Raw genomic sequence first — 56,563 nt, forward strand, 5'->3', positions numbered from 1 at the left:
GCGCGTCGCCGCCGGCCGCCCCGGCTACGGCATGCTGATCGACGAGAAGCACGGCCGCGACGCCATGTTCGAATTCGCCCGGCATCCCTTCTCGTGGCTCGGCCGGCCGGTGGAACAGCCCGGCTCCTGCCCCCTGCGTTTCGAATTTTCGCAGGACATCGGCTCGCAGCTCGTCGAATGGCCGGTCGACCACTGCATCAAGGCTCTGTGCTTCTACCATCCGGACGATCCGGCGGAACTGAAGCAGGAACAGCTTGAGAAGCTGCGCGCGCTTTACGACGCCTCGCGCAAGGTGGGACGCGAACTTCTCGTCGAGATCATCGCCGGCAAGCATGGGCCGCTCGGCGAGGACACGATCGCCCGCGCCGTGCAGGAGGTCTACGACACCGGCGTCAGGCCGGACTGGTGGAAGCTCGAGCCGCAGGCCTCCGCCGCAGCCTGGGCGCGCGTCGAGAAGACGATCCTCGCCAACGATCCGTGGTGTCGTGGCGTCGTGCTGCTCGGGCTCGAAGCGCCGCAGGCCGAGCTTGAGGCGGCCTTTGCCGCGACCGCCGACGCATCCATCGTCAAGGGTTTCGCGGTGGGCCGCACGCTTTTCGCCGAAACCGCGCCCGCCTGGTTCGCCGGGCGCATCGGCGACGAGCAGGCGATCGCGGACATGGCGGAGCGGTTCGAGAAATTGACCGGCGCGTGGCTTGCCGCGCGCGGCCGCAAGGCGGCATAGTCCGGCGGAAGGAGCATGTGGGAGCATGCGGGAGGAGGAAACATGGCCAAGACGATTCGCCTGACCATGGCGCAGGCGCTGACGCGCTATCTGACGCGGCAATTCACCGAGATCGACGGCGAGAAGGTGCCGCTCTTCGGCGGCGTCTGGGCGATCTTCGGCCATGGCAACGTCGCCGGCATCGGCGAGGCGCTCTGGCAGGTGCGCGGCGAACTGCCGACCTTCCGCGCCCATAACGAGCAGGCGATGGCGCATTCGGCCATCGGCTTCGCCAAGGCCAATTTCCGTCGCCGCATGATGGCCGCCACGACCTCCATCGGCCCCGGCGCGGTGAACATGGTGACGGCGGCCGCACTTGCCCATGTCAACCGGCTGCCCGTCCTGCTCCTTCCCGGCGACGTCTTCGCCAACCGCATCCCCGATCCGGTGCTGCAGCAGGTGGAAAGTTTTGGCGACGGCACGGTGTCGGCGAACGACTGCTTCCGTCCAGTCTCGCGCTATTTCGACCGGATCACGCGGCCGGAGCAGATCGTGCCGGCGCTGCAGCGCGCCATGCAGGTGCTGACCGATCCTGCCGATTGCGGGCCGGTGACGCTGTCGCTCTGCCAGGACGTGCAGGCCGAGGCCTACGACTATCCCGAAAACTTCTTCGAGGAACGCATCTGGATGCCGCGCCGCCCGCGCCCGGATTTGCGCGAGCTGAAGCTCGCCGCCGATGCGCTGAGACAAGCCAAAAAGCCGCTGATCATCGCTGGCGGCGGGGTGCTGTTCTCGGAGGCCTCGCCGGCGCTGCAAAGATTCGTCGAGGCGACCGGCGTTCCCGTCTGCGAAACGCAGGGCGGGAAATCGTCGCTGCCCGACGATGCCGCGCTGAACATGGGCGCGGTGGGCGTCACCGGCACCTCCGCCTCCAACCGTCTGGCGGAAGAAGCCGATGTGGTGCTGGCGATCGGCACGCGGCTGCAGGATTTCACCACCGGCTCGTGGGCGCTGTTCAAGAATGACGGCAAGAGCGTCATCGGCCTCAATGTGCAGCCATTCGACGCCGGCAAGCATCGCGCCTTGCCGCTGGTCGCCGACGCCCGCGAGGGATTGAAGGAGCTGGAGAAGGCGCTGGCCGGCTGGAAGGCGCCCGCTGCGTGGACCAGAAACGCGATCAGAGGCAAGACCGAGTGGAAAAAGGCCGCCGGCAAGGTTACGGCCGCCACCAATGCCGCCTTGCCTTCGGATGCGCAGGTGATCGGCGCGGTGCAGCGGGCGCTGGGCTCCGGCGTGACGCTGATCAACGCGTCGGGCGGCCTGCCGGGCGAGTTGCACAAATTGTGGCAGGCCGGCGAGCCCGGCTCCTACCACGGCGAATACGGTTTTTCGACCATGGGCTACGAGATCGCCGGCGGCCTCGGCGTGAAGATGGCGAAGCCGGACCGTGACGTGGTGGTGATGGTCGGCGACGGATCGTACCTGATGCTCAATTCGGAGATCGCCACTTCCGTCATGCTCGGCCTGAAGCTTGTCGTGGTCCTGCTCGACAATCGCGGCTTCGGCTGCATCAACCGGCTGCAGATGGCGACCGGCGGCGAGAACTTCAACAATCTTCTGAAGGACGCCCGTCATACGGTGCTGCCTGAGATCGATTTCGTCGCGCATGCCGCAAGCCTCGGCGCCATCGCCGAAAAAGCGCAGTCCATCGCCGATCTGGAGGCAGCGCTCGGGCGGGCGCGGAAGAACGACCGCACGACCGTCGTGGTCATCGACACCGATCCGCTGATCTCGACCGACGCCGGCGGTCACTGGTGGGACGTCGCCGTGCCCGAGGTCAGCCAGCGCAAACAGGTTAAGGCCGCGCGCAAGGCCTACGAGCAGGCGGTGAAGCTGCAACGGATCGGCAATTGATGGTGGAGCGAGGCGACAAGGTCTGATGCGAGACAACGAACATCCCTTCTTCCGGCCGCTCTGGCGCCGCATCCTGCTCGTCGCCGTCTGCGTCGGCTGGTCGATCTTCGAGTTCTCGATGGACGCGCCCACATGGGGCTACATCGCGCTCGCCTTTGCCGCCTACGGCGCATGGCAGTTCCTGCTCAACTACAAGCCGCCTGCCGAGCAGCCACCGGCCGCAAAGCCCGAGGAGTAGGTCATGTCGCGTCTGCTGGTGAAATCCGGGAAGGACTACGGGCGGGTCACGCATGTCACGCCGGAGAGCGCGGGCTGGTCCTATGTCGGCTTCGACCTCTGGCGGCTGAAGCCCGGCGAGACCGCTTCCGCCGAAACCGGCGGCCGCGAGGTCTGCCTCGTCTTCGTCACGGGCAAGGGCAAGGCTTCGGCGAACGGGCAGGAACTGGGCCTGCTCGGCGGCAGGACGTCCCCATTCGAGGGCAAGCCGTGGTCGGTCTATGTGCCGCAAGGGTCGGGCTGGTCGGTGACGGCCGAAACGGATCTGGAGCTTGCCGTCTGCTCCGCCCCCGGCCTGAACGGCGGGCTGCCGGTGCGCGTCATTGGCCCGGACGATCTCGGACAGGAGGTGCGCGGCAAGGGCACCAACACGCGCTATGTCACCAACATCCTGCCGGAGGGCGAACCGGCCGATTCCCTGCTCGTGGTCGAGGTGATCACGCCCGGCGGTCACACGTCGAGCTATCCGCCGCACAAGCACGACAGGGACAATCTGCCGGCGGAATCCTGTCTGGAAGAAATCTATTATCACCGCCTCAACCCGCCGCAGGGTTTCGCCTTCCAGCGCGTCTATACGGATGACCGCTCGCTGGACGAGGCGATGGCGATCGAGGATGGCGACGTGGTTCTGGTGCCGGAGGGTTATCACCCCTGCGCCGCCTGCCACGGCTACGATCTTTATTATCTCAATGTCATGGCCGGCCCGAAGCGCACATGGAAGTTCCACAACGCTCCGGAGCATGAGTGGCTGCTGAAGGCCTGAGCGCCGGCGGCGGGGTTCCGCCGGTTCGTGACTTGGCGGGCCATCTCTGCTATCGGCGACGTGGTTCGAGTCGCGAAGCTGTCACGTGAATCGCGTACGCCGTCGCCTTCGGCGAGGAACCCTGATGCGATACGCACTCTATTTCACACCGGCGCGGGACGACCGGTTGACAATCGCGGCGTCGGCATGGCTGGGCCGCGACGCCTTCGGCTGGGTGGCGCCGCCGGTTCCTTCGGTGACGGGACTGACGCCGTCCGAGATCGCCTATCATACGGCCGCCCCGCGCCGCTACGGTTTCCACGCGACGCTCAAGGCGCCTTTCGCCCTCGCCAGGGCCGAGAGCGAAGCGTCGCTTCTGGCGGGGCTGGACGATTTTGCCGCCAGAACCTGCGGCTTCGCCATTCCCCGGCTGGTGATCGGCAATCTCGACGGCTTCTATGCGCTGGTGCCGGCGGCGCGTCTGCCGGAGCTTGACGCCTTCGCGGCCGATGTCGTGCGCTTTTTCGATCCTTTTCGCGCACCGCTCTCGGATGCCGAGATCGCGCGGCGCAATCCCGATGCGCTGAAGCCGGAGGAAGTGCGCAATCTCGTCCAATGGGGATATCCCTATGTGTTCGAGACGTTTCGTTTCCACATGACCCTCACCGGCCGTGTGGCGAACGACGAGGCGGGGCGCGTGAAGGCTGCGCTGGACGGCGTGTTCCAGCCGCTTCTCGGCGATCCGGTGCAGGTCGACGGCATCGCGCTCTTCGTCGAGCCGGAACCGGGTGCGCCCTTCACGGTTCTGAGCTACAAGGCGCTGGCCCGGATGCCGGAGAGAAGGACAGCCTGACGCAATGCCCGATGTGGTCCTGACCAATGCCCGCATCGTTCTGCCGGACCAAGTGATCGTAGGGTCGGTGCTGATCCGCGACGGCCTGATCGCCGACATCTCCGGCGGAACTGCGCAGGGAGAATACCTCGAGGGCGATTATCTCATTCCCGGACTGGTCGAGCTGCACACGGATCATCTCGAGGGCCATTACGCCCCGCGCCCCAAGGTGCGGTGGAATCCCGTCGCCTCGGTGCTCGCTCATGACGCGCAGGTCGCGACCGCCGGCATAACCACGGTGTTCGACGCGCTGCGCGTCGGCATGGACGAGGATGCCGAGATCGGCGTGGACGACATGCGCCGCCTGGCCGACGCCATCGAGGATTGCATGCGCGCGGACCGCCTGCGCGCCGGTCATTTCATCCATCTGCGCTGCGAGGTTTCGGCGCCCGATTGCCGGCGCGGCTTCTCCTTCTTCGAGGATGACGGCCGCATCCGCCTCGTCTCCCTGATGGACCATGCGCCGGGCCAGCGCCAGTTTGCCAGCCTCGATGCCTATGCGGCCTACTATATGGGCAAGTTGCGCATGTCGGAGGAGGCGTTCCGCGCCTATTGCGAAAGGCGGATCGGCCAGTCGCTCGCCAACTCGCCGGAGAACCGCCGCTACATCTCGCATCATTGCCGCGAGCGGAACATCGTGCTCGCCAGCCACGACGACGCGACCGAGGCGCATGTCGAGGAAGCGGTGGCGCAGGGAATACGCGTGGCCGAATTCCCGACGACGATGACGGCCGCGCGGGCTTCGAACGCCGCCGGCCTCAGCGTGCTGATGGGCGCGCCCAACGTCGTGCGCGGCGGCTCGCATTCCGGCAACGTCTCGGCTCGCGAACTGGCCGAAGCCGGCGTCCTCGACATATTGTCGTCCGACTACATCCCTTTCAGCCTGATCCAGTCGGCCTTTTTCCTCGGCGAAGCGGTCGACGCGGTATCGCTGCCCGAGGCCATCAGGATGGTGTCGAAGACGCCGGCCGAATCCGTGGGCCTCGACGATCGCGGCGCCATCGAAATCGGCCGGCGCGCCGACCTCGTGCGCGTCCGGGTCGATGCGCATGTGCCGATCGTGCGCACGGTGTGGCGGGAGGGGCGGCGCGTCGCCTGAGCCGCGACCGCTCAGACGAGGATGCGCGCGAGGTGGTTGTCCCAGACATAGTCCGGGTCGAAGCGTTCGCTGCCGTCGGGCGTCAGCGTCTCGCCGGTTCCCGTCGTCGCGCGGAAGCCGGAATGATCGGGCGCGAGGCCGCACACCTCCGTCAGCGACCGGCTGTTGACGACCTTGCGGCTCGCCGTATCGATGACGGCGAAGGAATTGCCCTGCGGCGACGATATGGCGAGAAGGCCGGCCTCGCGGTTCGCCGCGACGGAGCCGATATAGTTGCGGAAGCCGCCGAGCACGTCGTCCGGCATGTCCAGCAGCGCGAGATCGCGTCCGCGCTCGGCGAAGCCCGCGAGCAGCGGCCGCTCCGTCGCCGGCCCTTCATGCTGGCAGCCGAACCAGACCGCGCCGCGCTGATCCGTATCCATGTGGCGGATGGAAAGCTGGTGCAGCTCCGCCGGCAGTTCGTGCTTCTCGATCAGGGCGCCCGAGCGGCTGTCCACGAACACCAGCGACGGCTTCATCGTCGCAATGTTGAGCTTCGCCCGGCCGAAATCGGGATGCGTCTCGATGCCGCCATTGGCTATGGCGAGCGTATGCCCGTCCTCCAGCAGGAGCAGTTCATGCGGCCCGACGCCGAAGGTCGGAAACTCGCCGATGCGCCGGAAGCCGTCGGTGGCGTCATAGACGCCGATCACGCCGGCGGCGTTGTCGAAATCGTTCTCCGTCGCATAGAGAAGGGTTCCGTCGGGCGAGAACACGCCGTGCCCGTAGAAATGCCTTCCCTCGACGCTGCCGATGGTCATGGGCGCGGATCGGCCGGTATGGTCGAAGATCGTGGCGAAGGTGCCGGGCTGCCGGGCGAACACCACGGAGCGCCGCGAAACCGGATCGAAGGTCACGTCGTGGCCGCGGTCCGGTAGGTCGACCGTATGCAATATGTGCCCGTCTTCTGAAAGGATCGCTGCGCCGTAGGCCCCGTCGCGGCGCTGGAACGCCGTGGCGTAGACCGCATCCGTCGCCAGCGTCGCGGCCAGGGCGCCCGGCGCGAGCGAGGCGAGGAACGTGGCTCCGGCGGCCTTCAGGAAATCGCGGCGATCGATCAGCGGCGTGCGCATGGCTCAGTCGCCGTCGAGCGAGGAAAAGCCGGCGCTGAGGTCCAGCGCGGCGGCGAGCTTGACCCCGAACAGTTCGGAGAGGCTCGACGTGACGATGCGGGCGTAATCCAGCTTCTTGCGCTTCGCCCCGTCGCCCAGCACCTGATCAATGGGGCCGTCCGCCGCCTGCAGCGCGAAATCGGCGTTGGAGAATTCGAACCGGATCGACTGCGCGATCCAGTAGTCGCCCTCCTCCAGTTCGGCGGATAGCTTCGAGGCGTTGAACAGCGCGCTGAGACCGGCGAGGTCGCCGTTGATGGAGGCCAGCGTCGCGCCGCTGCGCCAGAAGATGGCCGATTTCGGCTTGTCGCCGTCGGGCGTCTTGCCGAGAAACCCGTTTATGCGCACGTCGCGCACCATCTCCAGCCCGTGGACGAAGACGTTGAAGAGTTCCGTCATCGCCTCCGCGTCCGTGCGATAGAGCGGATTGGCCGCGCCGGGATTCGCCCATTGCTGCGCGACGCCGTCCGGCCTGTCCCATGCCGCCGCGATTGCCGTCGCCATCGTGTCGAGATTGGTCGCGATGGCGAGGCCGTAGCGGCAGCGATAGGCGCCGGCGGCGCCGGTCAGACTGTCCGAGCCGGAGCCAGACAGCACGAATTCGAGTGCGCCCAGGCCCTGCATGGCGACGCTCTTGCCGGGAAGCGTCTGCGGATCGGCGGCGGTGGCATCCTCGTCCGCGATCGCCGCCTGCACCTGCTTGAGGCCGATCCCCTTGCGGTCAGGCCAGAACGCGATGCGCTCGAGCCGGTTTTCCTCCGTTACGGGGCCGAATCGAATGTTTTCGACATGGGACCATCTGCGGACCGCAGCCGTGAACGCCTCACGCGCCGTTTCGAGCGCGATGTCGCCGGGGCTTGCGCACAGGGCGTCCACATCTGTCGCCAGGGCCTCGGTCGATTGCCGGAACCCGGCATAGGCCGGCCGCACGAAACCGTCGATGGCATGGACGATAGTGGCATTTTCCGCATGGGCGGACGCAGAAGACAGAAGAAGCAGGAATGCGAATGCCGGTGCGCGAGAACAGCGAAAATACGCAGCAAGCCTTCCGGAAAGATCCATCAGAGCGACTCCAGAAAGGCGACCAGCGCGTCGCGGTCGGCCTTCGGCAGGGCTGCAAAGGTCTCGCGCGCAATCGAAGCCTCGCCGTCGTGCCACAGGATCGCCTCCGTCAGGTTGCGGGCGCGGCCGTCATGCAGGAAGAAGGTGTGGCCGTTGACGCGCTTGGTCAATCCGATGCCCCATAGCGGCGGCGTACGCCATTCGGTTCCCGACGCTTCGCCGACGCGCTGGCCGTCCGCCAGACCTTCACCCATGTCGTGCAGCAGGAAATCCGAGTAAGGCCAGATGAGCTGAAAACTCTGTGCCTTGTTGGGCGCATCGCGGCGGGTGACGAATTTCGGCGTATGGCAGCCGGTGCAGCCGGTCTCGTAGAACACCTGCTTGCCGCGCAGCACCTCCGGCTTGCTGAAATCGCGCCGGGCCGGCACGGCGAGGTTCTGCGAATAGAAGGTCACCAGCTCCATCACCGGATCGGGCGCTTCCGTGTCGCCGAGGCGCGGCTGCACGCCGGTTGGCATGGCGAGGCAGTCCTTCTGGGCTTCCGTGCAGTCGCCCCAGGGATGCGGAACGTCCGGCGAGGAGATGCCCATATCATTGGCGAAGGCGTCGGCCGATTGCTGGCGGATGGTCGGAGCCTGCGCCTTCCAGCCGAAACGGCCGAGCATCAGCCCGTCGCCTTGCGGCGCGCGGACGATCTGCGCCCTGCCGGATATGCCGTCTTCGTCACGGTCGTCCGGATCGGCGAGCGCCAGAATATCGGCGGGATGGATCTGCTCCACGAGTCCGAGCCCGATCATCGGCGGCGCGATGCGCGGCGACAGGGTGATGCCTTCCCGCAGCGGACCATGCGCCAGATTGTCGATGGCATAGCGTGGCTTGCGGAGCGAGAGCTGCGTGCCGTCGCCGAGCGTGACCGGAATTTCCTCGTAGTCGATGCGGATGCTGCCTTCCGACTGCAGTCCCGGTACGGCCAGATCCTGCAGCTGTCCGCCGTAGACTGGGTCGGAGAAGTTCAGCGCAGCATGCCGCGCGAGCGTCGCCCTCTCGTCATCCGTCTCGGCGTCGCGCGCCAGCCGGAGCAGCATGGAGGTCGCATCGGCGGCGCCTTCGGGCGGATGTCCACGACCGTCCTTGAGATGGCAGCTCTGACAGGCCCGCGCGTTGAACAGCGGCCCGAGGCCGTCCGACGCCTGCGTCGACGACGGCGACGACACCCACATCTTGCGGAACAGCCCGTTGCCGAGCTTGAAGGTGCCTTCCTCCTCGAAGGTGATGTTGGCCGAGGATTGCGAGAACGCGTCCTGATTGACCCGCTTGCGCGAGGTGCCGCCGCCGCCCTGCATCTTCTCGAACTCTTCCGGCCTGGAGAAGTCGGCGGTCGGGCGGGTGACGGCTGCGACACGGGCGAGATCTTCCGGCGACAGATCGTCGCGAACACCCGGCAGGCTGCCGTCCGAACCTGCCATCGCGGCTATGCCGGTGGCGGCGAGCAGCAGGACGAGGGCGAGCGCGGATTTCATCACGCGCTCCGGGGCGAAGCGCCGGGCGGACGCTCCCTTTCCGGACACGCGGCACGGCGTGTCTTTCAGGTCGTGCCGCATGTCTGCATGGTCCTATTCCGCTTCGTTGGCCGAATCCGCGTTCAGCAGGCCGTACTTTTCCTCGCCGATCGAGGCGAGCAGATCGAGCTGGCTCTCGAGGAAGTCGATATGGCCTTCCTCGTCGGCGAGCAGTTCCTCGAACAGTTTCATCGTCACATAGTCGCCGAGCTCGTTGCAGATCTCGCGGGAGCGCTTGTAGGAGGTGCGGGCGTCATATTCGCCGGCGAGGTCCGATTCCAGCACCTCCTTGACGTTCTGTCCGATCCTGAGCGGCGCCACCGATTGCAGGTTCGGGTGGCCTTCGAGGAAGATGATGCGCGCCACCAGCTTGTCCGCGTGGTTCATCTCCTCGATCGATTCCGCCCGCTCCTTCTTGGCGAGCTTGGTATACCCCCAGTCCTCAAGCAGCCGGTAGTGCACCCAGTACTGGTTCACCGCGCCGAGTTCTAGGAACAGCGCCTCGTTAAGCCGCTCGATGACCTGCTTTTCGCCCTTCATGGGTCCTGCTCCCGAATTGAGACCGCAGCTCTCGCACGCGATCTAGGTGTGAAACGATATCCGCGCCGCTCGCCTCCGAGCGGGCGTGGTAATTCTCGGTTACCCGGATGATCGTTTCGACCACATTTGGGAAGCAGCCGCAACAGCGGCCCCGCTTTTTCAGCGTGTGGTAGACCTTGGCAGGGACGATGAGCTGCCAGGCGTCCTGCTCGAGCAGGGATATGATCGTCTGTTCGATCTCCTTTTCCGTTATGATGTTGCAGTGGCAGATGAGCATTTCGGACTCTGGAACTGGCTGCGCGGCGCCATCGGCGCCGCATGGCTAGGCGCTGACGCTTACTGGAAGACCTTGTCCGGCGCGTCGAGGCTGTCGGAACCCTCGAACTCGATCGCGTCGAGCTTGAGCGCGGCGACCGCCCGCTCGATCGATTTCGTCTGGTCGACGAGCGCATCGATCGCGGCCTGCACGGTCGCGTTGCCTTCCGTATTGCCCTCGCCGATCTGCTGGTCGTAGGCTTCGCCGCCGACGGCCTTGGCCTGGATGGCTTCCATCCTGGCGACGGTGGCGTCGAGCTTGCCGGAAAGCTCGGTATCGACGGCGGCATCCGCCTCCTTGACAAGATCACTCACCGACGGACCGTCGACGACGGAGCCGTCGATGCGCTTGTAGCTGCCGCTATAGACGTTGCGGATGCCGACCGCGTCGTAGAGATGCGAGATATGGGTGTTGTCGAAGAAGCAGTCATGCTCCTCCTCCGGATCGTGGAGCAGCAGGCCGAGCTTCATGCGTTCGCCGGCCAGCTCTCCGTAGGAGAGGGAGCCGAGGCCGGTGAAGATGGTCGTGATCGCCGCATTCGGATCGGCCTTCTCCAATTCCACCCGCGCCGCGCCGCCTTCCTTCCAGTTGTCGACCATCTCCTGGAGGTCGGAGACCAGAAGGGTGCTTGCGGCCTGGAGGAATTCCGCGCGCCGGTCGCAATTGCCGCCGGTGCAGTTCGCCTTGTCGTAGTCGGTGTAGGGACGGTTGCCCGAGCCGGCCTTGGTGCCGTTGAGATCCTGTCCCCAGAGCAGGAATTCGATGGAGTGGTAGCCCGTCGCCACATTGGCCTCGATGTCGCCGGCCTCCTGCAGCGTGTTCTGCAGAAAATCGGGCGTTATCGCGGATGCGTCGACCTTCTGGCCGCCGATCTCGATCTCCTTGTTGGCGATCACATTGGCCGTATAGAGCGTGTTCTCGTCGGATTCGGTGCCATAGCTCTTGTCGACGTAGTCGATCAGGCCTTCATCGAGCGGCCAGGCATTCACGCGGCCTTCCCAGTCGTCGACGATGGCATTGCCGAAGCGGTAGGCTTCCGTCTGCTGGTATGGGATGCGTGCGGCTTTCCATGCCTCGCGCGCGGCGTCGAGGGTTGCCTGCGACGGCGCGGCGATCAGGGCGCCGACCGCCTTGTCGAGCGCCTGCGCGGTCGTCAGCGCATCCTGATAGCCGGCCAGCGCGATATCGGCGTAGGTCTTGACGACCGCTTTCGGATCGGTCGCGGCCTTTGCGGGCAGCACGAAGACGGCGACCGTCAGCAATCCCGCCGCGGCGACGGCGGCAAAACGGGCCTGCGCCCTCGAAATCGTGTAATGCCGTGTCATTCGGTTCTCCCGTGGAAATATTCTGCGAAGATGGATGCCGCGATGCCGGTGCCGTCGGAACGCAAGGGGAAGGAGGCGTGGCGCGGCGAACGGCAATCAATGCTGCCGCAAACGCTCTGCCCGGAGACGGCCTCAAGCTGCAAAGCGGATACGCCGCGACCCCGGCGGTTTCGACCAGACATCCTTTTCCTCCAAGCGAAAGGGTTCAAGGCCCCGACGTCAAAGGGCGCGCAGGTGGCGCGTCATGGCCATAAAAGCCGCGTTTCGTCCGAAGTCAATCGGGAACATCGAGGAAAAGCGCTTGAAATCAATAGGTTGGAATTATTCTAAACTGCTATCCTCATGTTTTTACAAGGTCGCGAAGGCCATCCGGCGGAAAATGTGCGCGTTTGTCGCAGCGGCGACTCAGGAGTCCGGGATGCCGAAGACGATCTCCAGCTTCTCCCAGCTTTCGTCCATGGCGAAGGTGGAGGACAGGATCGGAATGCCGAAATGCCCGAAATACATGGAGAGCTGGCGCTCGGCCGTCTCCTCGTCGACTCCCGCTATGCGGTTGACATAGATGACGGAAGCCAGCCCGGTCCTGTCGGCGCCGGTATAGCAATGGATGAGTATCGGCTTCGGCACATCGCGCAGCCGCGTGATGAGTTCGCGGGCGCGCTCGACCGGCAATTCCCGGTTCGCGGACATGGGGAAGTCGATGAATGTGATGCCCAGTTCCTCGGCCGTGTGTCTTTCTTCCTCGTACCAGGCCTTGCCGGGATGCGCGCCGCGCAGATTCACCACCGTCCGGATGCCGAACCGTGCCGCCTCCCGCCTCAGCATTTCGGCGGATGGCTGCGCAGAGCGGTAAAGCTCCCCGGCGATGACTTCGTGGAAGTTTCCGGTGTGCCTCAGCACGGCCTGGAAGGCGAGAGCGACCAGAGGCAGCGCCACGGCAATGAGCATCACGCGCCGGAGCATTCGCCAGAAAATCGGTTTCATCGGGGAAATATCCTGAGGCGCGGTTGCGGAGCGCCCCGATTGCGGCCGATTTTCGACCGGCGGCGGATGCGTCGAGGTCCGGACAACAAAAAAGCGGGCCGGTGCCCGCTTCCCTTGTTTCCCGCGATCAAGCATCGCGCCGATTCATCCACGGTCTGCGATACGATCCGACAGGACCAATGCAACAGGAGCTTCACGGGGACCTCACCGACAATCTGAAGGGACATCCGTCGTCCGCATCCGCTGCTTGCCGCTATATAGGCATGCCGTGTGACAGCAACAAGACAGGCTGGAGGCGGGTAGCCGTCAGCCGGTCGCCTTGCTGGAATTGCGCAGCAGCATCAGGTTGCGGATGTAGATGAACAGGCCCGTGAACTGCCCGAGGATGAAGACGGGATCGCGCCGGTAGATGGCGTAGCTCAGCAGGATGATCCCGCCGGCGAGGCTGAAGTACCAGAAGGCGTTCGGAATGACGCTGCGCTTGCTGCGTTCCGAAGCGATCCACTGCACGAAGAAGCGCATGAAGAACATGGCCTGGCCCAGAAAGCCGATGCCGAGCCAGATCGTTGCCATCGTGTTTTCCGTCATTGGGTGTTCGCCTTGACTTCCGTCGGTCCGTAATCTTCCGGCAGCCGCCGCCGGGCCAGCCACGCAGCGCCCATCAGGTCGGTTGCGCCGACAAGGGCACGGTTCCAGAAGCCGTATTTCGATGTCCCGTGCACCCGTGCCCGGTGCGAGACCTGCACATGCGCGAGCTTCACGCCGTTGCGAAGCAGCAGCGCCGGAAGGAACCGGTGCATATGGTCGAAATAGGGCAGGCCCAGAAAATCCTCCCGCCGGATCAGCTTCAGGCTGCAACCCGTGTCGCGGGTGCCGTCATTGAGCACCGCCGCGCGCAGGCGGTTCGCCAGCCGCGAGGAGATGCGGCGCAGCGTGTTGTCGTTGCGCTTCGCCCGCTGGCCGAGCACCGCGATCTTCGGCCGCTGCGCGGCTTCGGTCCAGTAGCGCTCGTAAAGCAGGGCGATGTCGGCGGGGTCGTTCTGCAGGTCGCCGTCGATGAAGGCGAGCAGTTCCTGGCTCGCCGCCCGGCCGCCCGACAGGAAGGCGGCCGATTGGCCCATGGGCCGGTCGTGATGTACGACGCGCAGCATCGGCACGCAGAGCATTTCTTCCCTGAGCAGCCTCAGCGTCTCGTCCGTGCTGCCGTCGTCGACATAGACGATCTCGCGGATCGGCGTCCGCTCGGAAGCGGCGACGATCTCGCCGAGGAGGGCCCGGATGTTTTCTGCCTCGTTGAGAACGGGAACGACGACTGAGATCATGGGACGCCAAATCCGACCTGGCCGCACCGGCAGCCCGCTTGCTGAGATCGCCGGCGCTTTCTATTCGCCAGCCGTGCGACTTGCAACCTGCCGCGCGTCACCTCAGCGCCCGGCGTCGGCGGTCCGCTATGCCGGACGGCGCAAACCGAGCTTGTCGATGACCCTCGGAATGGCGATGACCGCAATCAGCAATGCGCCGATATAGACGCTGACCACCTGCCCCGGAATGTTGTTCAGCGACATGCCGAAGGTGACGAGGCCGAGCACCAGCACGGCGAGGAACACGCCGGGGATGGAGCCGACGCCGCCGGCGATCGACACGCCGCCGAGGATGACCATGGTGACGATGTCGAGCTCCCAGCCGATACCGATATTGGAACGCATGGAGCCGAGCCGGGCCGTCAGCAGCGCCGCCGCCAGTCCGGAAAGCAGGCCGGAGACCAGGAAGAGCACGAAACGCAGCCGGTTGACCGGAATGCCGGAAAACCGCGCCGCCGTCGGGTTCGAGCCGATGGCGAAGAGCTGGCGGCCGACCGCCGTCCTGTGCAGAACCAGCCCGAACAGCACGGCAAGCACGATGAAGATGAGGAAGGAAAGCGGCACGGGCGGCACGAACAGCCAGGAAATGCCGGTTTCCTTCATCTTGATGAAGTAGCTCTGGCCGAGTTCGAGGAACTCCGGCGGATATTTGGTCTTCGCCTGGTCGCCGAGGATGACCTGCGTCAGGCCGCGGAACAGGGACATGGTGCCGATCGTCACCACGATCGACGGCAGGCTCAGCCACGTCACCAGCAGGCCGTTGAAGGCGCCGCACAAAAGCCCGATGCCGAGACCGACCGCGAACAGCGCGCCCGGCCCGTAGCCCGCCTCCGCCGCATAGCCGATGCCCATCGCCGCCAGCGCGACGATGGCCGCGACGGAAAGGTCAATCTCGCGGACGAGAATGAGCAGCGCCATGGCCAGCGCGATGATCGCCTTTTCGGAGAAGTTGAAGGTGGCGTCCGCGAGGTTGAATACGTCGAGGAAGTAGGGGGAGACCAGCGTGTTGACCACGATGGTCAGCGCCAGCAGGATGACGAGGATCACCTCCCAGCGCATGGCCAGATCGCGCAGGCGGCGCGGCGGCGCGTCGAGCACGGTGTAGCGGTCGGCGGCCGGTTGTGCGGCTGGCGCGTCCATGGTCACACCCTCCGCAGCCGGCGGGCTTCCGGCAGGATCAGCTTGTCCGGCCTCCGCTCCGCGCGCGCATTGATTATGACGGCTGCGAGGATGACCGCGCCGGAAATCGCCATCTGCCAGAAGGGCGAGATCTGCAGGACCGGCAGCGCCGTCATGACGATGCCGAGGAACAGCGCGCCGAGCAGCGTCCCGGCGACCGAGCCGACGCCGCCGCCGATCGACACGCCGCCGATGACGCAGGCGGCGATGACGGTGAGTTCGTAGCCGTTGGCGATCTCCGAATAGGCGACGCCGTAGCGCGCCACCCAGAGATAGCCGCACAGGCCTGACACCGCGCCGGTGATCGAATAGGCGAGCAGTTCCTGCCGGCGCTGGTCAATGCCGCAATAACGCGCAGCCACCGGATTGCCGCCGACTGCGTAGAGTCCGCGTCCGGCGCGGCTGTAGTTGAGGAAGACGTAGAACAGGATCGACACGACGATGGCGATCCACACCGGCGTCGTCAGGCCGAGCACGACCTGTTTCGGAAACGCCTGGAAGACGACGCCCATCTCGGAGGCGTTCACCTGATCGCCGCCGGCGATGATGATGATCATGCCGCGGAAGACGGCGAGCGTGCCGAGCGTCATGACGATCGGCGGGATGTTGAGGAAGGCGATGAAGGCGCCGTTTATCATGCCGAGCACGAGGCCGGAGAGGATGCCGGCCAGGATCATCAGCACCAGCGGCGTGTCGGGATAATACTGGCTGACCAGCGCCGCCAGCATGCCTGAAAGCGCGAGATTCGCCGCGACGGAGAGGTCGATGCCGCGCGTCAGGATGACGACCATCTGCGCCAGCGCCATCATGAACAGCACCGACGTCTCCGTCAGCATGTCGCTGATGTTCTCCCAGGCGAGGAAGACCGGCTGGTACAAGCCGATGGCCAGCATGCCGAGGATCAGCGCAAGAGCCAGCGCGAATTCGCGGTAGTTGAGGACTTTGGTCATGCGGCAAGGTCCCGACATTGCGCCAATGCTTCGGCAGAGCATGTCCCCGCCATCACGCGGCTTCCTTCGCGGCGCCGGTGGCGGCGCCGACGATCTGCTCGGCGCTCCACTTGCCGCGCTGGAACTCGTCGACGATGCGGCCTTCCTTCATGACGATGATGCGGTCGGCCAGCCCCATCACCTCGGGCAGTTCCGAGCTGATGAGGACCACGGCAAGCCCCTCGCCCGCCAGTTCGCCGATGAAATCGTGGACGGCGGCCTTCGAGCCCACGTCGATGCCCTTGGTCGGCTCGTCCAGCACGATGACCTTGGGACGCGTCGCCAGCCATTTGGCGATGACGACCTTCTGCTGGTTGCCGCCGGACAGCTCGCCGAGCCGCTGCTCCCAGCTCGCCGCCTTCACTGCCAGCCGCCTGCCGAGACGGCGCGTCTCCGCCTGCTCGGACGACCGCGACAGGAACAGCCCGCGCACATGTTTGAAAAGGTTCGCGAGGGTTACGTTCTCGCGGATGCCGAGGGACAGGATCGCGCCCTGGTCCTGACGGTCCTCAGGCACGTAGGAGATGCCGGCGGCGATGGCGTCGGACGGCGCGCCGATGGCGAGCGGCCTGCCCTCCAGCCTCACCGCGCCGCGTGTCGTCGGCGTGATGCCGAACAGGCCCTGCATCGCCTCGGTACGCCCGGCGCCGACAAGCCCGTAGAGGCCGAGAATCTCGCCTTTGCGCAGGTCGAAGGAGACGTCGGCATATTCGGTGGCGTTGGAGAGGTCCTTCACCGAAAGGATCACCTCGCCGATCGGCACGTCGCGCTTCGGAAAGACCTGGTCGACCGGTCGGCCGACCATCATGCGCACGAGCTGCGCCTCGGTGACGGACGCGATTTCGCCTTCGCCGACCTTCTCGCCGTCGCGCAGGCAGACGAAATCGTCGGCGATGCGGAAGATCTCGTCGAACTTGTGGCTGATGAAGATAATGGCGCGGCCTTCCGCCTTGAGCTGCGCCACGATGCGGAAAAGATCGTCGATCTCGTTCGCCGACAGCGCCGCCGTCGGCTCGTCCATGATCATGACGCGCGCTTCGTGCGAGAGCGCGCGGGCGATCTCGACCAGATGCTTCTGGGCGACCGACAGCCGCTTCAGCTTGAAGTCGGTCGGGATGGCGGCGTCGATGCGTTTCAGCAGCTCGGCCGACTTCGACCGCATCTCGCTCCAGTCGACCAGCCGCGCCGAACCGGTCGGCATGTGGCCCATGAAGATGTTCTCGGCGACGGTGAGCTCGTCGAACATCGCCGTTTCCTGATGGATCGCGGCGATGCCGGCCGCCCAGGAATCGCGGGGAGACGAAAAGTGGCGGATTTCGCCGCCGACGCGGATCTCGCCTTCGTCCGGCCTGTAGATACCGGTGAGGATCTTGACGATGGTCGACTTGCCGGCGCCGTTCTCGCCGAGCAGCGCCGTGACGCGGCCGGGTTTTAGCGACAGGCTGATGTCGTGAAGGGCCCGGACGCCCGGGAAGCTCTTGGAAACGCCGGAAAGGGTGAGAATGGGTTCAGGCATTGTTCGGGTTTGGGGGCCTGTGAGCACACGGTCCTTCTCCCCTTGTGGGAGAAGGTGGCCGAACGAAGCGAGGTCGGATGAGGGGTGCTGGAAGGTTCGCCAGCGTCTCATTTCTTCCAACACCCCTCATCCGTCGCCCCGTCTCGACTTCGCTGTGTGAATTCGAGGGCGACACCTTCTCCCACAAGGGGAGAAGGTGGGCATGCGCCCAGATCAGAAGATCTTGGCGAACTCCTCGACGTTCGTCTTGTTGAACTCGAAGGGCTCGCCCATGATGCACTCGCCGTCCTTGCCGACGGTGGTCTCGCCCTTCTTGCCCATAGAGAGCTTGGCGCCTTCGGCGGTGTCCTTGCCGTTCAGGATGTCGGCCATGATCATGGTCGAGGAGTAGCCGTATTCCACCGGGTTCCAGATGGCGAAGGAATCGCAGGCGCCCGCGAGCACATAGTCCTTCATTTCCGAAGGCAGGCCGAGGCCGGTGATGAAGACCTTGCCGGCAAGGCCGCCGTCGACGATGGCCTTGGCGCCCGAGCGGATGCCGATCGTGGTCGGCGAGATGACGCCCTTGAGGTTCGGATGGGCCTTCACCAGACCCTGCATCTCGCGATAGCTCTTGTCGTCCTGATCGTCGCCATAGACGGTCGCGACAAGCGGCATCTCGGCGTATTCCGGCTTCTTCCACTCCTCCTTCATGGCCTCGATCCAGGAGTTCTGGTTGGTCATGGTGGAGGCGGCCGAGAGGATCGCGACCTCGCCCTTGTTGCCGAGCGTCTTGGCGATCATCTGCACCTGCTTGGCGCCGATCAGCGGCGTCGAGGAGGCGGAGAGATGGACGAGGCGTCCGGCCGGCGCGATGGCCGAGTCGAAGCTCATCATCTTGATGCCGCGGTCGGCGGCCTTCTTGCCGACCGGAACCAGCGCGTCGGCGTCGTTGGCCGAGACGATGATGCCGTCGACCTTCTGCGCGATCTGCGCGTCGATCACCGCGATCTGCTCCTCGGCGGTCGGCTTGGCCGACGCGGTGTAGATGATCTCGATGCCGCCGAGTTCGGACGCCGCTTCCTTGGCGCCGTTGGCGCAGGCGTCGAAATAGCTGTTCCCGAGATTCTTGACGATCATCGCGATGCGCTTGTCCGCGGCGCGGGCGCGCGTGGTGATGATCGCCGGGGCGGCCAGCGCGACGGCGGCGCCGCCGGCAAGCTGCAATACGGTACGACGAGTGGTCTTCATGGCAATTTCCTCCCTGCCATCGATAATGCACGAAACCGGACAGGCATGCGCCATTCCGGCTTTTCGCCGAGAGTTTCGGCGGAAAGATCTCCGTTCCGGCCCGACGCGCCGATCCTCCTGATCGGCGTCGCTGCCGCAGCTACAAGCTATCACCAAAATCCGCCGCCGCAACACGTTGACGCAAACGATTGGCAGTAAGTTTTCACGAGAGGTGCCGGCGTGGCCGTCCTATGCTGCCTGGAGCAGGCTGAGGGCCACCGCCTCTGCCACCTTGATGCCGTCGACGGCGGCGGAGAGGATGCCGCCCGCATAGCCGGCGCCCTCGCCGGCCGGGAACAGGCCGCGCGTGTTGACGCTCTGGAAATCCTTGCCGCGCCGGATGCTGACCGGCGAGGAGGTGCGCGTCTCGACGCCCGTCATCATCGCGTCGGGATGATCGTAGCGGGCGATCTGGCGGCCGAACGCGGGCAGCGCCTCCCGCAGCGCCTCGACCGCGAACGATGGAAGGCATGGCGCGAGGTCGGTCGGCAGGACGCCGGGCTTGTAGGATGGGATCACCTCGCCGAAGGCCGTCGAGGCGCGGCCTGCGAGGAAATCCTCCACCCGCTGTCCGGGCGCGACGTAGCTGCCGCCGCCGGCGGCATAGGCGACGGATTCCCACTGGCGCTGGAGGTCGATGCCGGCCAGCGGATGGCCGGGATAGTCCCGCTCGGGATCGATGCCGACGACGAGCCCGGAATTGGCGTTGAACTCCTTGCGCGAATACTGGCTCATACCGTTGGTGACGACGCGCCCCGGCTCCGAGGTGGCGGCCACGACGCGCCCGCCGGGGCACATGCAGAACGAGTAGACGGTGCGGCCGTTGCGGCAGTGATGCGCGAGGCTGTAGGCGGCCGCGCCGAGGTCGGGATGGCCGGCGCAACTGCCGAAGCGCGCCTTGTCGACCCATGATTGCGGGTGCTCGATGCGCACGCCGATGGAGAACGGCTTTGCCTCCATGTGGACGCCGCGCCCGTGCAGCATGCGGAAGGTCTCGCGCGCGCTGTGGCCGACGGCGAGGATCGCATGCTCCGTCTCGACATATTCTCCGGTATGGAGATGGAGGCCGCGCAGTGTCCGCGTGCCGTCCGCCGCGGTGGAAATCTCGATATCCTCGACGCGATGGCCGAAACGGTATTCGCCGCCGAGCGAGCGGATGGTCTCGCGCATGCTCTCGACCATGGTGACGAGCCGGAACGTGCCGATATGCGGATGCGCCTCGGTTAGGATTTCCGGCGGCGCGCCGGCCGCGACGAATTCCTTCAGCACCTTGCGGCCGAGATGGCGCGGGTCCTTGATCTGGCTGTAGAGCTTGCCGTCGGAAAAAGTGCCGGCGCCGCCCTCGCCGAATTGCACGTTGGAATCCGGATCGAGCACGCCCTTGCGCCACAGGCCCCACGTGTCCTTCGTCCGCTCGCGCACCACCTTGCCGCGCTCAAGAATAATTGGCCGCAGACCCATCTGGGCGAGAACAAGCGCGGCAAGCAGTCCGCCCGGCCCCGCGCCCACCACGATGGGCCTCGGCCTGTTGTAATATGCGGGCGCTCTGGCGACGAAGCGGTACTCCGTGTCGGGCGACGGCTGCACCTGATGATTGCCGGCGAAACGGCGGACGACGGTCGCCTCGTCGCGCAGCGTCACGTCGACGGAGTAGACCATCAGGATGGCCGACTTGCGCCGCGCATCGTTGGCCCGCCGCGCGATCGCGAAATCGACGATCTCCCCGTCCGCGACGCCGAGGCGGTCGCGGATCGCGTCGCGCAGCGCTTCGGTGGGATGGCCGAGCGGCAGCTTGAGTTCGGTGAGGCGCAGCATGGCCGACCGCTCTATCCACTCCCTCGACGCCGCGCAACGTGCCGGGATCGGCATGTCTCCTACGCCAGACCGACTCCTTGGAATGAAATTCCCCAAACGGCAAAAAGAAAGCAAATCGTTCCGGTTAAATGCGGAAATGCTCGTCCTATAAAGGAAAAGGAGCGCCGATTTGAGCATGCAGCTTGCGGGCGCGTAACAAATGCAGCTAAAGCGCGGAGCAAAAAACCTCCCGCAGGCTGATGCCGGACGCTTGTCCGGGTCGATGAACCGGGCCGCAAGGACGCGGCCCAACGCATGGGGGAGTTTTTCCGATGAAGTCTCTGTCTCGCCGCCTTTTCCTTGGCCTCGCGCTTTCGCTCGGCCTTCTGCCGGCAACGGGCGCATTTGCCGCCGACAAGCCCGACGCCATCACCATCGACTGGGCGACCTACAATCCGGTCTCAATGCTCCTGAAGGACAAGGGCTGGCTGGAAGAGGAATTCGCCAAGGACGGCATCACCGTCAACTGGGTGCAGTCCGCAGGCTCCAACAAGGCGCTGGAATTCCTCAATGCCGGCTCGATCGACTTCGGCTCCAGCGCCGGCGCCGCCGCACTGGTGAGCAAGATCAACGGCAACCCGATCAAGACCATCTACGTCTATTCCAAGCCCGAATGGACGGCGCTGGTGACGCTGAAGGACAGCGGCATCAGCAGCGTCGTCGACCTCAAGGGCAAGAGCGTCGCGGTAACCCGCGGCACCGATCCGCACATCTTCCTGGTGCGCGCCCTGCAGGATGCCGGCCTGTCGGAAAAGGACATCACGCCCGTGCTTCTCCAGCACGCGGACGGCGCGACGGCGCTGGTGCGCGGCGACGTGCAGGCCTGGGCCGGTCTCGATCCGATGATGGCCAATGTCGAACTGAACGAGGGCGGCGTGCTCTTCCATCGCAACGCCGACGCCAACACCTACGGCGTGCTCTCGACCCGTCAGGAGTTTCTGGAGCAGTATCCCGATCTGGTGCGCCGCGTGCTTGGCGTTTACGAACATGCCCGCAAATACGCCATCGAGAACCCGGCCGAGCTGAAGGCGAGCTTCGTCGCCGCGACGAAGCTGCCGGAAGCGGTCGCGGACAAGCAGCTCGGCGAGCGCACCGACCTTGGCAACAGCGCCATCGGCGCGCCGCAGCGCGACGCGATCCTGCAGGCGGGGCTGGCCTTGCAGAAGGCCGGCGTGCTCGACGCCGCCATCGACGTGCAGAAGTCGCTGGACGACCTGCTCGATGCGAGCTACGTCCCGGCCGGAAACTGATCCTGACAGCGCGATGACGGGCGGCGCCAACGGCCGCCCGCCTCGTCGCGAGGACGTTCGATGGCAGTGGCGGAGACCAGCATAGGCGACGATGCCGCCGGTGAGCGGCACGGGACGACGTGGCGCGCGCGGCTGGGCGGCCCCCTGCTCGGCCTGCTCCTGCCGGTGGCGCTCGCCGTCGGCTGGGAAATCGCCGTGCGGGCCGGATTGTCGAACGGCAGGCTGGTGCCGCCGCCATCGGTGATCATCCAGACATTCGTGCAACTCGCCAAGGGCGGCGAGCTTCAAAGCCACGCGCTTGCGACGCTGACGCGTGTGCTGCTCGGCTTCGGCGCGGGCGTCATTGCCGGCACGATCGCCGGGGCGATCACCGGCTACTCCACCTTCGCCTCGCGGCTGCTCGATCCGACCTTGCAGGCGCTCCGCGCCATCCCCTCGATCGCCTGGGTGCCGCTCTTCATCCTCTGGCTCGGCATCTTCGAGGCCTCCAAGATCACGCTGATCGCGGTCGGCGTGTTCTTCCCCGTCTATCTCGGCGTCATGGGCGCGGTGATGTCGGTCGACCGCAAGATCGTCGAGGTCGGCCGCGTCTTCCGCCTGTCGGGGCCGCAGATGGTGCGCCGCATCCTGCTGCCGGCCGTGTTGCCGGCCTATGTCGTCGCCCTGCGCTCGGGCCTCGGCCTCGGCTGGATGTTCGTCGTGGCGGCGGAGTTCATGGGCGCGTCGCAGGGCCTCGGCTACCTGCTGATCGACGGCCAGCAGCTCGGCAAGCCGGCGCAGATCGTCGCGGCCATCGTCGCCTTCGCCATACTCGGCAAGATCACCGACTGGCTGATCGTGCTGGCGACGCGGCCGCTCCTGCGCTGGGAAGACCGTTTCTCGCGCGTCGGGGCAAGTTGAGATGCTCGTCCTCGAAGGCGTCAGCAAGACCTATCCGAACGGCGTCCGCGCGCTGGAAGGCGTCAGCCTCACGGTCGACCTCGGCGAGATCGTCGCGATCGTCGGGGGTTCTGGTTGCGGCAAATCCACCATGCTCCGCGCCATTGCCGGGCTGGACGCCCCGACGCGCGGTCGCATCGCGCTCGACGGCGCGACGATCAGCGCGCCGCATGAGAAGATCGGCATCGTCTTCCAGGAGCCGCGCCTGCTGCCCTGGCTCACCGTGGCGCAGAATGTCGCCTTCGGCATCGGGCATCTGCCGGCGGCGGAGCGCGCCGCGCGGGTCGACACCGCGCTGGACCGCGTCGGGCTGGCCGACAAGGCGCATGTGTGGCCACGCGAACTGTCCGGCGGACAGGCGCAGCGCGTCGCCATCGCTCGGGCCCTGGTGCCCCGGCCGGAAGTGCTTCTGCTGGACGAGCCCTTTTCCGCGCTCGACGCCTTCACCCGCGCCGATCTGCAGGAGCATCTGCTGGCGCTGTGGGCCGATTCGCGCCCGACGCTCGTGCTCGTCACCCATGATGTGGACGAGGCCATCGCGCTCGCCGACCGCATCCTCGTCATGAAGCCGCGGCCCGGCCGCATTTTTGACGAGATCAACCCCGGCCTGCCCCGGCCGCGCGACCGGCGCTCCGAGGAGTTCGACGCGGCGCGGCGGCAGGTGCTGGATTCGCTCGACCGCTCGCTGGAGCGCGAATCGCCAACGGCGATGCGGGAGCGGATGCTGGAGGCCACCTATTCGATCTGACGGGGGCTCCGTCGGTCCGCATCACCATCACAAAGATGACTGAGGAGATTTGCCATGGACGCCGCCGAACTGCGCGCAATGCAGGCGCCGATCAAGGAATGCTACCGCAACGACCCCGGTGCGGGGCTGATCACGCTCAAGGCGAAGGGTTCGCTCGATGACACCAGCATCGCCTGCAAGGTCGAGACCGGCCGGGCGCTGGCGGTGGCGGGCCTTCATCCCGCTACCGGCGGCAGCGGGCTGGAACTCTGCTCGGGCGACATGCTGCTGGAAGCGCTGGTGGCCTGCGCCGGCGTAACGCTGAAGGCCGTGTCGACGGCGCTGGAAATCCCGCTGCGAGGCGCGGAGGTTTCGGCTGAAGGCGATCTGGATTTCCGGGGGACGCTCGGCGTCGCCAAGGACGCACCGGTGGGCTTCGCCGAAATCCGCCTGCGCTTCGCCGTGGACACGGATGCGGAACAGGAAAAGCTCGACCAGCTGCTGAAGCTGACGGAGCGCTATTGCGTGGTCTACCAGACGATCAGGAACGGGCCGCAGGTCGACGTCTCGCTCGTCAGGGCGTGAGCCGGAGAGTCCGCGCCGCCTTCCGTATGGACGCGGTGGAAACCTTCCGACATAAGGCAGGCGGGCCGACCGGAGAAACCAGCTCGCATGTATGATCTGCTCAAGGGAATGCGCATCGTCGAGGGCGCATCCTTCATCGCCGCGCCGTCCTGCGGCCTTCATCTGGCGCAGATGGGCGCGGAGGTGATCCGCTTCGACATGATCGGCGGCGGGCCGGATTTCAACCGCTGGCCGCTATCGCCCGAAGGCGCAAGCTTCTACTGGGAAGGCCTGAACAAGGGCAAGAAGTCGATCGCCGTCGATCTCGGCTCGCCGGAGGGGCGCGAACTCGTCCATGCGCTGATCGCCGCGCCCGGCAGCGACCGCGGCATGTTCCTGACCAACTTTCCCGCCGCCGGCATGCTCGCCTACGATCGCCTGCGGCAGCGGCGCGAGGATCTGATCGTGCTCAGGGTAATGGGCCGCGCCGACGGCACGCCGGCGGTCGACTACACCGTCAACAGCGCCATCGGCATTCCGCAGATGACCGGGCCCGCGTCGCTGGGCGACGAGCCCGTCAACCATGTACTGCCGGCTTGGGACCTGCTCACCGGAGCCTATGCGGCGTTCGCGCTGCTGGCTGCGGAACGCAACCGGCGCGAGACGGGGAAGGGGCAGGAAATCCGCCTGCCGTTGAGCGACATGGCCATCGCCTCGCTCGGCCATATCGGCCAGATCGCCGAGGTGGCGGTCTCGGGCGCCGACCGCCCGCGCTACGGCAACGACCTTTTCGGGGCCTTCGGGCGTGATTTCGTCACCCGCGACGGCCTGCGCATGATGATCGTCGCGATCACCACCCGTCAATGGTCGGGCCTGGTCGAGGCGCTGGAGATCGGCGCGGCGATCAAGGACGTCGAGACCGAGATGAATGTGTCGTTCGACCGCGACGAGGGCATGCGCTTCCGCCATCGCGACCGGCTCGACGCCTTGGTGGCCGCCGCCGTCGCGCAGCGCGACCTTGCGCCGCTCGCCGCCGCTTTCGACGCGAAAGGCGTGTGCTGGGGGCCGTACCGGACATTGCGCGAGGCGCTGGCCGAGGACCCCGATCTTTCGACCGCCAATCCGCTGCTGTCGATGGTCCTGCACACTTCCGGCTACGAATATCTGACGCCCGGTGCCGCCGCGACTCTTGTCGGCGCGGAGCGGGGCCGCGCCGTTCGCGCTCCGCGTCTGGGAGAACATACGGACGAAATCCTGACCGACACGCTCGGGCTGCCGTCGGCGACGATCGCAGATCTGCACGACCGTGGGATCGTCGCAGGGCCCGCGAAGGACGGCGCATGACCGTCGCTGCCTGACGCTGTCGCGTTTCGTATTCGCCGGCGATAGTCCAATGGCGAGGAGACTACTCGATCTCGACCGGATTGGAGGCTACTTCGACAACCTCGCTCTGCTGGTAAAGATGTATCCCCAGCACGAGGATGCTCACGACGAATATGCGCGCGATGATGATCTTGTTGCGTCGCTCCAACCGGCCCTCCCCCGCCTTTGGAAGATGCCATCAAAAGAGGCCGTCGTCCATGTCGGGCTTGCCGGGGAATCGCGGCCTTTGGTCCCGCTGCGCTAACCGGTCCTTTACCAACTGTCGGAAAGATGGGCGCGCGGAAGAGTTTCGAGTTCCGCCAGGCAACGGACCCGCTCTGGAGACAGGGCGGGTCCTTTCGCGATCCGGGCGACCCCCCGGTCCAAGTCTATGGCGAAGCGTCCGCGCTTGCGGTTCCATGTTCCGCCTCGTCCGGCGGCTTGACGTTGTCGGCGCTTTCCGGCGCGCGGGGAACGTTCGGGTTGTTCTCCGAGCGGTCGCGGAAAAGCGCCGAGCGCCCGAGCAGTATCAGCGTCACCGGCGTGGTCAGCGTCACGAAGACGCCGATCAGGATCTCGTGGATCACAAGGCGGCCGGTGGAGGCGCTGAAGATGATCATCGAGCCCATGACCATGCCGGCCGCGCCCCAGCTCGTTCCCAGCGTCGGCGCGTGCATCCGCTCGTAGAAGGTGGACAGGCGCACGAGGCCTATTGTGCCGAGCAGCACAAGGCCTGCGCCGAGCAGCAGAAAGGCAGAACCCGCGACGGCGGCCCAGAGCGGAACATCGGCGAAGGTGAATGTCATTCGATCACCTCGCCGCGCATCAGGAACTTCGCCAGCGAGACCGTCGCCACGAAGCCGAGCATGCCGATGATCAGCGCCGCCTCGAAATAGAGCGTCGAGCCGGTGCGGATGCCGAAGGCCAGAAGCTCCAGCATGGCGCAGACATAGAGCGCGTCGAGCGCAAGGATGCGGTCCTGTGCGCGGGGCCCCCGGATCATCCGGAACACGCAAAGGCACATGGCGAGAGCGAGCGCCCCCTGCACGATCCACAGCGTGACGGCGAGGATCGTGGCGCTCATTCGAAGATCTCCACCAGGAGGCGTTCGTAGCGGTTGGCGATGAGATCGACCCACTCCTCCCTGTCGACCAGATCGAAAACGTGGATCAGCACTTCGCTGCGCGCCGAATTGTAGTCGAGCCATGCCGTGCCGGGCGTGCTGGTGATGATGATCGACAGAATGGCGAGACCCGAAGGATGCCGCAGGCGGATCGGCACCGTGATGAAACCGGAATGCCTCGGCCGTTCGTGTATGGACAGGAGGAGCGACGAGACCGCCATGTTGGAGCGGATGATGTCGTAGAGGACTATGCCGGTCAGCTCCGGTATGGCGAGCCAGCGCCGGATGTGCGGGCTTTTCTCGCCGAGCGCCTTCAGGGCCTGGCAGGCGAGAACCGCCACGGCGACCGCCAGCACGAACTGGCCGAGGGTGAAGCCGGCAAGCAGCAGCCACATCAGCATCAGCCCGAGGCCGAGCAGGGGATAGGGGAGAAGCCTCATCGATCCTCCCTTTCCGCGAAGGGCGGCACGCGCTCGGCGCCGAGCACGGAGTTCAGATAGTGACCGGGCTGATGCAGTTCGGCGGCCGTCGCCTCCATCAGGTTGATGATCGGACCCGCCGCCACCGCCACGCCGATCAGCATGGCGAGCAGCAGCAGGATGGGCGCGGTCTCCATCACCGTCACCTTGGGCATGAACGGCTCCACCGGCGCCCAGAAGACGCGGATGCCGACGCGCGCCAGCGCGATCAGCGCCACGAGGCCGGAGAGCAGCAGCAGCACAGCGAGAACCGACCGCATGCCGACGCTGGCGCCGATGTCGCCAGTGCCTGGCCCCAGCACGCCGGTCAGGATCGCCAGCTTCGCCAGGAAGCCGGAGAACGGCGGCAGTCCGATCAGGTTGAGCGCCAGAAGCCCGAAGCCGATGCCGAGCACGGCGACGGCGCCGGGCATGACGCGGCCGACCTCGGGGTCGTCCTCTTCGGTCTCGTCGCCCTCGCCATAGGCTTCCTGCGTGACGCCGAGAACGCCGGCGGTGATGTCCTGCTCGCGTTCCAGAAGCTCGACCAGCATGAAGAACGCGCTGACCGTCAGCGTCGAGCTGAGCAGATAGAACAATGCGCCCGCCGTGCCGCCCGGCACCGAAATGCCGAAAGCGGCGAGCAGCGTGCCGGACGACATCAGGATGAAATAGGCGCTTGCCCGCTTCATGGATTGCGAGGCGAGAACGCCGATCGAGGCGAAGGCGAGCGTCGCCGCGCCGCCGATGAAGATGACGACCGAGCCGAAGGCCGCGCCGTCGCCCGGCAGCAGCAGGGCCAGCCTGAGCAGCGAATAGATGCCGACCTTGCTCAGCATGGCGAAGACGGCCGCGACCGGGCCGGCCGCTGCGGAATAGGCCGGCACCAGCCACAGGCAGAGCGGCCACATGCCGGCCTTCACCAGGAAGACGAGGCCGAGCAGGGCGAGCCCGACATAGAGGGCCGGCTGGGCGAAACCCTGCAGCGTCTCGGCGCGCACCGCGATCTCGGCGAGGTTCAGGCTTCCGGTCGCGCCGAACACCATGGCGATGCCGATGAGGAAGATGAGCGAGGCGACGAGGTTGACGGCGATGTAGTGCAGGCCGGAGCGCACGCGCTGCGGCCCGCCGCCGTGCAGCACCAGGCCGTAGGACGCGGCGAGCATGACCTCGAAGAAGACGAACAGGTTGAACAGGTCGCCGGTGAGGAACGCGCCGTTGAGCCCCATCAGCAGGAACTGGAAGAGCGAATGGAAATGCGGGCCGACCCGTTCCCAGCGCTCCAGCGCGAAGAGGATGGCGGGCAGCGCCAGGGCCGCCGTGAGAACCAGCATCACCGCCGCCAGCCGGTCCACGACGAGATTGATTGCGATGGGCGCGGGCCAGTTGCCGACGAGATAGACGATCGCCAGCGGCTCGCTGCCGAGATGGACGCGCGCCAGCAGCGTGATCGCCACGGCGAGCAGCCCGACGGTCGAGATCAGCGATATGGCGAGCTTCAGCCGCCGCTCGCGCTCCTCGAAGAAGAGCATAAGCGCGCCGGCGAAGAGCGGGATCAGGATCGGCGCGATGGCGAGATGCGAGGGTGCCGCGATCATCGGTCAGCCCTCCCTTCCGTCGACGTGATCGCTGCCGGTCAGGCCGCGCGACACGATCAGCACGACGAGGAACAGCGCGGTCGTGGCGAAGCCGATGACGATCGCGGTGAGCACCAGCGCCTGCGGCAGGGGATCGGTGTAGGCTCCGACGTCGACCGGGTTCGACCCGTCGACCACGGGCGACGCGTTCACCCGCAGGCGGCCCATGCTGAAGATGAAGATGTTGACGGCATAGGAGAGCAGCGCCAGTCCGATCACGAACTGGTAGGTGCGCGGGCGCAGGATGAGCCAGACGCCCGACGCCGTGAGGATGCCGATGGCGGCGGCGATCACGAGTTCCATCAGCCGCGCCCTCCGTCCTGCTCGGCGCGCGAGGCGCGCGACCGGATGCGCAGTGACTGGTGGGCGATGGCGATCAGCATCAGCACCGTCGCGCCGACCACCAGACTGAACACGCCGAGGTCGAAGAGCAGGGCCGAGGCGGTCGGCATCTTCCCGATGACGGGAATCTGCGTGTACTGGAAATAGGAGGTCAGGAAGGGGTAGCCGAAGATGAAGGAGCCGGTACCCGTCAGCGCCGCAACCACCAGCCCGACCGCGATCCAGCGCACCGGCAGGATGCGCAGACGTTCCTCCACCCAGCGCGTGCCGCCGGCAAGATATTGCAGCAGGAAGCCGATCGCCATGGTCACGCCGGCCGCGAAGCCGCCGCCCGGCAGGTCGTGGCCGCGAATGAAGAGATAGGCCGCCAGCACCACGATGACCGGGAACATCCAGCGCATGACGACCGACGGCACGAGCAGGTAGTCCTTGAGCGTCTCGCCCACCTCGCGGTCCTGGCGAACGTTGTCGAATGCGTCCTGCTCCTGCTGCTGGTAGGGAAGCTGGGCGCTGTCCTCCGCCGGCCGGAAGCGTCGCAGCAGGGCGAAGACCGTCAGCGCCACGATGGCGAGGACCACGATCTCGCCCATCGTGTCGAAGCCGCGGAAATCGACGAGGATAACGTTGACGACATTGGTGCCGCCGCCCTCGGAATAGGCCCGTTCCAGATAGAAGTCGCCGACCGACGGCGCGCGCGGCGTCAGCATCATGAAATAGGACAGCACGGCAACGCCGATGCCGCTGAAGACGGAGAGCGCGAAATCGCGATGCCGGCGCAGGCGCTTGGAATGGGCGGAGTCGTCCTCCGGGATCTGCTGGCGCTTGGGCAGCCAGCGCAGGCCGAGCAGGATGAGCACGGTGGTGACGATCTCGACGAGGAGCTGCGTCACCGCGAGATCGGGCGCCGAGAGCCAGACGAAGGAGATGCAGCTGGCAAGGCCCGCGCCGCTCATCAGGATCAGCGCGGCGAGGCGATGGTATTTCGCCTGATAGGCCGCCGCCACGGCGCAGACGGCGCCGATCGCCCACAGCACGCCGAGCACGGGGTCGAGCCCGTGCACGCTGAGCGACGGGATGGCATGGCCCATTCCCCACATCGCCCAGATTCCGGCCAGCACCGCCGCCGCGACGAGAAGGCGCATCTGCGGCTGCAGGCGCCGCGTGGCGAGGACGCCCTCGAGCATCCTCGCCCAGCGCCAGCTCACCGTGATCAGCACCCGTTCGAAGATGCGCTGGCCCTTGAAGTTGCGGAAGAAGGGCGGGCCCTCCTCGCAATCGCGCAGATAGCCGCGCAGCAGCCAGTAGAGGCCGAGGCCCGCCACCATGGCGATGACGCTCATCAGCAGCGGGATGTTTAAGCCGTGCCACACCGAAAGGCTGTATTGCGGCGTCCGCTCGCCGAGGACCGCGATCACGCCGGCATTGAGGAAGGGGCCGATGCTCAGTGCCGGGATGGTGCCGACCACCACGCACAGGATGACCAGCAGCTCGATCGGACGGCGCATCAGGGCGGGGGGTTCGTGCGGCTCCTTGGGCAGGTCCGTCGGCCTGGGGCCGAAGAACACGGTGTGGATGAAGCGCACCGAATAGGCGACGGCGAAGGCGCCGGCGACGGTCGCGACATAGGGCGCGATCCGGTCGAGCAGCGAGCGCTGGTGCTCCTCGATCGCCTCGGCGAAGAACATCTCCTTGGAGAGGAAACCGTTGAGCAGCGGCACGCCGGCCATGGCCGCGCTCGCCACCATGGCGAGCGTCGCGGTGAACGGCATCGCCCTGAACAGGCCGGAGAGCCGCCGCATGTCGCGCGTGCCCGCCTCGTGGTCGATGATGCCGGCGGCCATGAACAGAGACGCCTTGAAGGTCGCGTGGTTCACCATGTGGAAGATCGCCGCGACCGCGGCGAGCGGACTGCCGAACGAGAGAAGCGACGTGATCAGGCCGAGATGGCTGATGGTCGAATAGGCGAGCAGGCCTTTCAGGTCCTGCTGGAAGATGGCGAAATAGGCGCCGAGAAGGAGTGTCGTCAGGCCGGCCAGTCCGACCAGCGTGAACCACTCAGGCGTGCCGGAGAGCACCGGCCAGAAGCGCGTCAACAGGAAGACGCCGGCCTTCACCATCGTCGCGGAATGGAGATAGGCCGAGACTGGCGTCGGCGCCGCCATGGCGTTGGGCAGCCAGAAATGGAACGGGAACTGGGCGCTCTTGGTCAGCGCGCCGGCGAGGATGAGCAGCAGCGTCGGCACATAGAGCGGATGCGAGCGGATGGCGGCGCCGGCCGCCAGCACGGCGTCTAGATCGTAGCTGCCCGCCATCTGTCCCATCAGCACCATGCCGAGCAGCAGGCAGAGGCCGCCCGTCCCGGTGATGGTCAGCGCCATGCGCGCGCCGTCGCGGGCGGCCTGGTTGTGGTGCCAGTAGCCGATCAGCAGGAAGGAGAAGATGCTGGTGAGTTCCCAGAATATGGCGAGCAGGATCAGGTTGCCCGACACGACCAGCCCCTGCATGGCGCCCATGAAGGCGAGCAGCAGCGCGTAGAAACGCGCGACGGGGTCCTTCGGCGACATGTAGTAGCGGGCATAGACGACCACGAGCAGGCCGATGCCGGTGATCAGGATCGAGAACAGCCAGGCGAAGCCGTCGAGCCTCAGCGTGATGGAGAGGCCGAGCGCCGGCACCCACTCGATCGTGTGGCGGATGACGCCCCCATGGGAGATCATGGGATAGGCGGAGATGGCGATCGCCAGCCCGCCGGTGGCGGTGGTGCCGGCGAGCCAGGCTTCCGCGTTGCGCGCGTTGGGGGACAGCATCGCCGCAAACAGCGCGCCGACGAAAGGCAGCGCGACCATCAGCGCCAGCAGGCCGCTATGCCACATGGCGGGCCTCCGGCGCGCGTGCCGCCGACGATGGCGGAGATGTTCGGCGTTTCAGGACCGATCGCAGCGTCGCGTCGTCCGGCAGAAGGCTGCGTGCCGCCCATTGCAACGCGCCCGGCACCAAAGGATCGAGGCCGGGTGTCTGCGAGTCATGGCGGCATGAATTGCCTGATCCGGTGTCCGCTGCCTGCAATGCGATGCTCGTTGCCTTTTCTGTGGGTAAATGAAGCGATCATCCGCTCGTATGCATCAAAGCCCGGCTTGTCCAGTTGCGAACGGCGGCCGGGGATCAAATGCGTGTTTCGGGGAAGGGAAACAGAACTGTTTCCATCCGCGCGCGAAAGGCACTAGGGTGCGCGCGCTCAACGAAAGGCATTTTTGGAAATGGCAGCACTCGCCCCCGTCCTCGACGCGCTGGACAAGAATCTCGACCAAAGCCTCGCGCGGCTGTTCGAGCTCGTGCGCATCAAGTCGATCTCCACCGATCCCGCGTTCAAGGACGAATGCCGCAAGGCCGCCGAGTGGCTCGTGGCCGATCTGAAGAGCATCGGTTTCGACGCCAGCGTTCGCGATACGCCCGGGCATCCGATGGTGGTGGCGCATCACGACGGTCCGGCCGGTTCGCCGCATGTGCTGTTCTATGGCCACTACGACGTGCAGCCGGTCGATCCGCTGGAGCTCTGGCACGACGATCCGTTCGCACCGGCGATCAAGACCGGCGAGACGGGCCGCAAGATCATCACGGGCCGCGGCACGGCCGACGACAAGGGCCAGCTGATGACCTTCGTCGAGGCCTGCCGGGCCTACAAGGAGGTGCATGGCACTCTGCCGTGCCGCATCTCCATCCTGTTCGAGGGCGAGGAAGAATCAGGCTCGCCGTCGCTGAAACCATTCCTCGACGCCAATGCCGAAGAACTGAAGGCGGATTTCGCCATGGTCTGCGACACCGGCATGTGGGACGCCGAGACCCCGGCCATCTGCGTCGGCCTGCGCGGGCTCGTCGGACAGGAGATCACCATCCACGCCGCCAACCGCGATCTGCATTCCGGCGAGTTCGGCGGTGCGGCCGCCAATCCGATCCGCATCCTCGCCAGGGTATTGGCCGACATCCATGACGAAAACGGCCGCGTGACCATTCCGGGCTTCTACGATGGCGTCGAGGAGACCCCGTCGCAGATCCTGAAGTCCTGGGAGGGCCTCGGCGAGACGGCGGAAAGCTTCCTCGGGCCGATCGGCCTCTCCATCCCCGCGGGGGAAAAGGGCCGTTCGGTTCTGGAGCTGGTCTGGGCGCGTCCGACGGCGGAGTTCAACGGCATCTCCGGCGGCTATGAGGGCAAGGGCTTCAAGACCGTCATCGCCGCGAAGGCATCTGCGAAAGTCTCCTTCCGCCTCGTCCACAAGCAGGACCCGGAGAAGATCGATCGGGCTTTCCAGGAATTCGTCAGGGCGCGCATCCCTGCCGACTGTTCCGTCGAGTTCCATCCGCATGGCGGCTCGCCGGCCATCCAGCTTTCCTACGACTCGCCCTTTCTGGTGAAGGCGAAGTCTGCCCTGACCGACGAATGGGGCAAGGATGCGCTGACGCTCGCCATGGGCGGCTCGATACCGATCGTGGGCGATTTCCAGAAGTTTCTCGGCATGGAATCGCTGATGATCGGCTTCGGCCTTTCAGACGACCGCATCCATTCGCCCAACGAGAAATACGAACTGTCGTCCTTCCACAAGGGCCAGCGCTCCTGGGCCCGCGTCCTCGACGCGCTGACCAGGTGAGGAAGCCCGCCGTGACCATCCGCGCCCACAGGCACGACCTGCCGGACCTGTCGCATTACGACGTCGAGGCGATCGCCATCGACACCGAGACGCTCGGCCTCAACCCGCATCGCGACCGGCTCTGCGTCGTGCAGATCTCGCCCGGCGACGGCTCCGCCGACGTCATCCAGATCGCGCCCGGTCAGAGGCAAGCGCCGAACCTCGTGTCGCTGCTCGCCAATCCGGCGGTCACGAAGATCTTCCATTTCGGTCGTTTCGACCTTGCGGTTCTTTATCATGCGTTCGGCGTCATGCCGGAGCCGGTGTTCTGCACCAAGATCGCCTCGCGTCTGGTGCGCACCTACACGGACCGCCACGGGCTGAAGGATCTGACGCAGGAGATGCTCGGCATCTCGCTGTCCAAGGCGCAGCAATCGTCGGACTGGGCGGCGGAAACCCTGTCGCCCGAGCAGCTCGAATACGCCGCTTCCGACGTGCTCCATCTTCACCGGCTGCGCGACGCCCTGCAGAAGCGGCTTATTCGCGACGGACGTGTTGACGAAGCGGCGGCGTGCTTCAGATTCCTCCCGACGCGCGCGAAGCTGGACCTCATGGGCTGGGACGAGGAAGACATCTTCGCCCATAGCTGAGGCGGCAGACGCCGACACGAAGGGAGAAGACCATGCCGAATCCCATCTCGACCGCTCCGACCGACGGCCGCAAGGTGATAGTGCAATGGCGCGATCGCGACGGAGTGGAGAATACCGGATGGGCGCAGTACCTGTCAGGCAGCGGCGATCCGCAAGGCGCCGGCTGGTGGACCTATGTCGATTCCGACACGATGAAGCGGGTCCAGCCGCATAGCTGGTCGGATCAGGCCGAGGAGGAAGGGGACGAATAGCGTCCGACGCCGGGCCGGCCGTTGAGCATTTGTCAACCATCCTCGTTTACCATACCGGCAGGTATGGAGAGTGTGATGTTCGAGTTGCTGGTTGTCGTGTCCATGGCCGCGTCCGCTTACGGCATTTCCATCTGGCTCGGCCATCCGCAATAGACGCCGGCCCATCGACCGCGGGCTTTGCACGGCGGATACAATCCCTGGTTGCGTCCTGGGCTGATCTGACTGGTTCCTTCACGTAGACAAGCGTCCTGCGACGCCTATAGTCGCCGCGGCCGTTTCGACGGCATGACGGGAACCGACAATGATCATCTTCATCCACGTCGAGCGAACGGCGGGATCGAGCATACACTCCTGGTTCGCGCCCGGCGAAGTTCCGATCCTGGAAGGCCGGTATTTCGTTATCAGCGCCTTCATGCCGGATGTGATGAAGGCCGCCGCCCTTGCGCCGCGGCCGTCCTATCTGGCAGGCCATTTCGCGCTGACCGATCTTGAAGAATGCGGGATCACGCCCGCCGACATCCGTCTTCTGTTCTCGATGACCCGGGACCCGGTGGAACGCGCGGCATCCCTATACGCCCTCATGCGGCGCAGTCCGGACTGGCTGCCGCATATCGCGCCCTTCGTCGGCGACCGGGACATGGCCTACTTCTACGATTTCTGCCGCGAGCGGGGGTTCTATTTCCCGAACGACCAGTGCCGGCGGATTTCCGGGACGCCGTCCTTCGAGGCCGCGAAGGAAGCCATCCGGAGCCGGTATACGTTCGTCGGCAGCTCGGACAGGACGGATCTTGCGGCGGCCGCGCTGCGGTCGCGTCTCGCCGGAACCCTGCCCGGCTTCTGCGCCGCGCCCGTCAGGATCAACGACGCGTCCCGGCAGGAGATGCCCGCCCGGCTCGCCGACAGGATCGCGGAAGACAACAGCGAGGACGGTCTGCTTCATCGATTCGTCATCGACCGTGGCGGGATCGTGTTCGGCGCCGGCTCCGGGGCGGCGGCATGACGGAATGATGAGCCGCGTCATGCTCGCCGCGCTCCGCGATTGATCTTTGGCCGTGCGCCGTGCATTCGGTATCGGCATGGCAAAGCATCGCAACAACAAGCTTGACGCTCTTCGCGGCATCGCGGCGCTGATCGTCGTCGCTCATCACGTACTCCATCTGTGCGCTCCCGAACTGGTCGAGGTCGCCCTCAGGCAGCCGCTCCGGGAAACCGCCACCGCCGACTGGCCGGGGCGCCTGCTGGCCTCGGCCGTGAACGGCGGGATCGCCGTCAACATCTTCTTCGTCCTGAGCGGCGCGGTGCTGATGGATTCCCTGCGGCGGGAAGGGCGTATCGACGCAAGCGCGGCGTTCCGTTTCACGGGGCGGCGCATATTCCGCATCTTTCCGGCGCTGGTTCTGGTCATCGTCGTCTATGCGCTGCTCAGCCATCTCCATGTGCCGTCCGGCGTGGGATGGCCCTTCAGCCTCAAGGAAGTCGTCGGGAACGCCTCGTTGATGAACAACGGCGTGATCGGCGTCACCTGGACGCTGCAGACGGAAATGCTGATGGTGCCGATCCTGCTCGCGATCGCCTGGCTGCGCTCGATCTTCGGTACGATCGTTCTGGTGGCGTTCGTGAGCTGGGCCCAGTTCTGCTTCTACTACGGCCCGCCCTTCGGAGGATACCTGCTCAACGTCGCGCTGACGGCCTTCGCGCTCGGCGCCTTGATACCCACCGACATGGTGGCGGAAGCATGCCGGAAAATGCCCGCCAAAAGCCTCTGGTTTCTGATGGCGGGCCTTGTCGCGGCGCGCTTCTACTGGTCGATCGACAGCGGGCCGGCGCTGCTCGCGACGATCGTCATCTCGACCATCATCGTCGCCCTCCTCTATCACGACGCCCGCGCCGACCATCCGTTCGAGCGTCAGGGTTTCCGGTTGCTCGGGCGGGTCAGCTACAGCGTCTATCTGGTGCACGTCATCGTGGTCTACTGGCCGTTCTCGTTCTATGCGGATTTTGTGGGCGCGGATCGCATCGCGGCCCACCCCTTTCTTTTCGCCGCGCTCTATTGCGTCTATGCGATTCCAGTGACGGTCGCCCTTTCCATCGCCTCCGAGCGCCATGTCGAGCGGCCTTTCATCCATCTCGGCGCACGGCTCTTCCCCACGGCGGGGCGGATGGCGAGGGCCGCGCCGCAGCCTCAGCCCGCTCAATAGGCTGCGGAATCCACGAGAGTCGAAGATTCCTCAATCTTTTCAATACGGTCGGAATCCCCGCTCTTAACCCGCCCTTAAACCGCCGCATCTAGTCTGCAGCCACGCGCGGGACAGCGCGGGGACGACCACGAGCGACATGGCCAAGCGATCCAGCAATCGGCGCATCGAGCCGACCTTCGACGCGCCGTCGCGCGATGCGCTCGCGGAGGAGTTCTCGGTGAGCGAGGAGGACCGCGCCGTGGTGGCACGCCGCAGCAGCCCGAAACGCAGCAAGGCTCCCGCCCGGTCGGGGAAATCCGCGCGTTCGGCGCGGCGCCGTCGCTCGGGCGGCTGGATGCGCGGCTTCGGTCGCCTGTTCTACTGGGCCTTCGTGCTGGCGATCTGGGGCGGCATCGGCGGTGCGGGCGTCGTCGCCTACTATGGCGCGCAGATGCCGAGCGCGACCACCTGGGCCATCCCGGACCGCTCGCCCAACATCCGCATCGTCTCCGTCGACGGCGCGCTGATGGCCAATCGCGGCATGACAGGCGGCGAGGCAGTCGGCCTGCACGAGATGTCGCCCTACATTCCCGAAGCGGTGATGGCGATCGAGGACCGCCGCTTCTACTCGCATTTCGGCATCGATCCGCTCGGGCTTGCGCGTGCGCTGTTCGAGAACGTGACCACCGGCCGTTTCTCGCAAGGCGGCTCGACGCTGACTCAGCAACTGGCGAAGAACCTTTTCCTGAAGCCGGACCGGACGCTGGAACGCAAGGTGCAGGAGGTGCTGCTGGCGCTCTGGCTGGAGCAGAAGCACACCAAGGACCAGATCCTCGAAATGTATCTGAACCGGGTCTATTTCGGCTCGGGCGCCTATGGCGTCGAGGCGGCGTCGCGCCGCTATTTCGGCAAGTCGGCGCGCGAGGTGACGCTGGCCGAGGCGGCGATGCTGGCCGGGCTGCTCAAGGCGCCGTCGCGGCTTTCGCCGGCCCGCGACCCCAAGGCCGCCGACCAGCGCGCCCAGCTCGTGCTCGCCGCCATGCGCGACGAGGGCATGATCGGCGACAAGGAGCTCGCACGGCGATGAACACGCCGGCGACGCGCGCGCCCGCCTACTGGACCGGCTCCGAGAACTACGTCGCCGACCGGGTGATGGAGGAGGTGCCGCAGCTGATCGGCGAAGTCCGCACCGACATCATCGTCGACACCACCGTGGATCTCACCCTCCAGAAGATCGCAGAGAAATCGATCCGCCGGCTGGTGGACGAACAGGGTCTGAAACTCAATGTCAGCCAGGGCGCGCTCGTCTCCATCGACAATTCCGGCGCGGTGCGCGCCATGGTGGGCGGCACCGATTACGCGACAAGCCAGTTCGACCGAGCCTCGGAAGCCCGGCGCCAGCCGGGCTCAGCCTTCAAGCCCTTCGTCTTCCTCGCCGCCATCGAGCAGGGCCGCACGCCGGACAGCGTGCGCAACGACGCCCCGGTGAGGATCGGCAAGTGGACGCCGGAGAATTACAACGGCAAGTATTACGGCAAGGTCACGTTGACGACGGCGCTGGCGAAATCGCTGAACTCCGTTGCGGCCCAGCTCGCCATGGAGGTCGGGCCGGGCGCGGTGGTCGAGGCGGCGCACCGCATGGGCATCGAATCGGACCTGCAGGCCAACACGTCGCTCGCGCTCGGCACATCGGAGGTCACGCCGCTCGAGCTGACGGCGGCCTATGTGCCCTTCGCCAATGGCGGCTACCGGCCCGACGTGCATTTCATCCGCCGCATCGCCACCGCGAAGGGCGAGGTTCTCTATCAGCATCCGAAGGGCGGCGTGCCGCGCGTGCTGCGTCCGGAGGTCGTCGGCATGATGAACGCCATGATGACGGAAACCCTCGCCGCCGGCACGGCGCGCAAGGCCGCCTTCGCCTGGCCGGCGGCCGGCAAGACCGGAACCAGCCAGAATTCGCGGGACGCCTGGTTCGTCGGCTACACCGCGAACCTGACGACAGGCGTCTGGTTCGGCAATGACGACGGCAAGCCGATGAAGAACGTCACGGGCGGCGCGCTTCCCGCCATCGCCTGGCACGAATTCATGGTGGCGGCGCATGAGGGCGTTCCGGTGGCGCGGCTGCCGGGCGGCTGGGGCGGCGGCGCCACACCCGTTCCGGCCGTTGCGGTCGGTGACGACGGCGTCACTGCGCCGCGCCCGAAGAATGCGGTTTCCGGTACGCCTACTCTCCGCGACGACGATGTCGGCGAGACCGCCTCGATCAGGCGGCCCTCCGTCGGCGTCGGTCAGTCGGGAAACAGCGACGCCTCGATTCTCGACATCATTCTCGGCAAGAAGCAGTAGCACCTGACGGAGCCCCGCCTGCGGCAAAGCTGACAGGCGCGCTCTGCATTTCGTCTCGCCAGCCGTCGTCCGCTCGGTAGAGCCTTTCAGGGCTGGCTGGAAACGGTTCTGTTTCCTCGATGGCGAGATGATCCGCGAGGAGGGCGGCGCGCGTCGTACCGGTGGTACGGCCAAGTCCGCCCGACAAAGCGGGCATCCGCCAGCGGGAAACCCTTCGGGCCGGGTCAATTCGACCCAAATCCTGCGGCGACCGTGTCGGCCGTACCACCTGTACGACCATCGACGCTCACCTTGACCTTGTGTCGAATTGCCCGCGGCAGAACCATTCCATCCAGCCCTGAAAGGCTCTAGAAGGCTGGCAGGAGACCGAATGATGGCCGAGCCGGAAATCAGGAAGACGATCGTTTTGACCGGCGCCAGCCGCGGCATCGGGCATGCGACGGTCAAGCGCTTCTCGCGCGAGGGCTGGCGGGTGATCACCTGCTCGCGTCAGGCCTTTGCCGAGAACTGCCCGTGGCCGGCCGGCCCGGAGGACCACATCAAGGTGGACCTTTCCGATCCCGAGGACGTCGGCGGCGCCGTTGCCGAGATTCGTCATCGGCTGGAGGAGAATGGCGGGCATCTCCACGCGCTGGTCAACAATGCCGCCATCTCGCCAAAGCTGGAGGGCGGCGGCCGCATGAACTCCATCGAGACGCCGATGCATGTCTGGCGCGACGTGTTCCAGGTGAATTTTTTCGCGCCCATCATGCTGGCGCGCGGCCTTTTCAAGGAACTGGCGGCGGCGCAGGGCTCCATCGTCAACGTCACCTCGATCGTCGGCAGCCGCGTGCATCCTTTCGCCGGCACGGCCTATGCCACGTCCAAGGCGGCGCTTGCCTCGCTGACGCGTGAGATGGCGGGGGATTTCGGGCCGCATGGCATCCGGGTCAACGCCATCGCGCCGGGCGAGATCGACACGGCGATCCTGTCGCCCGGCACGGAGAAGATTGTCGAGACGATCCCGCTCCGGCGTCTCGGCAAGACGTCGGAAGTCGCCGACACGATCTACTTTCTGTGCTCGACGCAGTCGAGCTACGTGACCGGCGCCGAAATCCACATCAATGGCGGCCAGCACGTCTGACCGCCGCCGCTGACCGCCTCTGCGCTCATGCCGCGGTGAGGATTTTTTCGATCTCCGACACGGGGTGATGGGTCAGCGTCTTGGGAAGCTCGCCCACCACCTTCTGCTCCACTTCCTTGTGCAGCTTCTTGCGCATCTCGCCGAGAACCAGCGGAGGAGCGACGAGCACCACGCCGTCCAGATCGCCGCGATGCGCCATCTTGTACAGCCTTTCGGCGATATTGTCGGCGAAGCGCTCCTTCGCCACGCGTTGCACGTCGGTCTCCTCCATGGCGCTCTTGTGGGGAGATGGTCCGTTGTTGAACCGTCCTCGCTGATCGGTGTCATCGTCCAGCTCGTCGAGGCTGGTGTCGCGCATCTCCTTCACGACGCTGAGGTTGGGATAGCTTGCGTCGCCTTCGTTGCGGAAGAACAGGGCCTTCTCGCCGTCGGCGACCACGACCCACATACCGTGCTTCAATCTCAGACCGTTCATACGGCTCTCCTTCCTTGTTGTTGACCGGAATGCGCTCAGTGCGATTGCGGGATGAACGCCGACGCCGAGAGGGAGGTTCCGGGGGCGCATTTTCTCACGGTATGGCGAGCTGAATCCGTCGGCTGGAATTGCATTTCGCTTCAGAAGCCGATGCGGGAAAAACCATCTCAACGCCTTTCCAACGGCGCGAGCCCATTTCTTCTGAAGGCGGCGGGTTGCGCCTAAAAAGCCCGTTCAAGCTTGGGCGTATCGTGATCATGGCTTTCCCCGACACAAAGCTGAACGCGTTTCCGGTCTTCTTCCGGGTCGAGCGGTCGCTCGTCGTCATAGTCGGCGGCGGCGACGAGGCCCTGGCGAAGGCTCGTTTGCTGGGCCAGTCGAGCGCCCGCATCCGCATCGTCGCCGAGCATCCGGAAGCGGCTCTTGCCGACTGGGCGTCGTCCGGCGGCGGCGAGCTCGTCCGCGCGCCCTACGCGGCTTCGGCGCTTCGCGGCGCCTGCCTCGTCTTCGCCGCGACGGGCGACGAAGGCATCGATCGCGCCGTCTCTGACGACGCCCGCGCCCTCGGCATTCCGGTCAATGCCGTCGACCGGCCGGAATTGTGCGATTTCTTCACGCCGGCCATCGTCAACCGCGCGCCCGTCTGCGTGGCGATCGGCACGGAGGGCGCGGGGCCGGTGCTCGCCCAGATGATCCGGGGCAAGATCGACCAGCTTCTGTCGCCCTCGCTCGGACGGCTGGCGACGCTCGCGGCGGCGTTCCGCGCCACGGCCGAGCGCCTGCTTCCCAAGGGCAGCCAGCGCCGCAAGTTCTGGAACGATTTCTTCGAGGGTGCGCCCGCGCGCGCCATGGAAATCGGACATATCGAGGAAGCGCGGGAAGCTGCCGCCGAGCTGCTCCTGCGCCGGACCGCCGTCGAGGGCCATGTCGCGCTGGTCGGCGCCGGACCGGGCGCGGAGGATCTGCTGACGCTCAGGGCGCAGCGCCTGCTGATGCAGGCCGACGTGATCCTGTATGACGCGCTGGTTCCCGAGGCGGTCGTCGCCATGGGCCGGCGCGATGCCGAACGCTTGCCTGTCGGCAAGCGAAAAGGCTGCCATTCCAAAAGCCAGGGCGAGATCAACGGGCTGCTGGTTTCCCTCGGTCGGGAAGGCAAGCGTGTCGTCCGCCTGAAGTCGGGCGATCCGCTGGTGTTCGGCCGGGCCGGCGAGGAGATGCAGGCGTTGCGCGACGCGGGCGTCTCCTACGAGGTGGTGCCCGGCGTCACCTCCGCTTTCGCCGCGGCCGCCGATTTCGAGTTGCCGCTGACTCTGCGCGGCGTCACCTCCTCCATGGTCTTCACCACCGGCCACGACCTCAAGGGCGGCGCGCTCCCCGACTGGGCGAAGCTCGCTATCTCGGGCGCGACGGTCGCCGTCTATATGGGCCGCTCGGTCGCGGCCGACGTTGCTGCGCGGCTGATCGAGGCCGGGCTGTCGCCGGACACGGCCGTCGCCGTGGTCGAGAACGCCAGCCTGCCGTCCAGCCGCAGGATGCACGGGACGCTGACCGACCTGCCGTCGCTGTCGGCCCGGGAGGATCTCGACGGCCCGGTCATGACCATCATCGGCGATGCCGTCGCGGGGGCCAATTTCGCGCATTCCGAGCCGCTCTCCGCCCTCGCTGCCGCTTCGACGGCCCGCACCGTCGAGGTCCGCGCATGAAGATTCTCACCGCCAACCGCCTGAGCGACGGCGAGGCCGTCTGGTACGCCGAGGACGGCCGCTGGTCGGAGACGATCGCGGGGTCGGCATTGGCCGACGACAAGGAGGCCGAAGCGCGGCTCGAGGCCATCGGCAAGGCCGCCTACGAGAACAACGAGGTGGTCGACGTCAACCTGATCGATGTCGAGCTGACCGATGACGAGATAGTGCCCAACCGACTGCGCGAGCGCATCCGCGCGGCAGGCCCCACCAACCGTACCGACCTAGGCAAGCAGGCCGAGCCCGGTTTCCACCAGGCGCGCTGAACCCCGGAAGATTGGCCATGTATCGTTACGATGAGTTCGACCAGGAGTTCGTGAAGGCCCGCGTCGCCGAATTCAGCGACCAGGTCGAGCGGCGGCTTGCCGGCGAGATCACGGAAGACCAGTTCAAGCCGCTCAGGCTGATGAACGGCGTCTACCTGCAGCTCCACGCCTACATGCTGCGCATCGCCGTTCCCTACGGCACGCTGAGCCCGAAGCAGCTTCGCATGCTGGCGCATATCGCCCGCAAGTACGACAAGGGCTACGGCCACTTCACCACGCGGCAGAACATCCAGTTCAACTGGCCGGCCCTATCCGACATACCGGCGATCCTCGCCGACCTCGCCTCGGTGGAGATGCATGCCCTCCAGACCTCCGGCAACTGCATCCGCAACGTGACGGCGGATCATTTCGCCGGCGCGGCCGCCGACGAGGTCGCCGACCCTCGCCCGTATGCGGAAATCTTGCGGCAGTGGTCGTCGGTGCACCCGGAATTCTCCTACCTGCCGCGCAAGTTCAAGATCGCCGTGACCGGCGCCGAGCGCGACCGCGCCGCGATCCAGACGCACGACATCGGCCTGCATCTGAAGAAGAACGGGAAGGGCGAGCTGGGCTTCGCCGTCTATGTCGGCGGCGGCCAGGGCCGCACGCCGATGGTCGCAAAAAAGATCCGCGACTTCCTGCCCGAGGAGCATCTGCTCTCGTACTGCACGGCGATCCTGCGCGTCTACAACCTCTATGGGCGGCGCGACAACAAGTACAAGGCCCGCATCAAGATTCTGGTCCACGAGACGGGCGTGGAGGAGTTTTCGCGACAGGTGGAGGCCGAATGGGCCGAACTGGAGACCGGCCAGCTCAAGCTGCCGGACGAGGACATCCGGGCGATCGAGACTTATTTCGCGCCGCCGGACCTGCCCGCGCGGCCGGAAGGCGACGACATCGTGAAACAGGCGAGGCTCGACTCGCGCTCCTTCGGCGAATGGCTCGACCAGAACGTCATCACCCACCGCCATCCCGATTATGCGGCCGTGACGATCTCGCTGAAGGGGATCGGCGAGGCGCCCGGCGACGCCTCTGACAGCCAGATGGAGGCCATCGCCGACATCGCCGAGAAATATGGCTTCGACGAGCTGCGGGTCAGTCACGAGCAGAACCTGATCCTGCCGCATGTCGCCCGCGCCGATCTGAAGACGGTCTACGACGCGCTGGTCGAGATCGATCTGGCCACGGCCAACTCGAACCTTATAACCGACATCATCGCCTGCCCCGGCCTCGACTATTGCGCGCTCGCCAATGCGCGCTCGATCCCGGTGGCGCAGGCGATCTCGCGGCGTTTCGGCGATCTCGCCCGCCAGCGCGACATCGGCGAGCTGAAGCTCAAGATTTCCGGCTGCATCAACGCCTGCGGCCATCACCATGTCGGCCATATCGGCATACTGGGAGTCGAGAAGAAGGGCGCGGAACTCTATCAGGTGACGCTCGGCGGCTCCGGCGACGAGAGCACGTCGATCGGTGACATCATCGGCCGGGGCTTCGGGCCGGACGAGATCACCGACGCAATCGAGACGGTGGTGAACACCTATCTCGGCCTGCGCCTGAGCCGCGACGAGCGGTTCCTCGACGCCTACCGCCGCGTCGGCCCCGCGCCGTTCAAGGAGGCGCTCTATGGTGCCGAAGTCAAGGCAGCCTGATGCCGGCGCGGATGCGTCCGCGCGTGCCTTGGCGCTGGACGCCCGCTATGGCCAGCTGGCGCCGCAGGCCGTGATCGAGACGGCGTTGGCCGAGAGTTTTGACGGAGGCCTCGCGGCCGTCTCCTCGTTCGGCGCGGATTCAGCTGTGCTGCTGCATCTCATCGCCCGTGTCGACCGCCGCCTGCCGGTGGTCTTCCTCGACACAGGCAAGCATTTCGGCGAGACGCTGGACTATCGCGACGCGCTGGTGGCCGATCTCGGCCTCACCGACATCCGCATCGTCACGCCGGACGAAGCGGCGCTGGAGCGCGCCGACCCGAAAGGCCTCCTGCACCGGACCGATACGGAGGCCTGCTGCGCCGTGCGCAAGGTCGAGCCCATGGCGCGCGGTGTCGAGCCGTTCGGCGCGTGGCTGACGGGCCGCAAGCGCTTCCAGGCCGCAACGCGCGCGGCCTTGCCGGTCTTCGAGGCCGTCGGGCCGCGGCTGCGCATCAATCCGCTGGCGCGCTGGACGACAGCCGACCTCGCCGCCTATATGCGCGCGCACGACCTCCGCGAAAACCCGCTGGTTGCCTACGGCTATCTCTCGATCGGCTGTTTTCCCTGCACGCAGCCGGTCAAGCCGGGCGAAGATGCGCGTTCGGGACGCTGGGCGGGCCAGGCCAAGACCGAATGCGGCATCCATCTGACCGGTCTCGACACGGCTCTCGCGGCCGCGCCGCATTGATCGGGCGCCTGCCGCCCTAGAGACAGACGAGAAAACACGCCATATGCTCGCGCGCATGACCGAGACGACCCTTCCTTCGCCCCGACTCTGGACCCCCGCCGGTTTTCGCGAGGACGAATGGAGCCGCGCCGACAACGCCGAGGCGCTGGCCGGAAACGGGCGCTTCATCCTGCCGATGCAGACTTTCCTCGATCTCGACCCGGAGGTCCGCAAATCGGCCCGGGCGCGGCTTGGCGTGGAGCTACAGCCGGGGGACGAACTGAAGAAGATCACCGGACTGCTGGACGATCTCTCTCTCGTCGCCCTGATGTTTCCGGCCTTCAGCGACGGACGCAGCTTCTCCAAGGCCGAACTGCTGCGCAGCCGCCACGGGTTCAAAGACACCATCCGCGCGACCGGAGAGGTGCTGGTCGATCAGCTTCCTCATATGCTGCGGCTCGGGTTTGACGAGTTCGAGATAAAACACCCCGTGCTTTTGAGGCGTCTCGAAGCAGGACAGGTGGGCGGATTGGGATTTTACTACCAGCCGACCGGCGCGCCGGAACGGGCTGGCGAGGGGTATTCATGGCGACGTCGCCCGCGGTGATCGGCTTCGGTCACCGCGGACGGACGTTTCACCGACGCGACGATGCGTTCGGTACGGATGCGTTTCGCTGACGTTTTTCGGCAACGTCCAGCTCGCCAAGAAGCACCGACAAATCCTCCGGCAGGCCGGCATCGACCCGGAAAAGCGGCATCCTGCGCAGAAACGTCTTGTTCGCCTGCGTGCCGATCTGCCGTCTTATGTCTTTGGCGAGCGCATCCATCGCGCCATCTCTATCCTTCGCCATAGTTTTTATTCTCACTTTTCACCGCCGGAACGCCTCTGTCATGCCAGAGGTTCCCACATTGCGAGCGCCCGCCTCAATGGAAGCGCCGGTCTGGTAAAGTTTTAGATAATATCGAACCAGGCGGCATTCGCCCTTGCCGGATGCCACTTGCCGGAAAACCGGAGTTCGTCCATAAGCGCCACTCGAATTTCGCCGCGCGCGAAACGGCCCTCCACAAGCCACGAGGAAAACATGTCCGGCTTCAAGCAGCTCGTCTTTTCGGGCGTCCAGCCCACAGGCAATCTCCATCTCGGCAACTATCTCGGCGCGATCAAGAAGTTTGTTGCGCTGCAGCAGGACAATGACTGCATCTACTGCGTCGTCGACCTGCACTCGCTGACGGCGCAGCTGGTTCACGACGACCTGCAGGAACAGACCCGCTCCATCACGGCGGCGTTCCTCGCTTCCGGCATCGACCCGCAGAAGCACATCGTCTTCAACCAGAGCCGGGTGATGCAGCACGCCGAGCTTGCCTGGATCTTCAACTGCGTCGCGCGCATCGGCTGGATGAACCGCATGACGCAGTTCAAGGACAAGGCCGGCAAGGACCGCGAGAACGCGTCGCTCGGCCTGCTCGCCTATCCGAGCCTGATGGCCGCGGACATCCTCGTCTACCGCGCCACCCATGTGCCGGTCGGCGAGGACCAGAAGCAGCACCTCGAACTGACTCGCGACATCGCCCAGAAGTTCAACAACGACTTTTCGGAGCGGATCGAGGCGCTGGGCCTCGGCGTCGAGATGCAGGTCGGCGACGAGACGGTGCATGGCTATTTCCCGATCACCGAGCCGGTGATCGGCGGCCCGGCCGCGCGCATCATGTCGCTGCGCGACGGCTCCAAGAAGATGTCGAAGTCGGACCCGTCCGACCTGTCGCGCATCAACCTCACCGACGATGCCGACGCGATCTCCAGGAAGATCAAGAAGGCGAAGACCGATCCGGAAGCCCTGCCTTCCGAGGTCGACGGGCTCGAAGGCCGACCGGAGGCGGAAAATCTCGTCGGCATCTATGCCGGGCTCGCCGAGGTCTCGAAGGAAGACGTGCTGCGGGAGTTCGGCGGCCAGCAGTTTTCCATTTTCAAGCCTGCGCTGGCCGATCTGGCGGTGGAGAAGCTGGCGCCGATCGCGGGCGAGATGCGCCGCATACTGGCCGACGTCGCCTATGTGGACAGCGTGTTGAAAAACGGTGGACAACGCGCCGGCGCGCTGGCCGAGGCGACAATGAGGTCGGTGCGCGACATTATCGGCCTGCTGCAGGACTGAGCGCGGTCAGGCGCACCGACAGGACGTCTGCGGGTGCGGCGGACAGATATGGCGGCCTTGCGCTCCTGCGTCGCAACGGTGTGACGCTTCGCCGGTCGCCTGACCGGCTCCATCATACCCTGCGGTGTTTTGCCGGCATTGGCCCGCAATGCCTTGTGCTGCAAGGGATTGCGCGGGAAGCAACCGCCTTTGCCGACGGAGCGGCACGCGTGTCCGGCTTGCGGCCGCGGTCTCGCAGTGGCAGATTGCGGCAAAATTCTGGTGCCGGAATCGCCCGATGGTTTCCAAACGTCTCAGCCGCCAAGCCGGCCATCGCCGCAAGTTCCTGGCGATCATCGACGATACGCCAGAGTGCGAGCGGGCTGTCGCCTATGCGTCGCGCCGCGCCAGGACGACGAACGGTGTTCTCGTTTTGCTCTTCGTCATCGAACCCGGCGACTTCCAGCATTTTCTGGGTGTGGAAAAGATCATGCGCGAGGAGGCGACGGCCGCGGCGAAATCCGCGCTCGACCATCATGCCGTGCGGGCTCGCGAACAGCACGGGATCGAGCCGGAACTCGTCATCCGCGAGGGCAAGCCTGCGGAGGAGATCCACAAGCTGATCGAGGAGGATCAGGACATCGCGATTCTCGTTCTCGCCGCCGGCATGGGTAAGGAAGGCCCGGGACCGCTGGTGACGGCTGTGGCCGGCAAGGGCACCGGCTTCGCCATTCCCGTCACCGTCGTACCGCAGGGGCTGAGCGACGAGGATATTGAGAATCTCGCCTGAAACACCCATCTGATGGGCGCGGCGGCGAAGCCCGGTCGGGAAAGAATCGCATTCGCTTGCTGTCCGCGCCCAACGGCGCTATTTAGAACTATTCCAAAGAAGCCGCCCGTAGGGGCGCGGAGAACCCATCATGTTCATCCAGACCGAAGCGACCCCCAATCCGGCCACGCTGAAATTCCTGCCCGGCAAGGAAGTGCTGCGCGAAGGCACAGCCGACTTCCGCGACGCGCAGGTCGCCCGCGAGGCGTCGCCGCTGGCTGGCCGGCTTTTCGATATCCATGGCGTGACCGGTGTCTTCTTCGGCTACGACTTCATCACCGTCACCAAGGACGGACCCGACTGGCAGCATCTCAAGCCCGCCATCCTCGGCACCATCATGGAGCATTTCATGTCCGGCCAGCCGGTCTTGGCGACGACGTTCGGGCCGAGCCAAGCCGAGACCGAACTCGACGAGGAATTCTACGACAAGGCCGACGAGGAGATCGTGCTGACGATCAAGGAACTGCTGGACACGCGTGTCCGCCCGGCGGTCGCGCAGGACGGCGGCGACATCACCTTCCGCGGCTTCGAGAACGGCACCGTGTTCCTGAATATGAAGGGCGCCTGCTCCGGCTGCCCGTCCTCGACCGCCACGCTGAAGCACGGCATCCAGAACCTGCTGCGCCACTTCGTTCCCGAAGTGCAGCATGTCGAGCAGGTCTCCTGACCTACGCGCTGTAGAGGCTATTTCCCGGTGGTCGTCCTGGGCGAGCTGTCGTAAAGCCGATCCACGGCGCGGGCTTGCCGGGCCTTTTCGGTGGGCGAGAGCCTTCTCCTGTTGAACAGGGCATAGGCTATCGCTGCTCCGAGCACGACCGGCCCGAGAACGGTCACCCACCACCAGTTCATGATCCATTCCATGGCTGATCTCCTTGCCATGTCCAATCGGATTCCAGCGGTTTTGTTCCGCCGGGCTTGCGGGTGGTCGGCCGCTACATAAAAAAACCGGGCTCTGCGGCCCGGTTTTTTTTAGGACGTCCTGTTGTTGCCTGGACGGTCCGCGCACGAATTCAGCTACATGACGATGACCTTCGCCCCGACATCGACGCGGCTGTAGAGGTCGATGACATCCTGGTTGATCAGGCGGATGCAACCGGACGACATGGCCTTGCCGATCGAGTGCCATTCCGGCGTGCCGTGCAGGCGGTATCCGGTGTCGCCGCCCTTGTTGAAAAGATACATGGCGCGCGCGCCGAGCGCGTTGCCCGGGCCGCCGGGCATGCCGCCGCGCCATTTGGCCAGTTCCGGCTGCCGGCGGATCATCGCGGCCGGCGGTGTCCACACCGGCCATTCCCGCTTCATGGCGATGCGCGAGGTGCCTTTCCACTCGAAGCCTTCGCGGCCGACGCCGATGCCGTAGCGCATGGCCTTGCCGTTGGCCATGACGAGATAAAGGAACTTGGCGCGGGTATCGACGATGACCGTGCCGGGATTCTCCTTGGTGTCGTAGCGGACGACCTGTCGATGATATTTCGCCGGCACCTTGGAGATCGGGATGGCCGGCAGGCGATAGCCGGCATCCGTCCGCGCGCCGTAGCTGCCCGAGAACGTGGTGACGAACCCGCCATCGGTGGTGCAGCCCGCGAGCATGGCGGTGAGCGAAAGGCCGACGGCGATGAGCACGGTCTTCAGATTCATGCGTTCCCCTGCACATGGCAAACGGGCTTTTTTCCGCCCGATTCGAGCCCCAATTCAGCCTCTTTCTACCGGCGGCTCCGATTTATTGCCAAGGTCTTGCACTCACATTGGCGTTACACGATGTATGTTGCGGCGCTCGATATGGCATTTTCGCCACAGGGCGGAGCGAGCCGGACCGAACCCGTTTCACGTCGCAATCGCGCTAAGAGCGGGTTGGGTTTTACGGAAGCGGGCGAACCGCTCTATCTATTTGTATAGCCGCATTTCCGGACGCAAAACCGGTTCACACATTTTTGCTGGAAATGCTTTGAGGACTGAAAGGAGCAGGCGATGAACGTTGGAGAGGCCGCGCGGGCATCCGGGCTTCCGGCCAAGACGATCCGCTACTACGAGGAGATCGGGCTCATCAGTCCCGCGCGCGCGGCCAACGGCTATCGCGACTACGCGTCGGGCGACATCCACCGCCTAGCCTTCCTGCGCCGGGCGCGGGGCCTGGGTTTCTCGGTCGAGGAATGCCGGCAGTTGCTGGCGCTCTATCGCGACAAGAGCCGCGCCAGCCAGGACGTGCGCGAGATCGCCATCGCCCATGTCGGCGCCATCGACGAGAAGATCCGGGAATTGCAGGCGATGCGCGGCACGCTGAACAAGCTCATACATGCCTGCCATGGCGACCACAGGCCGGATTGCCCGATTCTCGACGACATCGCAGGCGTCGGGAAAGCGAACTGATCGGGCTTGCGGGTTCAAAGCGTGAACGGAATCTGGCATGGTGGCGCATGCCGATCGTTTCACCGATTCCTCTCAATCCGCTGGCGGACGGCCGCCAGTCCGAGCGCGCCATGGTGGTGCGCCGCGGCGTGCAGCGCCTGCTCATGGAGATGGGCGCGCATGTGCTGCCCGAAATCTCCCTCGCCAGCGGCCGCCGGGCCGACCTCGTCGCGCTGACGCGCAGCGGTGATATCTGGATCATCGAGATAAAATCCTCGATCGAGGACTTCCGGGTCGACCGCAAATGGCCGGAATACCGGCTGTTTTCCGATCGTTTCTTCTTCGCCACGCACCCGGCGGTTCCCCCCGGGATTTTTCCCGACGAATGCGGATTCATCCTTTCGGACGGTTATGGCGCCGAGATCATGCGCGATGCGCCGGAACACCGGCTGGCGCCGGCGACGCGCAAGGCGCTGATGCTCAGGATCGCCCGCGCCGGCGCGGCGCGCCTGCTGGCGGCGGAACTTGCGGGAGTGTCGGTGCCGGCGCTGGACGGGGAGAGTGAATAAAGCAGTGATCGGTGAACAGTGAAAACGGCGCGAAGGGCTACAGCGCCCTTCAATTGTCGCGCGATCGTTGAGCCGATTACAAAACGGCTTTCGTGATGCTGCACAAGATGCGGGAGGCGATACAGCTTGCCCGCACCGAGGGCGCTCTTGCAGGCAACGTTACCGTTGATGGTGCGTATTTCGGCGGATACGTGAAGCCTGTCAACAATCGCGCCAACCACAAGGACCTGCGCAAGGCCGCTAACCAATCCGGCAAGCGCCGATCGGTATCGTGGCCCGCGAAACCAATGGCCGCACCATCACGCCGTTGCCCGCGCCGAGGCCGAAGGGGTTGCCTTCGTTGCCGCCAACGCGTGCATGGCTCGACTGTCCATGCTGACGAAGCTCCCCATTGGGACCATCTCGCGGCGTATTTCCCGATAAAGCGCGTCAACCATCAAAAGGCGTATCCGAAGGATGGCGCTTGCACGAACGCTGCCGAGCCGTTTTCTGCAGAATGCGTCGCCCAGAGATGGCATTCATCATCACGTTGCCGGCGCGTACCTCGGCGCTTATGGCGCCGAAATGGTGTGGCGCAAAGATTGCCGCCGCGAAGCGAATGGCACGCAGTACGTAATGGTGATGGGCGCGGTGGCTGTTACTCCGAAGTCTGATCTGCGGCGCCGCAGAACCTGACGATGAATATCAATAAGCTCTCGTTTGATTAAACGAGGACGGCGCTCCTTAGCGCATTTATGAAGGCGCCTCTAAGACTGCGCATCTCACCATCAGTTAGATGCCGATCGATGCGTCGACGCGTTTCGGAAAGCAGTTTCCCATCTAGATCTTGTGGAATCTTATGGTTCGTTTCATGCCACGAGTGCGCATGCAGGATATCGTCAGAAGTGAGATCGGCCATGACGCTTTGCACAACATCCGATACAGTCTGACCGTCAATGGTCTTCACATCTGGATCAGTAATGGTCCAACCGGCACGGCCATGCGATTGAAATAGCCCGGAGTTCGACAGCATAGCACTAAGATTGCTGACCGGGTCTTTACCACCAACCTCTCCCCCAAACATGACGATATAGTCTAAGATTTCTCGCGTCGGCGTCGGTCCGGCCCGATTTCGAAGGAAAAACTCCGCTAGTTCCATAGCCTTACTACGCGCCTCTGATGGAGCGCGCGTAACGGTGCGCGGAGCGACGGGTGAATTTTCGGCGACCGGCGCCCATCCATCCCTAGCCTCCCCACTCACGTCGTACAAAGCGAGAACTTCCCGAAGGCTGCGGAGCTTCGCCTGTCGAGGATCCGCCGCCAACTCCCGCTCAATCTCGTCAATTTCTGCCTTCAGCGCGTCCAAGAACCGTGGCACCGCGTTTCTCCCAAAATACTTCCCAAAGAGACGATATCATATTCCCAAAGATTCTCAAATATCATTGGGAAGGGAGCTTGCCGAATCTTTGGCGAGGCCTTAAAGGTTAAAGCCGCCGGGGATTACCCGGCGGTCTTAGAAGCGGAGATGCGATGGAGCCCATAGCGACTTCCTGATGTGATGAGGTCTCGCACACCTGGTCACGTCAGCAGCCGCCGGTAGGGCGGTACGGGGTCGGGAGCGGAAATGCCCCGGCTCCACTCCATACTGGTCCAAGGATGGTCCCGGATCAGAACAAGCAGGCCGAATGTCGGCGCACTCTATGATAAGAATGATTCATATTGTAATCGGCGTCAACTGGCATTCGGTCGCATCCTTTTGAGGAAGGAAAGGTAGTGAACGACCGAAAAGTCACGCCGGACATGGTTCCGGTCATCAAGCTAGCTCGAAATCTGGACTACAATTACGCGCGCATCGCGTCGTATTTCCAGATCAATCAGGGCCGTATCGCCGACGTAGTGAAGGGGCGTAAGTTCCCCGACATCCCGCCGGCCGAAACACTCCCCGCCGATTTCCCGACGGCATAAAGCGACAGCAAGACGGGGGGCGACTCACCAGCCGCCCTCTTCAATTGCCACAGCCTGTACGGCCCATTGGCGTCGTGATCTTCGGTCCAGCCGATATCTTCAATTAAGCCTTGGTTGACGCAGGACTTTATTCAGGCTCCGACACGCTTTCGGATTATCGCGTAGGTTACTTCGTCTGCCAAAAGGCAGTTCCTCACTGCTCACCAATCCCTATCTCGGCGCCCGCTTCGCCAATATCCTTTGCAGCGTCCTGCGGTGCATGTTGAGACGCCGCGCCGTTTCGGAGACGTTGCGGTCGCACATTTCGTAGACGCGCTGGATGTGCTCCCAGCGCACGCGATCCGCCGACATCGGATTTTCAGGCGGCGCGGCGCGTTCGCCTGACGTCCGCGTCAGCGCGGCGTGGATCTCGTCGGCATCGGCAGGCTTCGACAGATAGTCGATCGCGCCGAGCTTCACCGCCGTCACGGCGGTGGCGATGTTGCCGTAGCCGGTGAGGATGATGGTGCGGGAATCCTCGCGCTTCTCGCGGATGGCGGCGACGACGTCCAGCCCGTTGCCGTCGCCCAGCCGCATGTCGACGACCGCGAAGGCCGGGGGACGCTGGCGTGCCTTGCTCACGGCCTCCTCGACGCTCTCGGCGGTGTCCACCTGATAGCCGCGCGTCTCCATGGCGCGCGCAAGGCGGGTAAGGAATGGCTTGTCGTCGTCGACGATGAGCAGCGTCTGATCCGTGCCGCCTGCCGGCGCGTCACCTTCGGTCATGGCAATCCCGTTCTGTGTTATTTTGTCGCAACTATAGGTACTTTTCGGCCGGATACCAAATTCCGCCGTTCAGGCAAGGCTCTTTTCCGCCTCGATAAGCGGCTTGGTAAAGGCCTCGCGCGACCATGTCACCTCGACCAGTGCGCCCTGACCGCGTTCGGGAGCGTTCTGAAAGCGCAGCGTGGCGCCGGACCGCTCCAGCAGCGTTTTCGCGATGAACAGGCCGAGCCCGAGTCCGCCGCCGGGCTCCGCGCCCTGCCGCGTCGACATGTAGGGCTCGCCGATGCGGTCTATGATGTCGGGCGGAAACCCCGGTCCGTCGTCGCGCACGCGGAACAGGATGCGCTGGTCGTCCCAAGACAGGCCGATATGGACGGTCGTTCGGGCGAAATCGACGGCGTTCTCGACGAGATTGCCGAGGCCGTAGAGCACGCCGGGATTGCGTCTGCCGACCGGCTCCGGGCCGAAGCGTTCCCCCTGCTCCAGCTTTATGGCAATGCCGAACTCGCGATGCGGCGCGGTCACCTCCTCGACCAGCGAGGTCAGCGGCAGGCGGGCGAGATGCGCCTCGTTCTCCGTCGACAGGCTGGTCAGGCGCTTCAGGATCTCGCGGCAGCGGTCCGTCTGACTGCGCAGCAGCGTCACGTCCTCGTGGAATCTCGGGTCGTCGCCGAGCGCCCGCTGCATCTCCTTGGCGACCAGCGCGATGGTGGCGAGCGGCGTGCCCAGCTCATGGGCAGCCGCCGCGGCCAGCCCGTCCAGCGCGGATAGGTGCTGCTCGCGCTGGAGCACCAGTTCCGTCGCGGCCAGCGCGTTGGCGAGCTGACGGGCCTCGTTGGCGATGCGCCAGGCGTAGATGGCGGTGAAGGCGATGCTCGACACCACCGCCAACCACATGCCGACGACATAGAGGAACGGGATCGCCAGCGGCGGCGACTCGCTCCATGGCAGGGGCAGGTGGAAGAACACCAGCAGCGTCGCCATCGCGACGACCAGAAATCCCAGCCCAACCGTCAAGCGGACGGGCAGGGACGTCGCCGACACTACCACCGGCACGGCGATGAGCAGCGAGAAGGGGTTGGTCATGCCGCCGGTCATGTAGAGCAGGCCGGCAAGCTGCAACGCATCGAAAATCAGGATGGCGAGCGCCGGAAACGGGTCCAGCCGGTGCGTGGCCGGATAGCGCAGCGCCAGGAAGATGTTGACCCAGGCCGAACAGGCGATCAGCGCGAAGCACAGGCTGACCGGAAGCTGGAAGCCGAACCAGTAGGCGACGATCAGCACGGCGAGGCTCTGGCCGATGATCGCCAGCCAGCGCAGCCGGATCAGCGTGTTGAGGCGCAGCCGGTTCGACTGGTGCGGATCGAAATTGCGAAGGTCCTGCAGCATGGCCCCTTATGCGCTGCCGCGTCGTGCGACGCAATTCGCGCTCTATGTGCCGCGCGGCTTGGCGCGCGCGGTCGGCGCGGCGTTGAGCGGGTCCTCCGGCCAGACATGTTTCGGATAGCGGCCGCGCATGTCGGAGCGCACGTCGGCCCACGAGCCGCGCCAGAAGCCCGGCAGGTCGCGCGTCGTCTGGATCGGCCGGTGCGCCGGCGACAGAAGCTCCACCGTCAGCGGCACCTTGCCGTCGGCGATGGAAGGATGGCGGGCCATGCCGAAAAGCTCCTGCACGCGGATCGACAGGACCGGCTGCTCGCCTTCATAGTCGATCGGCACGCGGTTGCCGGTCGGCGCCTCGAAATGCGTCGGTGCCAGCGCGGCGAGCCTGCGCTGCAGATCGTGCGGCACCAGCGACATAAGCCCATCATGCACGACGCCCGGCCGGATGCGCGAGAACGATGCCTCCCCGCCGAGGAAAGGCAGGAGCCAGTCGTCCAGCGCGGCGAGCAGTGCCTCGTCGGACACGTCCGGCCATGGCTCGCCGAGCCCCTGACGCAGCCATTTCAAACGGTTGCGCAGGCTTTCCGTCTCCTTCGTCCACGGCAGCAATGCCAGCCCATGCGCGCGGATCGCGTCGAGGATGGCGCGGTCTGCCATGTCGCCGGTCGGGGCAGGCAGCATACGTTCAGAAAGCTGGATGGCGCCGAGACGCTCCGTCTCGCGCACCCGCACGGCGCGCTTTTCGGTGTCGAACAGCGTTTCCGTCCGGCGCTCGATGCGCCCGGCGAGGCCTGCCCTCAGATCGCTCTCGGTGATCGCGGCGGCGGCCGTCACGCGGGCATTCTGCGCCTTGCCCTGAAGATCGGCGACGACGAGGAAGGCCTCGCCCGCCAGCGGATCGGCGGCGTCGAGCATGGCGCCGCTGCCATTGGCGAGCAGGAACCGCCCGCGCTCGCCGCGCGCCTTGGCGACGTGGTCCGGCCATGCATGGAGAAGAAGCGGGCCGGCGGCGCTTCGAGAATCCTGATCGTGGGGGTGTCGGGCGACCTGTCGCGCCAGCCTTTCGGCGAGCTGCCGCGCGGCGCTCGCGCGCGGCGAACGGTCGGCGAGGAAGCGGGCGAGCCGCCGCTCCAGATCGGTATCGCTGCCGCCGAGGCCACGCTCGGTCAGGAGCACGGCGAGGCGTGCGGCGTCGAGCGCCTGACCGCTTCGGCCTGCCTCGGCGACCATATGCGCCAGCCGCGCCGGCAGGGCGAGCCGGCGCATGGCCTCGCCCGCCTCCGTGAGGCGACCGGCCTCATCGACCGCATCGAGATCGCGAAGCAGGCTGCGGGCCTCCGCCAGCGCCAGCGCGGGCGGCGGATCGAGGAAGGCAAGCGTCGCCGGATCGGCCACGCCGAAGGCGGCGCAGTCAAGCAG

The 56,563-nt window shown here is 65.6% G+C and carries 56 protein-coding genes and 2 pseudogenes (2 of these 58 running past the window's edge); 30 read left to right on the plus strand and 28 right to left on the minus strand.

Annotated elements, in window-relative coordinates; genetic code table 11:
* The 6 genes from iolC to M9955_07610 all read left to right on the plus strand — a co-directional run.
* Positions 1-724, plus strand: partial view of a 5-dehydro-2-deoxygluconokinase gene (gene iolC / locus M9955_07585; protein MCO5081507.1) — the final stretch only. The gene continues 1,196 nt to the left of window position 1, outside the view; the window shows 724 of its 1,920 coding nt (coding positions 1,197-1,920); the start codon falls outside the window, past its left edge; its stop codon occupies positions 722-724.
* Between the two features lie 42 nt (positions 725-766).
* The gene (iolD, locus tag M9955_07590) at positions 767-2,617 is read left to right on the plus strand and encodes a 3D-(3,5/4)-trihydroxycyclohexane-1,2-dione acylhydrolase (decyclizing) (protein ID MCO5081508.1); all 1,851 of its coding nucleotides are present in this window, start codon (positions 767-769) and stop codon (positions 2,615-2,617) included.
* 25 nt (positions 2,618-2,642) lie between these two features.
* Positions 2,643-2,855: a DUF3329 domain-containing protein gene (locus M9955_07595; GenBank protein ID MCO5081509.1), complete on the plus strand. Its 213-nt coding sequence runs from the start codon at positions 2,643-2,645 to the stop codon at positions 2,853-2,855.
* Between the two features lie 3 nt (positions 2,856-2,858).
* Positions 2,859-3,656 (plus strand): 5-deoxy-glucuronate isomerase, encoded by a 798-nt coding sequence (iolB, locus tag M9955_07600; GenBank protein MCO5081510.1) that lies wholly within the window; start codon positions 2,859-2,861, stop codon positions 3,654-3,656.
* Positions 3,657-3,780: 124 nt separating this feature from the next.
* Complete coding sequence (locus M9955_07605) at positions 3,781-4,488, plus strand: DUF1045 domain-containing protein (protein ID MCO5081511.1); 708 nt, start codon at positions 3,781-3,783, stop codon at positions 4,486-4,488.
* 4 nt (positions 4,489-4,492) lie between these two features.
* The gene (locus M9955_07610; GenBank protein ID MCO5081512.1) at positions 4,493-5,626 is read left to right on the plus strand and encodes an alpha-D-ribose 1-methylphosphonate 5-triphosphate diphosphatase; all 1,134 of its coding nucleotides are present in this window, start codon (positions 4,493-4,495) and stop codon (positions 5,624-5,626) included.
* Positions 5,627-5,637: 11 nt separating this feature from the next.
* On the opposite strand, the gene M9955_07615 is transcribed toward M9955_07610, so the two are convergent.
* The 14 genes from M9955_07615 to M9955_07680 form a co-directional block, all read right to left on the minus strand.
* Entirely contained in the window at positions 5,638-6,738 is a 1,101-nt protein-coding gene (locus tag M9955_07615) for a DUF1513 domain-containing protein (GenBank protein ID MCO5081513.1), read from the minus strand.
* Positions 6,739-6,741: 3 nt separating this feature from the next.
* Positions 6,742-7,839, minus strand: a complete 1,098-nt coding sequence (locus M9955_07620) for a peptidase M75, Imelysin (protein ID MCO5081514.1) — start codon at positions 7,837-7,839, stop codon at positions 6,742-6,744.
* Complete coding sequence (locus M9955_07625; GenBank protein ID MCO5081515.1) at positions 7,839-9,359, minus strand: c-type cytochrome; 1,521 nt, start codon at positions 9,357-9,359, stop codon at positions 7,839-7,841. The genes M9955_07620 and M9955_07625 overlap by 1 nt, the downstream gene beginning before the upstream one ends.
* A 93-nt stretch (positions 9,360-9,452) precedes the next feature.
* Entirely contained in the window at positions 9,453-9,938 is a 486-nt protein-coding gene (gene bfr / locus M9955_07630; GenBank protein MCO5081516.1) for a bacterioferritin, read from the minus strand.
* Entirely contained in the window at positions 9,904-10,215 is a 312-nt protein-coding gene (locus tag M9955_07635; GenBank protein MCO5081517.1) for a (2Fe-2S)-binding protein, read from the minus strand. Before M9955_07635 ends, bfr begins: the two co-directional genes overlap by 35 nt.
* Before the next feature lie 59 nt (positions 10,216-10,274).
* Entirely contained in the window at positions 10,275-11,579 is a 1,305-nt protein-coding gene (locus M9955_07640) for a peptidase (protein ID MCO5081518.1), read from the minus strand.
* A gap of 405 nt (positions 11,580-11,984) precedes the next feature.
* A complete protein-coding gene (locus M9955_07645) occupies positions 11,985-12,527 on the minus strand; it encodes a dual specificity protein phosphatase family protein (protein ID MCO5081519.1) in 543 nt (180 codons plus the stop codon).
* Between the two features lie 342 nt (positions 12,528-12,869).
* Entirely contained in the window at positions 12,870-13,136 is a 267-nt protein-coding gene (locus M9955_07650; protein MCO5081520.1) for a lipid-A-disaccharide synthase N-terminal domain-containing protein, read from the minus strand.
* 11 nt (positions 13,137-13,147) lie between these two features.
* Positions 13,148-13,885 carry a glycosyltransferase family 2 protein gene (locus M9955_07655; protein ID MCO5081521.1) on the minus strand — a complete coding sequence of 246 codons (738 nt, stop codon included), beginning with the start codon at positions 13,883-13,885 and terminating at the stop codon, positions 13,148-13,150.
* 126 nt (positions 13,886-14,011) lie between these two features.
* On the minus strand, positions 14,012-15,064 hold the full coding sequence (locus tag M9955_07660) for an ABC transporter permease (protein ID MCO5081522.1): 1,053 nt from the start codon (positions 15,062-15,064) through the stop codon (positions 14,012-14,014).
* A 2-nt stretch (positions 15,065-15,066) separates the two neighbouring features.
* A complete protein-coding gene (locus M9955_07665; GenBank protein ID MCO5081523.1) occupies positions 15,067-16,053 on the minus strand; it encodes an ABC transporter permease in 987 nt (328 codons plus the stop codon).
* A 52-nt stretch (positions 16,054-16,105) separates the two neighbouring features.
* Positions 16,106-17,608: a sugar ABC transporter ATP-binding protein gene (locus tag M9955_07670; protein ID MCO5081524.1), complete on the minus strand. Its 1,503-nt coding sequence runs from the start codon at positions 17,606-17,608 to the stop codon at positions 16,106-16,108.
* Positions 17,609-17,821: 213 nt separating this feature from the next.
* Positions 17,822-18,838, minus strand: a complete 1,017-nt coding sequence (gene rhaS / locus M9955_07675) for a rhamnose ABC transporter substrate-binding protein (GenBank protein MCO5081525.1) — start codon at positions 18,836-18,838, stop codon at positions 17,822-17,824.
* Between the two features lie 228 nt (positions 18,839-19,066).
* Positions 19,067-20,746 carry an NAD(P)/FAD-dependent oxidoreductase gene (locus M9955_07680; GenBank protein ID MCO5081526.1) on the minus strand — a complete coding sequence of 560 codons (1,680 nt, stop codon included), beginning with the start codon at positions 20,744-20,746 and terminating at the stop codon, positions 19,067-19,069.
* A gap of 257 nt (positions 20,747-21,003) precedes the next feature.
* Between M9955_07680 and M9955_07685 the strand changes: the two genes are divergently transcribed.
* From M9955_07685 to M9955_07705, 5 genes are all read left to right on the plus strand, one after another.
* Entirely contained in the window at positions 21,004-21,981 is a 978-nt protein-coding gene (locus M9955_07685; GenBank protein ID MCO5081527.1) for an aliphatic sulfonate ABC transporter substrate-binding protein, read from the plus strand.
* A 60-nt stretch (positions 21,982-22,041) separates the two neighbouring features.
* Positions 22,042-22,881 (plus strand): ABC transporter permease, encoded by an 840-nt coding sequence (locus tag M9955_07690; GenBank protein MCO5081528.1) that lies wholly within the window; start codon positions 22,042-22,044, stop codon positions 22,879-22,881.
* A gap of 1 nt (position 22,882) precedes the next feature.
* Complete coding sequence (locus tag M9955_07695) at positions 22,883-23,668, plus strand: ABC transporter ATP-binding protein (GenBank protein MCO5081529.1); 786 nt, start codon at positions 22,883-22,885, stop codon at positions 23,666-23,668.
* Between the two features lie 54 nt (positions 23,669-23,722).
* Complete coding sequence (locus tag M9955_07700; protein MCO5081530.1) at positions 23,723-24,232, plus strand: OsmC family protein; 510 nt, start codon at positions 23,723-23,725, stop codon at positions 24,230-24,232.
* Positions 24,233-24,319: 87 nt separating this feature from the next.
* A complete protein-coding gene (locus M9955_07705; GenBank protein ID MCO5081531.1) occupies positions 24,320-25,555 on the plus strand; it encodes a CoA transferase in 1,236 nt (411 codons plus the stop codon).
* Between the two features lie 407 nt (positions 25,556-25,962).
* Here the strand turns inward: M9955_07705 and mnhG are convergent, their stop codons facing one another.
* The 6 genes from mnhG to M9955_07735 are packed head-to-tail and all read right to left on the minus strand — an operon-like array spanning position 25,963 to position 32,006.
* Entirely contained in the window at positions 25,963-26,379 is a 417-nt protein-coding gene (gene mnhG, locus M9955_07710) for a monovalent cation/H(+) antiporter subunit G (GenBank protein MCO5081532.1), read from the minus strand.
* Complete coding sequence (locus M9955_07715) at positions 26,376-26,657, minus strand: K+/H+ antiporter subunit F (protein MCO5081533.1); 282 nt, start codon at positions 26,655-26,657, stop codon at positions 26,376-26,378. The genes mnhG and M9955_07715 overlap by 4 nt, the downstream gene beginning before the upstream one ends.
* On the minus strand, positions 26,654-27,136 hold the full coding sequence (locus M9955_07720) for a Na+/H+ antiporter subunit E (protein MCO5081534.1): 483 nt from the start codon (positions 27,134-27,136) through the stop codon (positions 26,654-26,656). The genes M9955_07715 and M9955_07720 overlap by 4 nt, the downstream gene beginning before the upstream one ends.
* Complete coding sequence (locus M9955_07725; GenBank protein ID MCO5081535.1) at positions 27,133-28,749, minus strand: monovalent cation/H+ antiporter subunit D; 1,617 nt, start codon at positions 28,747-28,749, stop codon at positions 27,133-27,135. Before M9955_07725 ends, M9955_07720 begins: the two co-directional genes overlap by 4 nt.
* A gap of 6 nt (positions 28,750-28,755) precedes the next feature.
* Complete coding sequence (locus tag M9955_07730) at positions 28,756-29,094, minus strand: Na+/H+ antiporter subunit C (GenBank protein MCO5081536.1); 339 nt, start codon at positions 29,092-29,094, stop codon at positions 28,756-28,758.
* Entirely contained in the window at positions 29,094-32,006 is a 2,913-nt protein-coding gene (locus M9955_07735; GenBank protein MCO5081537.1) for a monovalent cation/H+ antiporter subunit A, read from the minus strand. Before M9955_07735 ends, M9955_07730 begins: the two co-directional genes overlap by 1 nt.
* A 384-nt stretch (positions 32,007-32,390) precedes the next feature.
* On the opposite strand from M9955_07735, the gene M9955_07740 reads away from it, so the two are divergent.
* From M9955_07740 to M9955_07770, 7 genes and pseudogenes are all read left to right on the plus strand, one after another.
* The gene (locus tag M9955_07740) at positions 32,391-33,776 is read left to right on the plus strand and encodes a M20/M25/M40 family metallo-hydrolase (GenBank protein MCO5081538.1); all 1,386 of its coding nucleotides are present in this window, start codon (positions 32,391-32,393) and stop codon (positions 33,774-33,776) included.
* Between the two features lie 11 nt (positions 33,777-33,787).
* A complete protein-coding gene (locus M9955_07745; protein ID MCO5081539.1) occupies positions 33,788-34,405 on the plus strand; it encodes a ribonuclease D in 618 nt (205 codons plus the stop codon).
* Between the two features lie 32 nt (positions 34,406-34,437).
* Entirely contained in the window at positions 34,438-34,656 is a 219-nt protein-coding gene (locus M9955_07750; GenBank protein ID MCO5081540.1) for a hypothetical protein, read from the plus strand.
* Positions 34,657-34,957: 301 nt separating this feature from the next.
* Positions 34,958-35,656 carry a hypothetical protein gene (locus M9955_07755; GenBank protein ID MCO5081541.1) on the plus strand — a complete coding sequence of 233 codons (699 nt, stop codon included), beginning with the start codon at positions 34,958-34,960 and terminating at the stop codon, positions 35,654-35,656.
* Between the two features lie 76 nt (positions 35,657-35,732).
* A complete protein-coding gene (locus M9955_07760; protein ID MCO5081542.1) occupies positions 35,733-36,854 on the plus strand; it encodes an acyltransferase in 1,122 nt (373 codons plus the stop codon).
* A 136-nt stretch (positions 36,855-36,990) separates the two neighbouring features.
* Positions 36,991-39,179 (plus strand): annotated as a pseudogene (locus tag M9955_07765) (penicillin-binding protein).
* Between the two features lie 373 nt (positions 39,180-39,552).
* Positions 39,553-40,302, plus strand: a complete 750-nt coding sequence (locus tag M9955_07770) for an SDR family oxidoreductase (GenBank protein MCO5081543.1) — start codon at positions 39,553-39,555, stop codon at positions 40,300-40,302.
* Positions 40,303-40,327: 25 nt separating this feature from the next.
* Here the strand turns inward: M9955_07770 and M9955_07775 are convergent, their stop codons facing one another.
* Positions 40,328-40,777, minus strand: a complete 450-nt coding sequence (locus tag M9955_07775) for a host attachment family protein (protein MCO5081544.1) — start codon at positions 40,775-40,777, stop codon at positions 40,328-40,330.
* Positions 40,778-41,034: 257 nt separating this feature from the next.
* On the opposite strand from M9955_07775, the gene cysG reads away from it, so the two are divergent.
* From cysG to M9955_07800, 5 genes are read left to right on the plus strand one after another with little or no spacing between them, the layout of a single operon-like run.
* On the plus strand, positions 41,035-42,480 hold the full coding sequence (gene cysG, locus M9955_07780; protein ID MCO5081545.1) for a siroheme synthase CysG: 1,446 nt from the start codon (positions 41,035-41,037) through the stop codon (positions 42,478-42,480).
* Positions 42,477-42,785 (plus strand): DUF2849 domain-containing protein, encoded by a 309-nt coding sequence (locus M9955_07785; protein MCO5081546.1) that lies wholly within the window; start codon positions 42,477-42,479, stop codon positions 42,783-42,785. The genes cysG and M9955_07785 overlap by 4 nt, the downstream gene beginning before the upstream one ends.
* A gap of 17 nt (positions 42,786-42,802) precedes the next feature.
* On the plus strand, positions 42,803-44,473 hold the full coding sequence (locus tag M9955_07790) for a nitrite/sulfite reductase (GenBank protein MCO5081547.1): 1,671 nt from the start codon (positions 42,803-42,805) through the stop codon (positions 44,471-44,473).
* The gene (locus M9955_07795; GenBank protein ID MCO5081548.1) at positions 44,448-45,200 is read left to right on the plus strand and encodes a phosphoadenylyl-sulfate reductase; all 753 of its coding nucleotides are present in this window, start codon (positions 44,448-44,450) and stop codon (positions 45,198-45,200) included. The genes M9955_07790 and M9955_07795 overlap by 26 nt, the downstream gene beginning before the upstream one ends.
* Positions 45,201-45,255: 55 nt before the next feature.
* On the plus strand, positions 45,256-45,786 hold the full coding sequence (locus tag M9955_07800; protein ID MCO5081549.1) for a DUF934 domain-containing protein: 531 nt from the start codon (positions 45,256-45,258) through the stop codon (positions 45,784-45,786).
* 28 nt (positions 45,787-45,814) lie between these two features.
* Here the strand turns inward: M9955_07800 and M9955_07805 are convergent, their stop codons facing one another.
* Entirely contained in the window at positions 45,815-46,030 is a 216-nt protein-coding gene (locus tag M9955_07805) for a hypothetical protein (protein ID MCO5081550.1), read from the minus strand.
* A 231-nt stretch (positions 46,031-46,261) separates the two neighbouring features.
* On the opposite strand from M9955_07805, the gene trpS reads away from it, so the two are divergent.
* The 3 genes from trpS to M9955_07820 all read left to right on the plus strand — a co-directional run bounded on the left by trpS (position 46,262) and on the right by M9955_07820 (position 48,804).
* Positions 46,262-47,329: a tryptophan--tRNA ligase gene (trpS, locus tag M9955_07810; GenBank protein MCO5081551.1), complete on the plus strand. Its 1,068-nt coding sequence runs from the start codon at positions 46,262-46,264 to the stop codon at positions 47,327-47,329.
* 277 nt (positions 47,330-47,606) lie between these two features.
* Entirely contained in the window at positions 47,607-48,098 is a 492-nt protein-coding gene (locus M9955_07815) for a universal stress protein (GenBank protein MCO5081552.1), read from the plus strand.
* A gap of 130 nt (positions 48,099-48,228) precedes the next feature.
* The gene (locus M9955_07820) at positions 48,229-48,804 is read left to right on the plus strand and encodes a NifU family protein (GenBank protein MCO5081553.1); all 576 of its coding nucleotides are present in this window, start codon (positions 48,229-48,231) and stop codon (positions 48,802-48,804) included.
* A gap of 17 nt (positions 48,805-48,821) precedes the next feature.
* On the opposite strand, the gene M9955_07825 is transcribed toward M9955_07820, so the two are convergent.
* Together M9955_07825 and M9955_07830 are read right to left on the minus strand one after the other, a co-directional pair.
* Positions 48,822-48,998, minus strand: a complete 177-nt coding sequence (locus M9955_07825; GenBank protein ID MCO5081554.1) for a hypothetical protein — start codon at positions 48,996-48,998, stop codon at positions 48,822-48,824.
* A 153-nt stretch (positions 48,999-49,151) separates the two neighbouring features.
* Positions 49,152-49,775: a L,D-transpeptidase gene (locus M9955_07830; protein ID MCO5081555.1), complete on the minus strand. Its 624-nt coding sequence runs from the start codon at positions 49,773-49,775 to the stop codon at positions 49,152-49,154.
* 330 nt (positions 49,776-50,105) lie between these two features.
* On the opposite strand from M9955_07830, the gene cueR reads away from it, so the two are divergent.
* From cueR to M9955_07845, 3 genes and pseudogenes are all read left to right on the plus strand, one after another.
* A complete protein-coding gene (gene cueR / locus M9955_07835) occupies positions 50,106-50,504 on the plus strand; it encodes a Cu(I)-responsive transcriptional regulator (protein MCO5081556.1) in 399 nt (132 codons plus the stop codon).
* A 47-nt stretch (positions 50,505-50,551) separates the two neighbouring features.
* Positions 50,552-51,052, plus strand: coding sequence for an MmcB family DNA repair protein (locus tag M9955_07840; protein ID MCO5081557.1), 501 nt, complete (start codon positions 50,552-50,554; stop codon positions 51,050-51,052).
* A gap of 23 nt (positions 51,053-51,075) precedes the next feature.
* Positions 51,076-51,727, plus strand: a pseudogene (locus tag M9955_07845) (IS1595 family transposase).
* A 28-nt stretch (positions 51,728-51,755) separates the two neighbouring features.
* Here M9955_07845 and M9955_07850 read toward each other — a convergent pair.
* A complete protein-coding gene (locus M9955_07850) occupies positions 51,756-52,397 on the minus strand; it encodes a hypothetical protein (protein MCO5081558.1) in 642 nt (213 codons plus the stop codon).
* A gap of 407 nt (positions 52,398-52,804) precedes the next feature.
* Between M9955_07850 and M9955_07855 the strand changes: the two genes are divergently transcribed.
* Entirely contained in the window at positions 52,805-52,996 is a 192-nt protein-coding gene (locus M9955_07855) for a hypothetical protein (protein ID MCO5081559.1), read from the plus strand.
* A gap of 210 nt (positions 52,997-53,206) precedes the next feature.
* On the opposite strand, the gene M9955_07860 is transcribed toward M9955_07855, so the two are convergent.
* The 3 genes from M9955_07860 to hrpB form a co-directional block, all read right to left on the minus strand.
* Complete coding sequence (locus M9955_07860; GenBank protein ID MCO5081560.1) at positions 53,207-53,761, minus strand: ActR/PrrA/RegA family redox response regulator transcription factor; 555 nt, start codon at positions 53,759-53,761, stop codon at positions 53,207-53,209.
* A gap of 69 nt (positions 53,762-53,830) precedes the next feature.
* Positions 53,831-55,150 carry an ActS/PrrB/RegB family redox-sensitive histidine kinase gene (locus tag M9955_07865; GenBank protein MCO5081561.1) on the minus strand — a complete coding sequence of 440 codons (1,320 nt, stop codon included), beginning with the start codon at positions 55,148-55,150 and terminating at the stop codon, positions 53,831-53,833.
* A 42-nt stretch (positions 55,151-55,192) separates the two neighbouring features.
* On the minus strand, positions 55,193-56,563 hold the 3' portion of the coding sequence (gene hrpB, locus M9955_07870; protein ID MCO5081562.1) for an ATP-dependent helicase HrpB. 1,098 nt of this gene lie beyond the right edge of the window; the window shows 1,371 of its 2,469 coding nt (coding positions 1,099-2,469); the start codon falls outside the window, past its right edge — the gene reads right to left on this strand; it ends in the stop codon at positions 55,193-55,195.

This window comes from Rhizobiaceae bacterium (genome assembly GCA_023953845.1).
Lineage (GTDB): Bacteria > Pseudomonadota > Alphaproteobacteria > Rhizobiales > Rhizobiaceae > Arvimicrobium.

Bases quoted from the DNA above. Each gene is read 5' to 3' on its own strand.
- iolD (MCO5081508.1), top strand. From the start codon at position 767: ATGGCCAAGACGATTCGCCTGACCATGGCGCAGGCGCTGACGCGCTAT.
- M9955_07595 (MCO5081509.1), top strand. From the start codon at position 2,643: ATGCGAGACAACGAACATCCCTTCTTCCGGCCGCTCTGGCGCCGCATC.
- iolB (MCO5081510.1), top strand. From the start codon at position 2,859: ATGTCGCGTCTGCTGGTGAAATCCGGGAAGGACTACGGGCGGGTCACG.
- M9955_07605 (MCO5081511.1), top strand. From the start codon at position 3,781: ATGCGATACGCACTCTATTTCACACCGGCGCGGGACGACCGGTTGACA.
- M9955_07610 (MCO5081512.1), top strand. From the start codon at position 4,493: ATGCCCGATGTGGTCCTGACCAATGCCCGCATCGTTCTGCCGGACCAA.
- M9955_07615 (MCO5081513.1), bottom strand. From the start codon at position 6,738: ATGCGCACGCCGCTGATCGATCGCCGCGATTTCCTGAAGGCCGCCGGA.
- M9955_07620 (MCO5081514.1), bottom strand. From the start codon at position 7,839: ATGGATCTTTCCGGAAGGCTTGCTGCGTATTTTCGCTGTTCTCGCGCA.
- M9955_07625 (MCO5081515.1), bottom strand. From the start codon at position 9,359: ATGAAATCCGCGCTCGCCCTCGTCCTGCTGCTCGCCGCCACCGGCATA.
- bfr (MCO5081516.1), bottom strand. From the start codon at position 9,938: ATGAAGGGCGAAAAGCAGGTCATCGAGCGGCTTAACGAGGCGCTGTTC.
- M9955_07635 (MCO5081517.1), bottom strand. From the start codon at position 10,215: ATGCTCATCTGCCACTGCAACATCATAACGGAAAAGGAGATCGAACAG.
- M9955_07640 (MCO5081518.1), bottom strand. From the start codon at position 11,579: ATGACACGGCATTACACGATTTCGAGGGCGCAGGCCCGTTTTGCCGCC.
- M9955_07645 (MCO5081519.1), bottom strand. From the start codon at position 12,527: ATGCTCATTGCCGTGGCGCTGCCTCTGGTCGCTCTCGCCTTCCAGGCC.
- M9955_07650 (MCO5081520.1), bottom strand. From the start codon at position 13,136: ATGGCAACGATCTGGCTCGGCATCGGCTTTCTGGGCCAGGCCATGTTC.
- M9955_07655 (MCO5081521.1), bottom strand. From the start codon at position 13,885: ATGATCTCAGTCGTCGTTCCCGTTCTCAACGAGGCAGAAAACATCCGG.
- M9955_07660 (MCO5081522.1), bottom strand. From the start codon at position 15,064: ATGGACGCGCCAGCCGCACAACCGGCCGCCGACCGCTACACCGTGCTC.
- M9955_07665 (MCO5081523.1), bottom strand. From the start codon at position 16,053: ATGACCAAAGTCCTCAACTACCGCGAATTCGCGCTGGCTCTTGCGCTG.
- M9955_07670 (MCO5081524.1), bottom strand. From the start codon at position 17,608: ATGCCTGAACCCATTCTCACCCTTTCCGGCGTTTCCAAGAGCTTCCCG.
- rhaS (MCO5081525.1), bottom strand. From the start codon at position 18,838: ATGAAGACCACTCGTCGTACCGTATTGCAGCTTGCCGGCGGCGCCGCC.
- M9955_07680 (MCO5081526.1), bottom strand. From the start codon at position 20,746: ATGCCGATCCCGGCACGTTGCGCGGCGTCGAGGGAGTGGATAGAGCGG.
- M9955_07685 (MCO5081527.1), top strand. From the start codon at position 21,004: ATGAAGTCTCTGTCTCGCCGCCTTTTCCTTGGCCTCGCGCTTTCGCTC.
- M9955_07690 (MCO5081528.1), top strand. From the start codon at position 22,042: ATGGCAGTGGCGGAGACCAGCATAGGCGACGATGCCGCCGGTGAGCGG.
- M9955_07695 (MCO5081529.1), top strand. From the start codon at position 22,883: ATGCTCGTCCTCGAAGGCGTCAGCAAGACCTATCCGAACGGCGTCCGC.
- M9955_07700 (MCO5081530.1), top strand. From the start codon at position 23,723: ATGGACGCCGCCGAACTGCGCGCAATGCAGGCGCCGATCAAGGAATGC.
- M9955_07705 (MCO5081531.1), top strand. From the start codon at position 24,320: ATGTATGATCTGCTCAAGGGAATGCGCATCGTCGAGGGCGCATCCTTC.
- mnhG (MCO5081532.1), bottom strand. From the start codon at position 26,379: ATGACATTCACCTTCGCCGATGTTCCGCTCTGGGCCGCCGTCGCGGGT.
- M9955_07715 (MCO5081533.1), bottom strand. From the start codon at position 26,657: ATGAGCGCCACGATCCTCGCCGTCACGCTGTGGATCGTGCAGGGGGCG.
- M9955_07720 (MCO5081534.1), bottom strand. From the start codon at position 27,136: ATGAGGCTTCTCCCCTATCCCCTGCTCGGCCTCGGGCTGATGCTGATG.
- M9955_07730 (MCO5081536.1), bottom strand. From the start codon at position 29,094: ATGGAACTCGTGATCGCCGCCGCCATCGGCATCCTCACGGCGTCGGGC.
- M9955_07735 (MCO5081537.1), bottom strand. From the start codon at position 32,006: ATGTGGCATAGCGGCCTGCTGGCGCTGATGGTCGCGCTGCCTTTCGTC.
- M9955_07740 (MCO5081538.1), top strand. From the start codon at position 32,391: ATGGCAGCACTCGCCCCCGTCCTCGACGCGCTGGACAAGAATCTCGAC.
- M9955_07750 (MCO5081540.1), top strand. From the start codon at position 34,438: ATGCCGAATCCCATCTCGACCGCTCCGACCGACGGCCGCAAGGTGATA.
- M9955_07755 (MCO5081541.1), top strand. From the start codon at position 34,958: ATGATCATCTTCATCCACGTCGAGCGAACGGCGGGATCGAGCATACAC.
- M9955_07760 (MCO5081542.1), top strand. From the start codon at position 35,733: ATGGCAAAGCATCGCAACAACAAGCTTGACGCTCTTCGCGGCATCGCG.
- M9955_07770 (MCO5081543.1), top strand. From the start codon at position 39,553: ATGGCCGAGCCGGAAATCAGGAAGACGATCGTTTTGACCGGCGCCAGC.
- M9955_07775 (MCO5081544.1), bottom strand. From the start codon at position 40,777: ATGAACGGTCTGAGATTGAAGCACGGTATGTGGGTCGTGGTCGCCGAC.
- cysG (MCO5081545.1), top strand. From the start codon at position 41,035: ATGGCTTTCCCCGACACAAAGCTGAACGCGTTTCCGGTCTTCTTCCGG.
- M9955_07785 (MCO5081546.1), top strand. From the start codon at position 42,477: ATGAAGATTCTCACCGCCAACCGCCTGAGCGACGGCGAGGCCGTCTGG.
- M9955_07790 (MCO5081547.1), top strand. From the start codon at position 42,803: ATGTATCGTTACGATGAGTTCGACCAGGAGTTCGTGAAGGCCCGCGTC.
- M9955_07795 (MCO5081548.1), top strand. From the start codon at position 44,448: ATGGTGCCGAAGTCAAGGCAGCCTGATGCCGGCGCGGATGCGTCCGCG.
- M9955_07800 (MCO5081549.1), top strand. From the start codon at position 45,256: ATGACCGAGACGACCCTTCCTTCGCCCCGACTCTGGACCCCCGCCGGT.
- M9955_07805 (MCO5081550.1), bottom strand. From the start codon at position 46,030: ATGGCGAAGGATAGAGATGGCGCGATGGATGCGCTCGCCAAAGACATA.
- trpS (MCO5081551.1), top strand. From the start codon at position 46,262: ATGTCCGGCTTCAAGCAGCTCGTCTTTTCGGGCGTCCAGCCCACAGGC.
- M9955_07815 (MCO5081552.1), top strand. From the start codon at position 47,607: ATGGTTTCCAAACGTCTCAGCCGCCAAGCCGGCCATCGCCGCAAGTTC.
- M9955_07820 (MCO5081553.1), top strand. From the start codon at position 48,229: ATGTTCATCCAGACCGAAGCGACCCCCAATCCGGCCACGCTGAAATTC.
- M9955_07825 (MCO5081554.1), bottom strand. From the start codon at position 48,998: ATGGAATGGATCATGAACTGGTGGTGGGTGACCGTTCTCGGGCCGGTC.
- M9955_07830 (MCO5081555.1), bottom strand. From the start codon at position 49,775: ATGAATCTGAAGACCGTGCTCATCGCCGTCGGCCTTTCGCTCACCGCC.
- cueR (MCO5081556.1), top strand. From the start codon at position 50,106: ATGAACGTTGGAGAGGCCGCGCGGGCATCCGGGCTTCCGGCCAAGACG.
- M9955_07840 (MCO5081557.1), top strand. From the start codon at position 50,552: ATGCCGATCGTTTCACCGATTCCTCTCAATCCGCTGGCGGACGGCCGC.
- M9955_07860 (MCO5081560.1), bottom strand. From the start codon at position 53,761: ATGACCGAAGGTGACGCGCCGGCAGGCGGCACGGATCAGACGCTGCTC.
- M9955_07865 (MCO5081561.1), bottom strand. From the start codon at position 55,150: ATGCTGCAGGACCTTCGCAATTTCGATCCGCACCAGTCGAACCGGCTG.